Genomic DNA, 56419 nt, shown 5'->3' on the forward strand with positions numbered 1-56419 from the left:
TACCGGCCTGTCACGCCGGGGGTCGCGGGTTCGAGTCCCGTCCGCTGCGCCATATTCGATGACCTGGAATACTGAACGCCAGGTCACCAACAAAAAGCCCGCTCATTGAGCGGGCTTTTTGTTGTCTGCCGTTTGAGTGGGCACGCCTTGGCTGTCCCTGCTTGCGTCCCCACGCGGAGCGTGGGATCGATCATTCCCAAGGCATTTATCTACTGCTCGGCGTTCCGGCTGTGACGGTAATCGCTGACTGCCTCGTACACCGCCTTACGCAAGCGGTTGATGCCGCCGATAGGGCGGTGCGCCTCGATGCCGAACCACGGATTGAACGACAGGTTGTCGCAGGCCAGGTTCAGCTTGGGGGTGTCGAAGTCCTGGGGCGGTACCCTGATTCGCGCCACCGTCTCGAACGGCGCGTCACTTTCTCGCCACTCAACGCTGGTGTCCTCGATCGGCATGTATTTGCCTGGGTCCTGGCGTTGGATCTGCAGGACAAAACACGCTGGCATCCGGTCTGTGGATAACTGCTGATGCAACGCGCTGCGCAGAAAATTCGGCAGTGCCTGGTTTTGTGTCGGCAAGGTATAGCTTGGGCAACTGTCCGGGTCTGGCGCGACGCGAAACTTGGCGTTGGCCTCGCCGAACTTGTAGGGCGACACCGAAAAATACGTAGTCTGGGTCGGACTGGCGGGAGGCGGTGACAATGTCGCCAGGGCGATGAACAGGTGGCGGATCTGCCAGCTGCGCGGGTCCAGCCCTGGGAAGAAAGCCATCACTTTTTTTCCGTCGGCCTGGGCAGCCACATTCTGACGGTACTCGGCGACATCACTGACGAAGAAGTTCGGGTGATTGAACATCACGAAATCCTGTTCGCCCTGTGATTGTCGGTCCGCCAACAGCGGCTTGCCCGGCACGTTCAACAGCTTGATGGCCATCCCGCGTGCGTCACGCAGGCTATCGAACTGAGGGTACGCGTTGCCATTGGACAGGCGCATCGTCGCCTGCCAGACCTTGCCCGGCTCGGCAAACACGCCCTGGCGCAGGGGGGCAGGCAGGTCGGTCGGCACCTGGACTTCGGCCATCACGCAGCCGTGTGCCTTGGCATGGGCGTCCCGCAGATAACGCGTGCCTTCGCGATGCTGATCGACGATGCGGATGGCGGTCTGGATGATCTCTTGGGTCATGGCGGCTTCGCCGGGTGGCATCTGTTCCTTGTCCGACACCGGTCCGCTGTGTTGCCAGGCGAGCCACGCCGTGGCGAACGCCCAGCCGAACAAGCCGATGCCCAGCAGCCACAGGAGTGTCTTGCCCAGAAAGGCGCCGAGGCGCAGCCAGAGCGTGATCAGCATGGGTCAGTCCTTTTGCCTGAGAGATTCATCATTACAGTTGCGATTCCAGCGGCCCGCCCAGCACCTTGAGGTACTCCAGCAATGCCCAGCGTTCCTGCGGTTGCAGCAGGCGACCGATCACCCCGTTACCCCGTTCGCCGGCGCGGAATTCATGACCGCTGTTGTGGTTGCCGGTGATCCGGGTGTCGAAGAGAAAACCGTTGGTAAAGGCTTCGGTGCGATAACCCAGGTGCCGGGGATCGTACTCGAAGCTGCCTTTATAGAAGGTGGTCGCTCGTTCGTCCTGAGGGGACAGCAACTGATAGATCGTCGGCACCGAGCCGTTATGCAGGAACGGTGGTGTGGCCCAGACGCCGGCCAGTGGCCGGGCCTTGTAGGCGCGCAGTTCGCGTACACCGATGGGCAGGCCGAAGCCATCCATGGCCGGCCGCTCGACCGGGGTGACGCCGGCGTCGCGGTAGGCGCGGTTCTCGACGAACGCCGTGACGTAGGCCAGGCCCTTGGCGACCGAAACCTGGCTCAGGTCCAGCGGTTGCGTCGGCGTCGGGTGCAGTTGTACGTCCAGTTTCGCCAGTTCGGCCGGGTCCCATTGCAGGCTGGTCAAGTCGAAGCGGTGGTCGGCAATGTTATTGGCCGTGCCCGGGTCGGTGCCGATCACCTTCACTGGCAGCATGTGCAGTTGCTGGACCGGTCTGTCGGGGCCCTGGACCACCTTGGGCACATGGCAGCCGGCGCAGTTTTCCGCGAACAACGCCCGGCCCTTGGCGGCGAGGGGTTTATCGATCGAGCCCAGCAGTGCTTCCGGCCACGCCGGGGGTTTGAGCAGTTGCAGGGTTTCTTCGATCGTATGCAGATCGCGCACGCGTACGCTGGAAGGGTAGCGCGCATCGCCCTGCAATGGCTTGCCCTGGGCGTCGAAGAAATTCAACGTGGCGCCCACACCCAGCGCCTCACCGACGTTACGGGCCATCGGCTGTTGGGCCGAGCCGTTCCATTGCACCCAGTCGAAGGTCCAGATGTCCCACAACTGCGGGTAATCCACCGGGGCGTCGGCGACCCGGTAATTCGTCGCCGAAATGGCGTCGCCGAAACTGGCATTGGCGATGCGGCCAAACGCGTCGGTACGGCCAGGACCTTCCTCGGTGGGGTAGAGGCCGCGGTGGGTGTCATTCCAGGCGACCCGCAGGAACGTATCCAGAGAATCCTTGAATGCCTTGCGCAATGCGTCGTGGCGGGCATCATCGTAGTCCTGGCCCAGGACCTGGCGAGCGAAGCGTTCGAATTTCCAAGGGTTGTAGTAGGTCGAGGCGAGGCTGGCGACCAGTGCCTGTCCGAAACTGCCGCCGCGCAAGGTTGGCACGCTGGAGGGCAGGACATGTTGCGCCGAGCCGCCGTCGATCCGTATCGCCTGGCCCTTGAAACGTAATTCGCCGGTGTGGCAGGCGGCACAGGTGATGTCCAGGAATTGTTCGGTGCTGCCCGGGTTCTGGTGTCGCGCAAAACCCACCGGCAGGTTGCCGGGGTTGTCCTGGGAGGCTTTCTGCGCCGGATCGACCAGAAAGCCGAAGCGCGCCAGGTATTCGGGCGACGCGAAGCGCTGCTGCGAGAATGGCAACTCGAGGGCCGTGAACCACTCGTAACGCAGGCCTTTGACTTGCGTCCCCTGGGGCGTGAAGTAATACGTCTGGCGCTCGGCGGCGCTCCATTGATCCAGGTAGTGGACCTGTTCGACGGGGGTGTAGAACGGCAGGCGCGGATTGGCGACGTAATAAAGCACCACGGCCACGGCGACCAGTACCAGTACGAGGAGCAGCAGGAAAATGCGAGAGAGGAGGCGCACGGTCACATCCTTGTTTTTTGATACGCCCTTATGCCTCAGTGCTGCGCGGCCGGCAAGTGGCCATTATTTTCCGGCCGCAGGGTGCGGCGACAGGTCCCTGTACGTAACGGATGACAGATGCTTCATCTGCACAGGATCAAAAAGCGTTTGTGGCACCTGAACTTATCACCGGTTTTCCGCTCACATGCCGGTAGCCATTGGTCGTGGCGGCCTGATAAGCTCGCGGCTTTACTCGATTGCCCTTTAGGCGCATGAACAAGGAAATAGCATGAAACAGCATCGGTTGGCGGCGGCGGTTGCCCTGGTTGGCCTGGTACTCGCAGGTTGCGACTCGCAGACCAGCGTTGAGCTGAAAACCCCGGCGCAGAAAGCTTCCTACGGTATCGGCCTGAACATGGGCAAAAGCCTGGCTCAGGAAGGTATGGACGACCTGGACTCCAAAGCGGTCGCCCAGGGCATCGAAGATGCCGTCGGCAAGAAAGAACAGAAGCTGAAAGACGAAGAACTGGTCGAAGCCTTTGCCGCACTGCAAAAGCGTGCCGAAGAGCGCATGGCCAAGATGAGTGAAGAGTCGGCGGCCGCCGGCAAGAAATTCCTCGAGGAAAACGGCAAGAAGCCTGGCGTGACCACCACCGCTTCCGGCTTGCAGTACGAAGTGGTCAAGAAAGCTGACGGCCCACAGCCCAAGCCGACCGACGTAGTGACTGTCCACTACACCGGTAAGCTGACCAATGGCACCGTGTTCGACAGCTCCGTGGAACGCGGTAGCCCAATCGACCTGCCGGTCAGCGGTGTGATCCCGGGTTGGGTCGAAGGTCTGCAACTGATGCATGTCGGCGAGAAGTACAAACTGTACATCCCGAGCGACCTGGCCTACGGTGCCCAGAGCCCGAGCCCTGCGATCCCTGCCAACTCGGTCCTGGTCTTCGACCTGGAACTGCTGGCGATCAAGGATCCGGCAAAAGAAGACGCAGCCAAGTAATCGCGTCTGCTATAACGACAACGCCTCGCTTATGCGGGGCGTTGTCGCATCCGGGCGGCGGAAAATCCGAAAAAACCGAACGCACATCGCGGACGGCAGTCATAGGCAATACAGGCGCTGGGCTAGACCCAGTCGGCCTGTCAAGTCAATGAAATATTGGGTTTTTTTATGTGAGTAAAAAACGCCCGATCTGAGCTCAGGCCTTATGAAACGGGGGCTTCAGCGGTGAAATGCAGCTCTGTTCACAAGGTTATCCACAATTTGTGTGGATAACATTTCAGTAGGAAGAAAAAATGAAGGCACCGTGGAATTTTGCACGATTCCTGCCTTTGGCAGGACGGTTGCTGGCCCGTGGCCGCTTGCCGACGCTGTTGTTTGCCGTCGCCCGCAAGAGTGCCCGGGAAGGCGGACGGCTGGGGAGGCTCAAGGACGATCTGCGTTTGTTGCAGGCGTTATGCCTGGCTTACTGGCGCGGCGAATACCGGGCGGTCAGTGCCAAGTCGTTGCTATCGGTGGTGGCGGGGCTCATGTATTTCCTCAGCCCCCTGGATGCGATTCCGGACCTGCTGCCAATGTTTGGCATGATCGACGATATCGCCGTGCTGGCGTGGATCATGAAAACCCTTGATGACGAGCTCAGTGCCTTCCGCGCCTGGCGTGATGCGCAGTCCCCCGACAAGCTCGCACGGGTCGAAAGACTTCCCGATACCCCTCGACAACTGCAGCTCCAGGAGCAGAAAAAGCCCTGATTCTGTTCGTTTCCCTTCGGACGACCATCACCCCGCGACCTTAGCCGCCAATTAGGATTACACTTCCAAGGAAAAGGCTGACTCGCTAAGTGTCATCGTCCTACGGGGTAGAGATGGATATTCAGATAATCACACGCGACGGAGAGCCCGAGTACGCGGTTTTGCCGTGGGACCAGTACCAGTCGTTGTTGAAAGCCGCAGGCATCCATCAAGCACCGCCGCAAGAGGCCAAGGCCCAGCACGCGGCGGCACCGGACCAGATTCTTCCTGGCCTGGATCAATTACGCAGTTTGCGCGAAGGGAAGGGCATCGCCATCGAGGCGCTGGCCCGCACGGTAGGTATCAGCCCGTCTTATCTGGCCATGATCGAAAGCGGCGAGCGTCAGCCCGATGCTGCGATTCGACGTAGTCTGGCCTGGGAATTGACGGTGCCGGGTTGGAGGGAAGGATCGTGAGTGTACGTATCAGTCGGCAGCATTGGGATGGGTTGTTGGGTGAGTTGGACCAGGCGCGCCGCCAGCGCCATTTGTTGACGTATCGTGCCTTGCTGGAGCGTTTGCAGCTGCCCAGCCCGGCCATGCAGACCCTGACCGCCGCCCTTGAACATCTGGCGGCGCTGGACGCCCGGGCCGAACAGCCGTTGCGCAGCTCCCTGGTCATCAGCCAGGGCGCCAGCCGGTTACCCCGAACCGGTTTCTTCGAGTGTGTCGAACGCCTGGGGCGTTTTTCCGGCCCTTCCGATGGAGTGGCCGCCGCGTCCTGGCATGCTTCGGAAGTGGTCCGGGTGTTCGAGTATGAGTATCCGGAGTCGGCGGAGGCTTGATTGTTCTGACGGATCCTGGCGCGGACCGGTTAAAGAAAATCGGAAAAACCGGGCATTCTTGAGATTTTCCTGGGCCGCTCAAGAAAAATCGGGCAGCCAAGTCGAAAATGAATATGTTTGCCTGGGGCTCAGTTGGGTATGCGGCTTTAAATCGCGGGCGCTTCAGCAACTGACGCATGCGCTGAGCAATCGCCGACGACGATCTTTTTGGTGGGTTAAAGACCCATCGACTCCAAGGGGGCGATGGGTTTTTGCATTTAGCGAATCGCCCTACGTCTACTGCATCTTTCCCTGACTTATTTCCTTTGCGATCCCCGGCAAAGTCTCGCGCTTCCTGAGTGCTGCGAGACGTTTGCCCATGTTCGACCGGTTTTTCCTGCTGGCCCTTGATCGCGTCATGCCTTGATGGATCAGGTGCACCGTATCGAGCAGGAGCTCGACAGTTTCAAAGACACCCTTTCCCTCTATCGCGAGCAACTGGAGCGCTGGTACGGCCGTGCGGCAGACCGGGCCAGCCAGGCGGCCGACCTGCCTTCGCTGATGGGCATGGAGCGGCTGATTCGCTTCGGTGACAACACCACCGTCGTCAGCACCGGCGATGATGATTTCCTCTCCACCGTCGTCCAGTGCCCCCAAGGCGGGGTGATGACGATCGAGAGCAAACTCGAATCGGTGTACGACATTCCGCTGGGCGACATCGTGGTGGATGTGGTGGCGGTGGACAGCGGCGAGGTCACGCCGGTCATCCTGGATGCCCAGGGGCTGGGAGTCTTCAGGGGGGATGCGGGGAAGTTCTATCGGGTCCATGTCCAGGGCGAGGTATCGCCCGCGCAGATCGGTCAGTTGTTTTCCTCCTACGATGGCCTGACCACGCAACTGACAGACTGGCTGCGCGGCGAATGGCAGGGGTTCAAGCCGCAGTGGGCGCAGCAATCCCTGGCCACCTCGGCAACTGCGGTGGGCAACGGCTTGCTTGCCGGCAGTTGGGCGGCAATCGAAGGGGTATGGGACAGCCTCAACCTGCTCTCGGACATCCTCAAGGACCCCGGGCAGTTTGTTGACCGCCTGGGCAGCAGTGCCAGTCAGTTGATGAAGCTGGCGCAGGACGCGCCGCAAGTGATGGCGAAGCTGCAGTTGCTGACCAGTGACGAAGCGGCGCTGTGCCTGCTGGTTCGCACCGCCAGTCTCTGGCTGGAGATGCTGCCACCCAGTGAGATCGCCGGCGAAACGAGCGAAGCACTCTCGACGGTGGTGGTGCAGTTGCTGCTTGACCTGCTGATTGGCGTGGTGCTGACCTTCGCCGGGGCGGGGGCTGGCGTCGCTTACCTGGCAATGCGGCTGGCCAAGCACGGCGCAAGCCTGATAAATGCCGTACAGCGTTTCGTCAGCGCGATCTTTGCGGTCGTCAACGGTTTCATGGGCTACGTCGACCGTTACAAGACTGTGGCGGCGCGCGGCATTGCGGCCGGAGTAAAAAAAGGCCGGATGCAGCTGCGCTGGGATGCGCAACGCAACACCACACTGAAAAAGCCCGAACCCCACGACGACGCCCCGGCCCAATCGAAAAACCCCAACGGCGACAGCGCCGACAGCGCGGCCCTGACCCGCACCGACGGCTGTCCGGTATCGATGGTCACCGGCGAGGAACTGCTGACCCTGGACGACGGCACGCTCGATGGCCGCTTGTCGTTCGTCTTCACCCGCCTGTACCGCAGCAGCGCGGCGGATCAGGACGTGGGGCTGGGACGCGGCTGGAGCCATGCCCTGGCGCACCGCCTGCTGCTTGAGGGCGAGCAGGTCATCTGGATCGACCAGGAAAACCGTCGCACGACCTTTCCGCTGCCCAATGCCCAGCGCCCGGCAATCCACAACAGCCTGGCTCGGGCGGCCATCTACCTGGGCACCGAGCCGGATGAACTGATCGTCGCCCAACCCGGCGAACAGGCGCCTTTCCTACACTTTCGCGACGGTTATCTGACCGCCCTCAGCGACCGCTACGACAACCGCCTGACGATCCAGCGCAACATCCATGGCGACATCAGCCGCCTGGACAACGGCGCCGGACGCGCCCTGCAACTGCGCTACGAACAGCGTCACCTCATCGCCCTCGACTACCAGAGCTTTCACCCGGCCCTCACCCTGGACGAAGCCTGGCGCACCGAACAGACCCTGGCGACCTACCGCTACGACGCGCGCTCACGGCTGGTCGAAGCGACCAACGCCGCCGGGGAAAGCGAGCGCTACGACTACGACGATGCCCACGTCATCCTCCAGCGACAACTGGCCGGCGGGGCAAGTTTCTTCTGGGAATGGCAGGGCGTCGGCCAGGCCGCCCGCTGCGTGCGGCACTGGGCCTCGTTCGCGCAGATGGACACCCGTTACAGCTGGGGCGAGGACGGCAGCGTCACGGTCCGGCACCTCGACGGCAGCGAAGAGACCTATGTCCACGACGACCGCGCACGGCTGGTGCGCAAGGTCGAGCCCGACGGCGGCGAACACCTCAAGGCCTACGACGAACAAGGCCGGCTGATCGCCGAACAGGACCCGTTGGGCGCCGTCACCGAATACCACTACGACGAAGTCGGGCGTCTAGTGGCGCTGATTCCACCCGAAGACGCGCCCACGTCCTACGAATACCGCAACGGTTTCCTGCACGCCCGTTCCCGTGGCAAGGCCGTATGGACCTATCGGCGCAACGACCGTGGCGAGGTGATCGAGGCCATCGACCCGGATCAACAGCGCACCTGGTATGCCTACGATGCCCACGGGCAGTTGTTGTCGATCCACTACCCGGATGCCAGTGAACACCGGTTCACCTGGAACCGGCTCGGCCAACTGACAGAAGAAACCCTGCCTGACGGCAGCCAGCGGGCTTTTGCCTACGACACCCTGGGGCGCTTGCTGACCCGCCAGGATGAACACGGCGGGGTGACGCACTACCAATGGGACGCCGTGGGCCGGTTGCTGCAGACCACCTTGCCCTCTGGTGCTACTCGAGCCTGGACCTACAACGCCTACGGCAAGGTCACCTCCGAGCGCGACGAACAGGGCCGCGTCACCCGCTACGAGTACGCCGACGACCTGCACCTGGTCAGCCGCCGCATCAATCCCGACGGCAGTACGCTGCACTACCGCTACGACTCGGCGCGGCTGCTGCTGACCGAGATCGAGAACGAGTCCGGGGAAAAGTATCAGCTGGACTACACCTCCAGCGGTTTGATCCGACAGCAAATCGGCTTCGATGGCCAGCGCACCGCTTATGCCTACGACCTCAATGGGCATCTGCTGGAGAAAACCGAGTTCGGTGCCGACGACAGTCAATGGGTTACCAAGTACCAGCGTGACGCGGTCGGACGCCTACGGCTCAAGACCCTGCCCGACGGCCAGACGATCCAGTACCGCTACGACGGGCTGGGTCGGCTGGTTCATGTCGATGACGGCAGCGACCATCCGCTGGCCTTCGAGTACGACACCCAGGACCGGCTGATCACCGAGCATCAGGGCTGGGGCACCCTGCGCTATGGCTACGACGCCTGCGGGCGGCTCAATCACCTGCGCCTGCCGGACGATAGCCGCCTCGACTACCACCATGCCCCGGGCGGTGCACTGACCGCCATCGACCTGAACGGCGCACGCCTCACCGAACACCAGCTGCGTGGCGGCCGCGAACTTCAGCGCCAACAGGGCCTGCTGCTCAGCCAGTACGAACACGACGAACAGGGCCGGCTCAAGGCCCACACCGTGCTGCAGAGCCAGCAGACGCTGTTCTGGCGCGATTATGCCTACAGCCCCAAGGGCAACCTCGCCGCCATTTCCGACAGCCGTCGAGGGCGGCGCGAGTACCAGTACGATCCGCTGGACCGCCTGACCCGGATCGAGCATTCCCACACCGATCCCGCGGAACACTTCGCCCACGACCCGGCCGGCAACCTGCTGATGCAGGACCGCCCCGGCCCGACCCACCTCAAGGGCAATCGCCTGCTGATGGAGGGCGACCGTCACTACGACTACGACGCCTTCGGCAACTTGATCCGCGAACGCCGTGGCAAGGCCCAGGTCCTCGTCACCGAATACCGCTACGACAGCCAGCACCGCCTGATCGGCGTCACCACGGCGGACGGTCGCGAAACGTCCTACCGCTACGACGCCTTCGGCCGACGTATCAGCAAGACCGTGGCCGGCCTGACCACCGAGTTCTTCTGGCAGGGCGACCAGCTTGTCGCCGAAAGCAGCCGCCATCACCACCGCAGCTACCTCTACGAACCCGGCACCTTCCGTCCGCTGGCGCTGCTCGACGGCAAAGGCCTCAACGCCTGCCCGTTCTACTACCACCTCGACCACCTGGGCACGCCCCAGGAACTGACCAACTACGGCGGCCAGATCGTCTGGTCGGCGCGCTACCACGGCTACGGCAAAGTCCGAGCGATAGAGCACGGCGGCGGCGAACAGCTGGAACAACCGCTGCGCTTCCAGGGCCAATACTTCGACCCGGAAAGCGGCCTGCACTACAACCGGCACCGCTACTACAATCCGGAAACGGGCCGCTACCTGACCCCTGATCCGAGCAAACTGGCGGGTGGGCTCAATGGGTATCGGTACACCCTGAACCCGACGGGGTGGGTGGATCCGTTGGGGTTGGTGGATTGCCCGGGGAAGGGTGGGTGCAGGCCGGCGGCTGGGGAGCAGGATCCGGCTGCCAAGGTTGGGGTGGATGAGGGAGAGCAGCGACTGCCTAAGCCAACCGTAGAAGAGTTGGCGGAGCAAGAGGTCAGGCGTTTAGATCGGGAGCAGGGCATGCATATGGTCAGTAAACATAGCTTGGCGGTTTCCGATGAAGCCTGGAAGCAACGGGCAATTAACGGTACGGATCCCTCTACCGGCGTTACACCTAGAAATGAGAGAGGAAATCCAAGTTCAAGGTTCTCCAGCTGGGAAATGCAGCTTAGAGCATACAATCTTGCAATCAGTCGTAAGGAAAACGGTCTCTCACCTTTTACGGGGCGGGATCAGCGCAATAATCATATTGTAAGAATGGATCTGCCAGGAGCAGGGGAGGGTTATATTCCAAATAGGAGAGATCCATCAAATCCAACGCTTGTGGCAATGGATAGATTTGAAATGAAGTTCGATCCGGATACAGAGATTCCGTTTACGTTATATCCAATTAGGTAGGTTTAAGATGCATATCGATCCAGGCACTGGACTCCCATATATACCAACACCATCCTATTTTCTGGGGTGCTTTGATATTTATGATAGGGAGGAAACGCTAGGGGTAGAGCTTAATAAATTTGATCCCAATGACGAATCCGATAGGGAGAGGTTGATTGTTAACTATTCTTTGAAAGTAAGGCGGTCCTATCGGGAGCGGTTTTTACTGTATAAGTGCTTAGAAGAAGCGCTTTTGGATGATGGCTATGATTTTCAGACATTGTTGAAACACGACCCTGAAGAGCATTCATCACTCCCTGACGGTTGGGAGGAAATGGAAGATCCTCGCGGTTTTTTTGCGGAAATATATAGACTGGCTAGCGATGTGTGGAGTGAAGATATTCGCAAGGCTGAAGCCGAAGACAGCTCTACGTGGAATTACATATAGGAGCGCTCGTTTTCTGGCACTACAAAGCTCTGCACAGTGGCAAATGATGTATTCGGAATGGACACGGATTTCGATGAGGGTAAAGAATCGGCCTCAATTTATGCGGTTGCTATTGGTTTGTCTCGAACCTTACCAGCTAGAAACTAGCTTGAGTTCGTAACTCGATAGGAAGGGATGATTTTGAAAAAATCTAATAGATATGGCTCGTTTATTCCTGATGAAAAATCATCAGAAAGCGTAACCAAAGAAGTACAGCCTCCCCAAGAGAGGAAGTGGAACGCTAACTGCTCTACGAAGTTCAATAACTTTAGAGTGCAGCATCAAGCCATGAGTGAGGCGCTAAGCAGGGAGGCTCGAAAACTTCCCCGATTTACAGGTGAGGACAGAAGAGGTAATCCGGTTGTTCGTATGTATATGCCAAATGTTGGTCAAGGGTATATACCCAATGTAAATGATTGGCAAAGTCCGATATTTCAAAGTGAAATTAATGTATTCGAAGTCAGGTTCGATTATGAAACGCTACGTCCGGTCACCGCTTATCCCGTAGGAGGATTCGATGTTGATGCATCCGTTTCTTGATCGCCCATATGAACCTCAGCTGGATCATTTTCTGGGTGGATTCGAAATATATGATTGCGAAGAGAGTCTGGGCGAGGAGCTGTTGCGATATAAGCTCGAATGTGCTGAAGATCGAAAGGAGTTGATTTATAGGTACGTTATTCATCGTTTCAGAAATTTAAGCTATCGACATAAGTTTGTTTTTTTCTGCGTGCTGGCAATAGCGATTGATGATCCGGAATATGATTTCAGTGACATATTTGAACACGACGTGGTTTCACACTCATCGCTTCCGCCCGGATGGGATGGAAGGAAAGATTGCAGGGTGTTTTTTGAGGATATTTATAGGTATCTGGCAGAAGAATGGAATGATGATCTCTACAAGGCTAGCCAAGAAGATCCATTGACATGGTAACTTGGATATAGTTGTTTGCGAACTAGAAAAATCTTGTAGGCAAGATCTTTCTAGTTCGAAGGCACGCAATCCCGTCTACCTCACCTCAACAATATCCAAAGCCCGATTCGCCAACAGTTCACTCAACTCAATCACCTGCTGAATCCCCAGCGCAACATGCCGCCGCGAACCCTCAAGGTCAAACGCCAAATCACTGATCATGGCATTCGCTGACGCCAGGTTTTCACTGAGGTTGGCAAGCAAACACTCAGAGTCCACATCAGGCGCGATGATGAAGAGAGTGTGTGTGTCGGACGTTTCTTTCTCAGGCGTGGGTTTCAGATAGAAATCCAGAGCTCGCGTAGCAGCGTCATCGAGTTTTTTGTTACGGGCTGACTGGACGCGTGATGCGGGTTCGTCTGTGGCTGGAGGGTTCGGTGTAATTTTGGCCATCTACTTAGGTTCCTGTAAGTAATGCTGGCACCACCTCGCGACTAAACGAGAGGGCGGCAGCTGTACGCAGGTTAGTCGACCGGTGAACCTAAGAATCCCGGCGCGCCCGAGGGCGCCCTGCGTACAGCCACCATCAATACAGGAACAGCAAAGCCTGTCCAACAGGGACTTGATACGCCTTAGGTTGAGGCGGGCGACTAAACCCGATCACTGATGAGCAGTGACAGGACTCAAGCTACCGACGTGGCCCAAAGCGCACAAGCCGGCGGATTCTGGCGTAGTTGTAGGCAATGGCGCAAGGCGATGTCGGCAAGGGGTTAGAACCGCAAGCTGTCAGGAAAATCCCATCCGCTAGGGATGCAGCTCAAACCACTGCACCCACATACTCGGTAGGCTCAGCCTCAACTAAATACAAACTCCCCCCAGGCACTTCCTTCGCATGATGCTTAGCCTGCGAAGCCAGTTCCGCCAACTGGCTCGCATCCAGCTCCCCGCAAACCTCTGAGCGCAGATGCACCACGCCAATCGATAGCGACAACAACGCAAATTCCTGTCGAATCCCCTGCCGGTTCAACGCCGTAAAGCACCCAGCCTCCAGATGCTCAGGACGATAGAACCGGCGGCAATGGGTCTGGAAGTCGCTCAGCAGCTGGTTCAGGCGCTTGCGCCAGTCTTCCGGGCCGAGGACCAGCAGGAAGTCGTCGCCGCCGATGTGGCCCACGAAGTCGCGGCTGGGGTCGATGCGTTCGTTCAGGCATTGGGCCAGGCACAGCAGGACTTCGTCGCCGCGACCGTAGCCATAGATGTCGTTGAAGGGTTTGAAGCTGTCGATGTCGACGTAGCAGATCACCGCTTCCTGTCGCTGTTGCAGCAGACGGGTCAGGCACTGCTGGATCGGTACGTTGCCCGGCAGCAGGGTCAGCGGGTTGGCATAGCGGGCCTGTTGGATCTTCAGTTCGGTGATGAGCTTGAGCACGTCGATCACCCGGCCCAGCCCCAGGTAGTGACCGTTGAGGGTGATGATGAAGTCTTCTTCGATGCGCTGGCGGGCGCGGCTGGTGATGAGGCGGCTGACTTGTTGCAGCGATTGGCTCAGTTCCACGGCCAGGAAATCATCGCTCATCAGGCGGCTGATGGGTTTGCGGGCGAACAGGTCGGTGGCGAAGGGTTTGAGCAAGGCGTCCGAGAGTGAATGGCGGTGGACGATGCCGCAGGGGCGGTTCTGATTGTCCAGCACGGCCAGGGAATTGAGGTTGGCCTGGCGCCGAAAAGCGTCCAGGACCCGTGCCGTAGGGGTGTCATGGGGCATGGCTGGTTGCTCGTTGAGCAGGGCGCTGAGGTCGTTGATTTCATCGCTCAGCGGCACCGTGCCGCTGTCCTGCCTGGGCATCAGCGCCTTGGCATCCCGTGATGGCTGTTCCTGAGGGCGGGCAAGCAGGTATCCCTGGACCAGATCGACGCCCATTTCCATCAGCACCGCCAGTTCTTCCGGCAGTTCGATGCCCTCGGCAATCACTTGGGAGCGGGACGTCCGGGCGATCTTCAGGATCGAGCCGACAAACTCGCGCTTGAGGGCGTCCTGGTGAATGCCGTCGATGAAGTGGCGGTCGATCTTCACGTAATCGGGCCGCAATTCGGACCACAGCCGCAGGCTCGAATAACCAGCGCCAAGATCGTCCAGGGCAATGGAGAAGCCCATGGCCCGGTAATGATGCAGCGCGTTCTGCAGAAGCTGGAAATCATCGATCGGGGTTTGTTCGGTCAGCTCGATGACCACCTGGCTGGGCGGGATGCCGAAGTCCTGCAGCAGTTGCAAGGTGCGTCCGGTCTGGTGCGCCGACTCCAGCAGCGACTCGGGCGAGACATTGAGAAACAGCTTGCCCGGCAATTTTTGCTCGTTGAAGCGTTGGCAGGCGCTGCGTCGGCAGGCCAGTTCCAGTTCACTGAGGCGTCCGGCCTGGCGGGCCACGGAGAGCAAGGCGATGGGAGAGTGCAGCGGGCTGTTGGACGGCCCGCGGGTCAAGGCTTCGTAACCCAGGATGCGTCGTTCGGACAGGCATACGATCGGTTGGAACAGACTGTGCAAACCGCTTTGAGCCAGGATTGAACTCAAGGCACTCAGCTGTTCGGTCGTGGTCATGGCGATCTCTGGCGATAAAAAAAGGACCGGGCACCTTGGTGGGGTGCCCAGTCCTATATTTCACGACAGACTGATGTCAGTTTGATGACAGTCCGACGAGAGTCACCATTAAATGGCCATCATCCTTGCTTGGCGACCGCTGTATTGAGTTTCAGGTAATCCAGCAGGATTCGCCCGGTCTCGCTCAGGTACGCATCGTCTTCCGGCTTGGTCTTTTCCGGTTCGGTGATCAGGTCTTCGTCTTCTTTCTTCAGTTCCTTGAGCGGCTCTTCGCCCTTGGCCTTGCGACGCAGGTTTTCCATCGCCAGTTGCTTGGCCTCGATGTCGGCATGCTGGGCGCGACGGTCGGCTTCGTTGAGGCTGACGGTTTTCTCCAGCATCAATTTCTGCGCCAGGGCCAGCTTGTCACGGATGAACACGAACTCGGCATCCTGAGAGGTGCGGTTGTCGTGGTCGGACTTGAGCTGGGCCAGGAACGGTTTGAACGGGTCCACCGCCGGTTTGATCGCTGGCCGGATGGTGTCCCACGGCATGGCTTCGGGCAGGGCGCTTTCGCCGATTTCCTTGGTGTCGATGATCGACGGGTAATCGATGTCAGGCAGCACGCCCTGGTGCTGGGTGCTCTGGCCGGACACCCGGTAGAACTTGGCCAGGGTCAGCTTCAGTTCGCCATGGTTCAGCGGTTGGATGGTCTGCACGGTGCCTTTGCCGAACGTCTGGCCACCGATGATCAACGCCCGGTGATAGTCCTGCATGGCGCCGGCAAAAATCTCCGAGGCCGAGGCCGACAGGCGGTTGACCAGCAAGGCCATCGGCCCTTTGTAGAACGCGCCCGGGTTCTCGTCTTCGAGTACGTCCACCCGGCCATCGGCGTTGCGCACCAGCACGGTAGGGCCCTTGTCGATGAACAGGCTGGTCAGTTCGGTGGCTTCCTGCAAGGAGCCGCCGCCGTTGTTGCGCAAGTCGATGACGACGCCGTCGACCTTGTCCTTCTGCAGCTCGGTCAGCAGCTTCTTGACGTCGCGGGTGGTGCTCTTGTAGTCCGGATCCCCGGCGCGGAACGCCTTGAAGTCCAGGTAGAAGGCCGGGATCTCGATGACGCCGAGCTTGTAATCCTTGCCATCCTGTTTCAGGTTGAGGATCGATTTCTTCGCGGCCTGTTCTTCCAGTTTCACCGCTTCGCGGGTGATGGACACGATCTTGCTGGTCTGGTCGTTCGGCGCATTGCTGGCCGGAATGACTTCCAGGCGCACCACCGAGCCTTTCGGGCCTCGGATCAGCTTGACCACTTCGTCCAGACGCCAGCCGACCACGTCGACCATTTCCTTGTTGCCTTGGGCGACACCGATGATCTTGTCCGCCGGGCTGACCTGCTTGGTCTTGTCGGCAGGGCCCGCCGGTACCAGGCGCACGATCTTCACCTGGTCGTTGTCGCTCTGCAGGACCGCGCCGATGCCTTCCAGGGACAGGCTCATGTTGATGTCGAAGTTCTCCGCGTTATCCGGCGACAGATAATTGGTGTGCGGGTCGTAGGACATGGCGAAGGTGTTGATGTACGCCTGGAAAACGTCTTCGGCGCGAGTCTGGTCCAGGCGGGCCAACTGGTTCTTGTAGCGCTTGGTCAGGGTTTCCTGGATCTGCTTGGAATCCTTGCCGGCGATTTTCATGCGCAGCACCTCGTCCTTGACGCGTTTGCGCCACAGGTCATCGAGTTCGGCTGTGCTCTTGAGCCAAGGGGCGTCCTTGCGGTCGACCAGCAGGGTTTCCTTGGCATTGAAGTCGATCTTGTCGACGCCTTTGTTCAGCTCGGCAATGGCGTAATCCAGGCGCGCCTTCACGCGGTCCAGGTAACGCTTGTAGATGACGAACCCGGCGTTGAGGTCGCCGCTCTTGAGGAAGTCGTCGAACTGGGTCTTCCACTTGTCGAATTCAGCGATATCGCTGGCCATGAAATAGCTGCGCGACGGATCAAGCAGCTTCAGGTAGCTGTCATAGATGATGACCGAGCGCGCGTCATCGAGCGGTGGCTTGCTGTAGTGGTGGCGCTTTAGCAACTCAACGACGTTAAGGCTGGCAATCACCTCGTCGCGATCAGGTTGAAGCTTGTCCCAGCTGTTGGCTGCGAACGTATCGCTCGACAGGGGTAACAGACCGAGGCCAATGACAAGCGCGAGGGCGGTACTGGGGAACAGGTGCTTCATACTGATTCGACGCAGGGACAATTGATAACGCATATTAGGCCGTCTTTGAAGTCGCCGGTTCCATGTGGCCCGGGCGCATAATGCAAGAAAGCCCGGCGTTACAGCAGCGGGCCCAGTCGAGACTCACTATGGAGGCACCGTGAAAGCATTGCAAGGCGTTGAAGGCCAAGTGGTATGGGCTGATGAGCCAAGTCCGACATGCGACGTAGGGCAAGTTCGCATTCGTGTGGCGGCTGCCGGCCTGAATCGGGCCGATTTGTTGCAGAAAGCCGGACTTTATCCGCCGCCTCCCGGGGCCAGTCACGTGCTGGGCTTGGAGTGTTCCGGGATCATCAGCGAAGTTGGGCCGGGCTCGGCCTGGCAGGTGGGCGACCGCGTGTGTGCCTTGCTCGCCGGCGGTGGCATGGCCGAGGAGGTGGTGGTCGATGCCCGGCATGTGCTGCCGGTGCCCGAGGGCCTGTCCTTGGCTGAAGCCGCCGCGCTGCCTGAGGTCTACAGCACCGCGTGGCTGAATCTGTTCCAGTTGGCAGGCCTCAAGCCGGGGGAAAAAGTGCTGCTGCACGCCGGAGCCAGTGGCGTCGGTTCCGCTGCAATCCAACTGTGCAAGGCGTTTGGCAACCCATGCTGGGTCAGTGTCGGTTCTGCCGATCGGCTGGCTTATTGCGAGGCGCTGGGCGCCCAGGGCGGGGTTGTGCGGGCGGACGACATCGAGCGCTTGAACGACTTCGCGCCCTTCGACGTGATCCTCGATCCGGTGGGCGCCAGCTACGCCAGACTCAACGTGAAACTTTTGTCAGTTGACGGGCGTTGGGTGTTGATCGGGCTGATGGGCGGACGGGAAAGCCACCTGGACCTGGCGAAGATCCTCGCCAAGCGTATCCAGTTGCTGGGTTCGACCCTGCGCAGTCGCGACGATCAATTCAAGGCCGATCTGCTGCGGGAGCTGGGTGAACATGTCTGGCCGTTATTCACCGAGAAACGCCTGAGCCCACAGTTGGCCGCGACATTCCCGATCCAGGAAGCCGAGGCGGCGTTCGCCGAGCTGGCGACCAACCAGGTATCAGGAAAATTGGTGCTGGTGATTGATGAAAGCCTGAACTGAGTGGACCCGTGGAGCGACAGTGGGGCCTGTGGGAGCCGAGCTTGCTCGCGATTGCGTCGGATCAGTTTGCAGCGTAGTTGACTGACCCACCGCCATCGCGAGCAAGCTCGGCTCCCACAAGTATGGGTGCCCGAACATTGCTTTCATGAACCCGCGAAAACCTGTGGGAGCGAGCCTGCTCGCGATGGCGGCACCACAGACAACATCGTGCAAGCTGACCCACCGCTATCGTGAGCAAGCTCGGCTCCCACAAGGTTTCAATGTCCGGGCATTGGTCCGAACCGTCATTCCTGCCTGACAGTAGACGTTACCTGCTGTCCGCCGGTTAATACCTTCATGGTTGTAGATCCACGCCCCCTCTGCGGCGAAATTCGCGACGTCAGCGTATTGCCGTGAACAAGCCATTGTTCTGTATTCCCCCGTACAGGTCAGTTTGATTTCACTCACTAGATGGATATACACCCTGTCAGGTCTGCCAGTAGACGGCGTGAAGACAGCCGCTCTAGATTTGCCTCGAGAGCCATAGAGGTCTCTCTGATAGTTTCCCTGACAGAAGAGGTGTTGTGATGGCCAAACAAGAGATCCGCCTGTCCAAAGAAGATATTGACGGCGACAGCTCACCCGATATTCTCGTGGAGTTCTATAAAGACGAGGCGCTACAGTTCGCGACTTTTATCTCCGCTTCAAAAACGAACGGTGCCTACGATACCGTCAACGTCAAGACTGATACCGATGCTGATGGCGATATGGACGTGCAGGACGAAAATGCCCTGCTGGAACTGGCCAAGGCCTTTTCCGTGTTCGGGTAGTGTGGGGGGATGTCTGCTTACGCCGCACTACGGACATTAATGTTCGCACGCTCCCTTATCTGCTTGGAGTCGATCTGGGCACAAGTGCCATCGGACACTTCGGAACAAGGAGTCAATCCGCGCCAGCAGACAGTCATGGCACGCTTCCCTGTGGCGAGGGAGCTTGTTCTCACTGGAGTGCGAAGCGCTCAAAAAAAGCGGGCTGCTGCGCACTCAAGCGGGAGCAAGCACCCTCGTCACAAGGGCCTGTATTCCATTCATTGAACCGGTAATTGCTCGAACTGTCATTCCTGACAGTAGGCAACCCCTGACTTTCGCGCCTTTAATCGAACCCGGTACCGCCTTGAGTGGAGTCCAGCCATGTTGGTCTCAACAACAACGAAAAAAATACTTCCCATCGCCTTTGGCATTGCACTGTTGCTGGGATGCAACGCGACTTCACAACATGCACAACAGCTGAATACCAATAATGCTGACGAAGTAGGCAGGCAGACAGCGATCAATCTGACCGCCCGTTATTATAAAAAAGTGGCCGATTGCGGTCCCACCTCGCCGGCGTACCTGTGTTCGGGAGTTTTGTTCAGAGGAACACAGCCATCCGCCTCATATTATTTCTGGAACCCCAGCCATTTTTCAGTGGCAAGCGGCGGCGTATCTTTCTCGTACTTGAGGGAAGATTCGAAGTACATCTCCTTGACCTATGGCTATAACAACGGCTTCATTTTTCACGCTTACAATGATTCCAAACAGGCGCTCAAGCCAGAAATCCTGTGTTCGTTTCCCGTGGACGGTTGGACGTTCGAAAGAGACGACAAAGGTTGCGGCCAATACCAGACGTTTCCAGGCACAAGTCGGGAATGCCAGTCCCAGGGGATCACCACCGCCACCCAATGGCTGACGCACTTCCAGTCCGTTGCGTCGGCGCAACGGCCACACCATCAGTGCGGCTTCAATGTGCGTGCTTCACTCGGTACAGCTTCGGCGAGTGCATTCCACGCCAGCCTCGAGGCGCGAACGTTGGGTAATGGCGATCCGGCCATAGGCCCGGTCCAGAACGAAGTACGCGTGGCTACCTGGGCACAGAATGCAGGCCGTGACTTACCGATCGAAGCGCTTTTCTACACTGCTGGAGGATTGCTTGGTGCCCAGCAGTATCAGCGAGATTTTTACGCTGAAACCGACCGATGGCTGCCGATTATTCTCTTGACGTTACCCACGACAACGACGGGTGACGCGACATTCGTCTATCGCAGCGCTGACCAGGCATTTCTTCTTGGCGGGCCGCTGTCCATCGACCGCACGCCGTTGGCAGTGGATGGTTTCAGGATCTTCGCTTCCTGGCCCGCGACGGGAGCTGATGCTCCCGGTAACACAGTGACCCGCAGGGCAGCGGGTGGAACCCCGCCCTACCGGTACACGTCCAGCAATACCCAGGTGGCGACGGTCACGGCCAACGGCCAGGTGACAGGGTTCAGACGGGGTAATGCGGTGATCACCGTATCTGATTCGAGCACGCCGGCGCAGTCAGCAACGTATACGGCCCAAGTCAGCAATACTTGGTTGCTGGGGATCGTGGTGCCCGGCACCTTCACGAGTCTGGCGGCTTTTCATCAATGGCTGAGAACCGTCGGCGGATACCTGATCAACAGCAGTGGGCAGCTCCAGACGCTGGAGAGCCTGTATGCCCGGCCTTTCCCGCTGCCTCGCGGCAGGTATTGGCTCGGTGAGCATGGCGGCATTTGTCCGGCGGGTTACTACACCTACTACCACGCCGAAAATACCCATGGAATCGCCTGTGCATTACCTGGCGAAAGCAGCGTGAGCGGTGCGCTGTATGTCGTGCCTTATTGAGCAGATGCCAATGAAGGCCGCTGCTCTGGGCTCTCCCGGCGAACGTCGGCTTATTTCCAGCTGTGAATCGGCCACCCCGCCAATTCGGCATGGGCCTTCAACACCGGATCCGGGTTCACCACATGGGGATAGTCCACCCGTTGCAACAGCGGCAGATCATTGCGTGAATCAGAGTAGAAGCTCGCCCCCTCCAGGTTTTCTTCCTCGGCGTCCAGCCAGTCCAGCAACCGGGCGATCTTGCCTTCACGGTAGGTCAGGGTGCCCACGGTCTTGCCGCTGTAGGCCCCATGGGCCACTTCAAGCTCGATCGCCAGGATCTCATCGATGCCCAGGCGCTCGGCAATCGGCCCCACCAGATGCGTGCCCGAAGCCGAGATCACCAGGATCCGGTCGCCGGCCTTGCGGTGTTCGGCGATGGCCTTGGTGGCGTCGCTGAAGATGATCGGTTCGATGAAGTCCTCCACCCAGGGCATCACCAGGTGTTCGACTTCTTCCGGTGTGCGGCCGATCATCGGTTCCAGGCTGAAGTCCATGTACTCTTCCATGCGCAGCTTGCCGTGGCTGTAGGCGTCCATCAGCTCGTTGTTGCGACGCATGAACGACTCGGGATCGACCCAGCCCAGACGCCCCATCTGCTCGCTCCAGAGGGTGGCGCAGTCGCCGTGGATCAGGGTTTCGTCCAGATCAAAAATTGCCAGGGCCATCAGTGCGTTTCCCTTCTCAATATCAGCTTCAAAATCAACACAGCCATCAGGCTACCTCACACAGGGCCGACGGATCGATGGAAAGCGCCAGGCGGGCGCCATCGGGATGCAGGTCGGCCGCCGAACGGTTGAGCACGTCTACCACCAGTTCCACGCCGCGGGCTTCGACCCGATAGCGGATCACGTTGCCTAGCAGGCTGTGGCTGCGGATCAGCGCATCCGGTTCGCCGTTGCGACTCAGCTCGATGGCTTCCGGGCGGATGGCGATACGACTGTTCACCGGCCGTTGCAGCAGTCGGGTGGCGCTGTCGGCGTCCAGCAGGTTGTAGTTGCCGATGAAGCCGGCTGCGAAAACGTCGACCGGCGCAGTGTAAAGGGTTTCGGCATCGCCGCTCTGTACGATCTTTCCCTGGTTCATCAGGAAAATCCGGTCAGACATGGTCAGGGCTTCTTCCTGATCGTGCGTGACGAAAATCGTGGTCAGGCCCAACTCGCGTTGGATCTGTCGGATCTGTTCGCGCAGGTGTTTGCGAATCCGCGCATCCAGGGCTGACAGCGGCTCGTCCAGCAGCAACAGGCGCGGCCGGGTCACCAGGGAGCGGGCGAGGGCAACGCGCTGGCACTGGCCACCGGAGAGTTGATGGGGGTAGCGGGTGGCGAACTCGTGCAGTTCCACCAGGCGCAGGATCTCCTGCACGCGCTGGCGGCTATCTTCGGCCTGGATCTTTTGCATGCGCAGGCCGAAGGCGACGTTCTGTTCAACGGTCATGTTGGGGAACAGGGCGTAACTCTGGAACACCATGCCGATGCCGCGTTTTTGCGGGCTCAGGGGGACGATGTCCTGGCCGTCCAGCAGGATCTTGCCGGCATCCACCGCCGTCAGTCCGGCAATGCAGCGCAACAGCGTGGATTTGCCACAGCCGGAAGGGCCGAGGAGGGTGACGAATTCACCCTTGCCGATTTCGCAATTGATGTCGCTGAACACCGGCGTGCCCGCGTAGCCTTTTTGCAGGTGTTGGACGCTGACGTAGCTCATTGGCTTTTGTCCTTGTTCAGAATGTTCGCCGCCCAGGTCAGGACCAGTACGAAGAAGAAGTAGGAAATCACCAGGGCACTGGTGAAGTGGCCGCTGCTGTTGCGCATGTTGTTCAGGTAGACCTGCAGGGTTTCATAGCGGGTGCCCACCAGGATGTTGGCGAACACGAACTCACCGAACAGGAAGGAGAAGGACAGCAGCAGCGCCACCATCAGGCCCTTGCGCAAGTTGGGCAGCACCACCAGCAAGGCCGCCTGGAAGGTGCTGGCACCGAGCAGCTGCGCGGCGTCCATCAGGTCGCGCAGGTTGATGGCCTGCAGGTTGTTGGTGATCGCGCGGTACATGAACGGCAGGGCAACGGTGAAGTAGCAGCCGATCAGGATCCACGGCGTCCCCACCATTGCCAGCGGGCCGGAACCATAGAGTTGCAGCAGTCCTACCGACGACACCACCGGCGGCACCGCGAAGGGCAGCAGGATGAGGATGTTCATCAGTGCGTCGAGTTTCGGGAAGTGGTAATGCACCACGAACAACAGTGGCAGGATCAGCACCACCGAGAGCACCAGCGCGCCGACGCAGACGATCAGCGACTGGCCGAAGGCGCTGAGGAAGCGTGGGTCGCTCCACAGTTGCACGTACCATTTGAAGGTAAAGCCTGCGGGTAGCACGGTGGCCGACCAACTGCTGGCGATGGAATAGATCAGCGTGCCGGCCAGGGGCAACAGCAGTATGGCGAACAGCAGGTACACCACGGCCCGATGATAGAGGCCGACAGGGCTCGATTCAGCGCGAGACATGGTAGCTCCTCTTGAGCAGTAGCTGATGGACGACGGTCACCAGGGTCATCAACGCCACCAGCACCACGGCCAGGGCGCTGGCCATGTTCGGGTCGAGGGAGATGTCGCCGGAAACCATGGCGGCGATACGAATCGGCAGCACGTTGAAATTGCCGGTGGTCAGCGCGTACACCGTGGCGTAGGCACCCAGGGCGTTGGCCAGCAGGATCACGAAGGTACCCAGCAGCGCCGGGGTCAGCACCGGTAGACCGATGTGCCGCCAGAACTGCCAGCCGTTGGCGCCCAGCAGCGCGGCGGACTCGCGCCAGTCTTCGCGCAGCGCGTCGAAGGCCGGATAGAGCAGCAGCACGCCCAGAGGAATCTGGAAGTAGGTGTAGAGGATGATCAACCCGGTTTTCGAGTACAGGTTGAAGTCTTCGATGATCCCCGCCTGCTTGAGCATGAGGGTGATGCTGCCGTTGAACCCCAGCAGAATGATGAAGGCGAACGCCAGGGGTACGCCGGCGAAGTTGCTGGTCATGTTGGCGAAAGCATTGACGAAGTTGCGCAGCTTCGAATCGACCCGGCGCAGTGAGTAGCTGCCGAGCACTGCGATGATGATCCCGAACACACTGGACCAGAAGCTGATTTCCAGGCTGTGCTGGATCGCTTGCAGGTAGAACTTCGAACTGAAGATCTTGCTGAAGTTGGCCAGGCCCCAACCGAACTCTTCCGACTCCAGGCTGTTGACCAGCACCCAGAGCAGCGGGGCGATCTGGAACACGATGAAGAAAATCGCGAAGGGCACCAGGCACAACGCTGCCAGCCATTTGCCGCGCGTCATGGCATTCACTTGAGCAACTCCTGGCAATAGGGTTTGTCGTGAGCAACACCGAGCAACTGGCAGAGGGTGCCGCACAGTTCGGTCTGCCGGGGATTCGCGGCGGGGTCGAGGCTGAAGCTGTCCCCAAACACGAACAGCGGCACCTCCCGTTCTTCGGCCAACAGGCCGTTGTGAGAGCGATCGTTGCTCATGCCGTGATCGGACGTCACCAGCACCTGATAACCGCCATCGAGCCAGGCTTGCAGGTAGACCGCGAGGTTGATGTCGGCCGAGCGGGCGCTGTTGCGGTATTGCGGGGTGTCGAGGCCATGCTTGTGGCCGGCATCGTCGATATTCATCGGATGCACCAGCAAAAAGTTCGGCGTGTAGCGCTGACGCAAATGTTCGGCGTCGGCGAACAGATGGGAATCGGGATAGTGGTCATTCCAGTAGAAATGTCCGTACTGGATCGGCAGCTCGGGGTTGTCGGTATGACGATCCCGCCCAGCCACGAACGGTGAGGTGTTGTAGAGCTCGCTGACCCAATGGTACGCCGCGGCAGCCGTGCTCAAGCCGCCTTCGGTGGCGTAGTGGAAAACGCTACGCTGGTTCGACAGGCGCGAGACGTTGTTGTGCACGATACCGCTGTCGATGGGCGCGACGCCGGTGAGGATGCATTCATAGAGCGGGCGGGACAGGGCCGGCAGTTCACATTCCAGTTTGTAGAGAGCCGCGCGTCCTGCGCTGACGTAAGCCTGCAAATGTCCCATGGCATGCCGGGCGACTTCGTAATTGAGGCCGTCTAGCACTACCAGGATGACGTTGTGCTTCATGGGAAAAAGGCTCCGCAGAGGCAGACCGAAAAGAAGATGCAAGTGTCAACGCGCTCAATGTGGGAGCCGAGCTTGCTCGCGATGAACGATGACACGGTCTTGAAGTTGCACCGCGGCGCCTGCATCGCGAGCAAGCTCGGCTCCCACAGAAAAGCTTGCTCCCACAAGATATCTCCAGCGGATATCCGAGCGGGAGCTACCGCCTCACTGCATATTGATGATCACTTCTTCCTGCCATTTCTGTGGCAGTGCCTTGGAGGTCTTCTCCCAGGCGTCCGCGTCCTTGATCGGGGTCACGCCTTTGTACTGCTCGTTCGGCAGCAGCTTGGCCTTGACCTCTTCCGGCAGTGTCAGGTGCTCGGCGCGGATCGGCCGGGCGTTGCCTTTGGCCAGGTTGATCTGGCCGGCGTCGCTGAAGATGTACTCGCGAGTGAGCTTGGCGGCATTCGGGTGCTTGGCGTATTTGTTGATGATGGTGGTGTAGCCGGAAATCACCGAGCCGTCGGACGGAATCAGCACGACGTAATCATCCGGGTTGGCCATCTTGGCCTTGTAGCTCAGGCCATTGAAGTCCCAGACCACACCGACTTCGACTTCACCTTTTTCCATGGTGGCGATGGTCGGGTTGGCCATGGACAGGCGTCCTTGCTTGGCGATCTCGGCGAACATCAACAGGGCCGGTTGCAGGTTCTTCTCGTTGCCACCGTTGGCCAGTGCCGCCGCCAGTACGCCATTGGCAGCCTGGGCCGCGGTGCTCACGTCACCGATGGATACCTTGTATTTGCCGGTTTTGAGATCAGCCCATTTGGTGGGCGCTTCGGAACCGTGCAGCAGCTTCTTGTTGACGATGAACGCGATGGTGCCGGTGTAGGCCAGGGCCCAGTTGCCGTCCTTGTCCTTGGCCCAGTCCGGAACCTGCTCCCAGGTGCTTGGCTTGTACGGTTGAACCACACCCTGCTTGACGGCAATCGGGCCGAACGCCGCGCCGACGTCGCCGATGTCGGCGCTGGCGTTGTCTTTCTCGGCTGCGAACTTGGCGATTTCCTGGGCCGAGCTCATGTCGGTGTCGACGTGTTTCAGCCCGTAGGTCTTGGCCAGGTCTTCCCAGGTGCCTTTCCAGTTCGCCCAGTCATCGGGCATCCCGACGCTGTTCACGGCACCTTCCGCTTTCGCAGCGGCTTCCAACGTTTTCAGATCGGTATCAGCGGCCATGGCGGCGGTGCACATGGCAATGGTCGAGCCTAACAGTGATGCCAGGAAAAGCTGTTTCATCCGAAGCTCCTATGGGCGTTTTCAACGCTGCGATTGCGGTTGTGTTGGCGGTTATGTTGGTCTAGGTCAGCAATACCTGAGCCAATGTAGGCGAGCCCTGTGACATTTTGATGTCGGTGGTGGATGCACCTACACCGATTCGGTTCGCGCGCAGTGGCTGATAGCTAAGCGTAGACCATGGTTAAACAGCTGATATGAAAGGGCTTGGCCGCAAATTTGCAGGTCTGCGGATCGACCGTTCGGCGGTTCTGTCATCTGCCAGTCATGTGCAGTGCCTAGGCTTGCAGGAACGAAAAGCGGCTCGATGCATGCGCCGATCCCGCCCCGAAACAGTGCTGGTCTAGTCCAGATAGGTAACGTTGATGCGCATTGAGACAACCAAAGCGGTGACAACCATCGGGCAGGTCCTGCAGGAGCAGCTTGACCATGGGTTGCTGGCCCCCGGCAGCAAGTTGCCGGCCGAGCGCAAGCTCAGTGAGTTGTTCGGGACCACGCGCATTACCGTGCGTGAAGCCCTGTTGCAGCTCGAAGCCCAAGGGCAGATCTATCGCGAGGAACGTCGGGGCTGGTTCGTCTCACCGCCACGCCTGGCCTATAACCTGATGCAGCGTAGCCATTTCCACGCCATGGTGAGGGCCCAGGGGCGGGTGCCTTCGACCCAGGTGATCTCGGCCCGTCTGCAACCGGCCTCGGCGGCGGTGTGTGCCTGGCTGCAATTGCCGGCGTTGTCGAGTGTGATCCAGATCTGCCGTGTGCGGCGTATCGACGAGCGGCTGGTGTTGTATGTCGAGCATTACCTGAACCCGCAGTATTTTCCCGACATCCTCGGATTCGATCTCAACCAGTCCATGACCGAGTTGTACGCCCGTCACTACGATCTGCACTACGGCCGGGTGAAATTCGAAATCGTACCCACGTCTCTACAGCCTGAAGCTGCGGCGGCGCTGAAGGTCTCGGTCGGCAGCCCCGGGTTGCGGATTGCGCGGGTCAATTATGACCAGCATCAACGGCTGATCGACTGTGACCTGGAGTTCTGGCGACACGATGCGATTCATGTCGGCGTGGACGTGCTGGAGGCGGCGTCAGAGTGACTCGTTGAGCTTGGTCATGATCCTGAACAGAACCGTGGCGAGGATCAGCAGCATGCCGATCCACATGGCGAAGACCCCGACATTCTTGTCGCGAAAATTGAAGCCGATGGTCAGCAGGATCATGCCGGCGAGGATGGGCACCAGCATGGCGTTGAAGATGGACGCGGGAATCATGGTGACGGCCTTGTCGGGGTGATAAGGTCAGTCTAGCTGGGGTTCTGCGGAGTCGGGATGACCTGTATCAAACGCTGTTGTGGCGAGGGGATTTATCCCCGCTGGGCTGCGCAGCAGCCCCAACGACAGCGACTCATTTTGGCCTGACACACCGCGCGGTTGGTTTAGGGCTGCTGCGCAGCCCAGCGGGGATAAATCCCCTCGCTACAGGGGATGGTGTCAGGGCAACTCACGACTGGCATAGAACGCGCTCAGCACTTTCACCAGGTGCGCCAGGTCATGGCTGCCGCACAGTTCACGGATCGAATGCATGGCGAAGGTCGGCAGGCCGATGTCCACGGTGCGTACGCCCAACTGGCTGGCGGTGATCGGGCCGATGGTCGAGCCGCAACCCATGTCGCTGCGCACCACGAAGCTCTGCACCGGCACTTCTTCGGCCATGCACAGATGGCGGAAGAAGCCGGCGGTTTCGCTGTTGGTGGCGTAACGCTGGTTGCTGTTGACCTTGATGACCGGCCCGGCGTTGAGTTTGGGACCGTGGTTGGCGTCATGCTTGTCGGCGTAGTTGGGGTGCACGCCGTGGGCGTTGTCCGCAGAAACCAACAGAGATTTCTGAATGGTCCGTACGAACTCTTCCCCTTCAGGCAGCAGGCGACGCAGGGTCTGTTCCAGCATCGGGCCGTCGGCGCCACAGGCCGAGCAGGAGCCCACTTCCTCGTGATCGTTGCACACCAGCACGCAGGTTTCTTCCGAGTCGGCGTTGAGCAAGGCTTGCAGGCCGGCGTAGCACGACAGCAGGTTGTCCAGGCGCGCGCCGGCAATGAAGTCGCCATGCAAGCCGATGATCGCCGCGCTCTGGGTGTCGTAGAAGCTCAGCTCGTAATCGAGCACCACGTCGGCGTTCAGGCCGTGTTCGCGGGCCAATTGGTCAGTGAGCACGGCACGGAAGTCGACGCGCTCGTCGCCGGCGAACTGGGCGAGGATTGGCGGCAGTTCGTTCTGCGGGTTGATGGCCCAACCCTGGTTGGCTTCGCGATTGAGGTGGATGGCCAGGTTTGGAATCGTGGCAATGGGCGCCTTGAAGTCGATCAGTTGGCTTTCGACCTTGCCGTCCCGGCGAAAGGTGACGCGTCCGGCCAGGGACAGGTCGCGGTCGAACCACGGCGCCAGCAGCGCGCCGCCGTACACTTCCACCCCCAGTTGCCAGAACCCGTGACGTTGCAGCTCAGGCTGGGGCTTGACCCGCAGGCAAGGGCTGTCGGTGTGGGCACCGACCAGGCGGATGCCGTCGTGCAGCGGCGCGTTGCGGCCCAGCTTGAAGGCAATGATCGAAGAGTCGTTGCGCGTGACGTAATAGCGACCGTTGGCCTCGGTGGCCCAGGTCTCGCGTTCGTCGAGGCGCTGATAACCCGCCGCCTCCAGGCGTTGGGCAAGGCTGGCGGTGGCATGGAACGGGGTAGGGGAGGCCTTGAGGAAATCGATCAGGCCCTGGTTCAACTCTGCGCGCATAAATAGCTCCAGACAGCAATGGGCGGAGTTTACCGTATTGGCTGTTGATAGGGAGAGGCTTGAAGTCTACGTTGGTTGTGCCGCCGTCATCGCGAGCAGGCTCGCTCCCACAGGGGATCTTCGTCGAACACAAACTCTGTGTTCAACGCCAATACCTGTGGGAGCGAGCCTGCTCGCGATGAGAGCACCGCAATCCTTCAGAACGGCGCCGGGCACTCGAAGCGCAGGCGCTCGCCGCTTTGCGGATGGGTGAAGCTGAGCATGCTGGCGTGCAGGCACAAGCGGGGCCAGGCCGCCAGGGCCTGTGGATGGGCATAGAGCCCGTCACCCAGCAGCGGATGGCCGATGGACAACATGTGCACACGCAACTGGTGCGAGCGTCCGGTGATGGGCGTCAGTTCGACCCGGCACCAATCGCCACAACGTTCCAGCACGCGCCAGAAAGTCAGGGCGTGCTTGCCGTGCTCATGGTCGACCACGTGACGAGGCTTGGTTGGCGGGTCGTAGCGCAGGGGCAGATCGATGCTACCGCTGTCCAGCTCCGGCTGACCCCAGCACAACGCGGTGTAGGCCTTTTCGGTTTCCCGGTCATGAAACTGCCGGGACAGTTCGCGATGGGTGTCCGGATCCCGGGCCAGCAGGATGATGCCGGACGTTTCCCAGTCCAATCGGTGCACGATTCGTGCTTCCGGGTAACCGTTTTCCTGCAGGCGGGTGATCAGGCAGTCCTTGTTGTCGTCGGCCCGGCCGGGCACCGACAGCAGCAGGGTCGGCTTGTCGACCACCAGGACGGCGGCGTCCTGATGAATGATGCGGATGTTGGAAAGGGGCATTGAAAACAGTCTCGGTACAAACGCCAACGGCGGCTCGGATCCATTCCCTGTGTGGGAGCGAGCCTGCTCGCGATTGCGGTGGTCCAGCTTGCATTGAAGCTGAAAGGTCCACCGTCATCGCGAGCAGGCTCGCTCCCACATAGGTTCAGGCCCGAGCCGCCGTGGCTCCAGCTGGATCGATCAGCGATCCGGCAGGGTGATATTGAGTTCCAGAATCGAGCAGCTACCCTGGCTTTCCAGTGCGACATGCACGTCATCGTTGCCGATGTTGACGTACTTGCGGATCACTTCGACCAGTTCCTTCTGCAAGGAGGGCAGGTAGTCCGGGGTGCTGCGTTGGCCGCGTTCGTGCGCCACGATGATCTGTAGACGCTCTTTCGCGACCGAGGCGGTACTGGGCTTTTTGTTGGCACGAAAGAAGTCAAAAAGGTTCATTACCTACCTCCAAACAGGCGCTCGAAGAATCCCTTCTTCTCGACGTTGAGGAACCGGTGTTCCAGGTCTTTGCCCAGCAGACGGTCAACGGTATCGCTGTAGGCCTGGCCGGCGTCGCTCTGGTCGTCGAGGATCACCGGAACGCCCTGGTTGGAGGCCTTGAGCACCGCCTGGGATTCCGGGATCACGCCGAGCAGGCGTACCGCGAGGATTTCCTTGACGTCTTCGACACCGAGCATTTCGCCCTTTTCCACGCGCTCCGGGTGGTAGCGGGTGATCAGCAGGTGTTCCTTGATCGGCTCCTCGCCCTTCTCGGCGCGACGGGATTTGCTCGCCAGCAGGCCCAGCATGCGGTCGGAGTCACGTACCGAGGACACTTCCGGGTTGGTCACGACAATCGCTTCGTCAGCGAAGTACATCGCCAGGTGGGCACCTTTTTCGATACCGGCCGGGGAGTCGCAGACCACGAACTCGAACTGTTCCTTGAGCTCCATCAGGACTTTTTCCACGCCTTCCTGGGTCAGCGCGTCTTTGTCGCGGGTCTGGCTGGCGGCCAGGACGTAGAGGTTCTCAAGGCGCTTGTCCTTGATCAGGGCCTGTTGCAGGTTCGCTTCGCCATTGACGACGTTGACGAAGTCATAGACCACGCGCCGCTCGCAACCCATGATCAGGTCGAGGTTACGCAGGCCGACGTCGAAGTCGACGATGACAGTCTTGTGGCCGCGCAACGCGAGACCGGTACCGATAGCGGCGCTGGTGGTGGTCTTACCCACACCACCCTTGCCGGATGTAACCACGAGAATCTTGGCCAAGGTGTTTCACCCCTAAGGAAAAAGGACGTTGTCAGTCCCTGAAAAACATCTCTTGAAAACTGCTGCAATTGGACAGGCTTGGCTGGAATAGGGTGCTGGGCCGGGTTTACCTCCGGTAAACGCTGCCTGATCCTTTTTCCTACGTCGTTTTAGCCGTTTTCGCTACGTTTTAGAGATGCTTGGAAAATGCGGCAGTATCCGTTAAAGCCGAATGATGTTCAACACGTCGCCCGACAGGCTGACCTGGACGCCAGCCCCCCACAGCGGGTCGCGGCGTAAATCCTCGGAAACCTTGTACTGCCCGGCGATGGAGAGCAGTTCAGCGCTCAATTGCTGACAGAAGATCCTGGCTTTCGTATCGCCCTTGACGCCGGCTAGTGCGCGGCCGCGCATCGGACCGTATACATGGATGTTGCCATCGGCCAGAAGTTCCGCCCCCGGGCTGACCGAGGACACTACTACCAGATCGCCACCCTGGGCATAAATCTGCTGTCCGCCGCGCACGGGCGAGGTAATCACGCGGGTCGGCTTGACCTCGGGCTGCGGTGGTTTTTCCGGTTTCTTTATCGCTTCGGCCGGCGCCGGCTCCAGCAAGCGCTCCCGGGCGCCGGATGGTGGTAGCACCGGAATGTCCACGGCGATGGCGGCGGCGATGTCCTCGATGCGGCTGGCACGGATAGCCAGGGTGCGCAGGCCGTGCTGGCGGCAAACGCGCATCAGCCCCGGCAGATCCACCGAGCCTTCGGTGGCTGGCAGCTTGTCCAGGGCCAGCACCAGCGGGGCATTGCTGAAGAAATTCGGCGCTTGGGCGACTTTGGCCGCGAGCTGCCGGTCAAGGCCCTCCAAGTCGTTACGGGCCAGCTCCAGCACCGTAATGGCGAGCATGCTGCCCTTCAGCTGGAACACGGGATCTTGGTCTAGCGGTTCGGTTTGGCTCATGGTCGGCGTACAACGGCTTGTCACTAAAAGTGCCGAGACTTATAACGAGATCGTCCGCGAGCCGCAAGCCGGGTCGAACGATGTAGAATGCGCGGCCCATGTCTTTATGGAAGCTGTAATGGATCGCCCGCGTTTTCGAAGTGCCTTTTTTCACCCGCGTTTCTGGCTGCTATGGTGCGGCCTGGGGCTGTTGTGGCTGATCGTTCAGTTGCCTTACCCGTTGCTGTTGCGGGTCGGTCGTGTCCTGGGGACGCTGATGTACCGGGTGGCCGGCGACCGACGGCGCATCGCCAGGCGCAACCTGGAGCTGTGTTTTCCACAAAAATCCGCGGCTGAACGCAAGCGTCTGCTCAAGGAAAACTTTGCTTCCACCGGTATCGCCTTCTTCGAAATGGCCATGAGCTGGTGGTGGTCGCGTTCGCGGCTGGCCAAGCTGGCTCATGTGGAAGGGCTGGAACATCTCAAGCAGGCCCAGCGCGAGGGCAAGGGCGTGATCCTGATGGCCCTGCATTTCACTACGCTGGAAATCGGCGCGGCCTTGCTCGGTCAGCAGCACACCATTGACGGCATGTACCGTGAGCACAAGAATCCGCTGTTCGACTACATCCAGCGCCGGGGCCGTGAACGGCACAACCTCGACTCCCTGGCGGTGGAGCGTGAAGATGTACGTGGCATGCTCAAGTTGCTGCGTGCCGGCCGGGCGATCTGGTATGCACCGGATCAGGATTACGGCGCCAAGCAAAGCGTGTTCGTGCCATTGTTCGGCATCCAGGCGGCGACGGTGACCGCTACCAGCAAGTTCGCCCGTCTCGGCAAGGCGTTGGTGGTGCCGTTCGTCCAGGAGCGCCTGGCCGATGGCAGCGGCTATCGCCTGGTGATCCAGGCGCCGTTGGAGGATTTTCCGGGTGAGACCGAGGAAGCCGATTGCATCCGCATCAATCGGTGGGTGGAGCAGTCGGTGAGCGACTGCCCCGAGCAATACCTCTGGGCCCACCGGCGCTTCAAGAGTCGCCCACCGGGCGAGCCGAAGCTGTACGACAAGCGCGGTTGAGCCAGTAGTTTCCATCCATGAGCACGGAGTGTTGCGATGATCCCAGCTGAACCGGTGACAGGTTTGATTCTTTCCGGCGGCGGGGCTCGGGCGGCGTATCAGGTGGGGGTGTTGGCGGCGATTGCCGAATTGTTGCCGGACGAGGCGCAGAACCCGTTTCAGGTGATCGTAGGAACCTCGGCCGGGGCGATCAATGCGGTCAGTCTGGCGAGCGGGGCGATGCACTTCAAGACGGCCATCGAGCGCTTGACCGCGTTCTGGCAGGCGGTGCGAAGCCATCAGGTCATGCGCAGCGACTGGTGGGGGGTCATTGCCCAGGCGAGACGTTTCCTTGGCCATAGCCTGCTGGGCCTGGGCGCCAGGTTGCCGGTGGCGCTGATCGACAGCTCCCCGCTGCGTGAGTTGCTTGAGGCACAGTTTCAGGCTTCGGGTATCGAGCAGGCTATCGCAGAGCACCAATTGCGTGCAGTGGCGGTGACTGCGTTCGGTTATGAGTCCGGCCAGGCCGTGACGTTCTACCAGGGGCGCGGGACCATTGACGCCTGGTTGCGGCACCGTCGGATCGGCGTGCCGACCGTGCTGTCGGTCGAGCATCTGATGGCCAGTTCGGCGATTCCCCTGCTGTTCGCGCCGGTCAAGATCGGCCCGCAGTATTTCGGCGACGGTGCGGTGCGCCAATCGGCGCCCATCAGCCCGGCGTTACACCTGGGTGCGAACCGGGTGCTGGTCATCGGCGTCAGCGGCAACCCCCGTGGACCCGCTGCGGTGGAGCCGGTGGCGCGCAGCTATACCGGTCTGCAACCGACCCTGGCGCAGATCGGCGGGCACTTGCTCAACAGTACCTTCATCGACAGTCTGGAAAGCGATATCGAGTTGCTTCAGCGTCTGAACGGGTTCAGTCATTTGCTGCCCGATGACGTGCCGGCCCACTCCCTGGGCGCGGCGCCGGTGGAGGTGCTGGTGATTTCGCCGAGCCAACCGATTGATGAAATTGCCGCCCGCCATCGCCAGGAACTGCCCCGTGCGCTGCGGTTATTCCTGCGCGGGCCAGGTGCGACCAAGACCAGCGGCGCCAGTGTGTTGAGCTATCTGCTGTTCGAGTCGGGGTATTGCAACGAACTGATCGAGCTGGGTCGCCAGGATGCGCTGGCCCAGCGCGATGAGCTGAGCCGGTTCCTGGGGTTGGCCCGAGGGTGATGCAAGCCGACCCGGCGCCATCGCGGGAAGGCTCGTTCCCACAAGGGATCTATGGCGAACGCGAAATCTCAACCACCCATAACCCCGTGGGAGCCGAGCTTGCTCGCGATGACGGCGGTACTCCAGCACTTACTCAGCCTGATCCATCGCTATCGCGAGCAAGCTCAGCTCCCACAAGAGTCTTTGTGTATCCAGGATCAAGGTGGGTAATCAGAAGTGATACTTCAGCAAGAAGCTCGTATTGCTCTGGTTGGTCTTGAACCCTTCGCTGTCTTCGATCCCGTATTTGTTCTTCCAGTAGTCATATTCCACACCCACGTACAGCTGCTTGGCACCCAGGTTCATGGCTTTGCCCAGGTCATATTTGATTTGCGGGTTGATGTGCAGGTTGGCGTGGGAGGTGCCTTTGGCGTTGCGGTCGTTGTCCACCACCCAGTCGATGAAACCGTCGATCAGGATGTCGGACGAGCCCACGGGAATCGTGTACGCCCAAACCGGGGTGATCTGCCAGACATTGTCGCCGGCGCGTGGGCCTTCGGTCTGGCGGTTGTAGAAGTTCAGCTGGAAGTAATCGAAGCCGGGAATCGCCAGGTCGAAGCCCGGGCCGATCAAGTAGGACTCGTTGTCGCCTTCACCGAACTCATAGGTCATGGCCAGCAGCACGTCCTTGATTGGGCCCACTTCCAGTTTCTGGTCGAAAATCTTGCCGAACGACAAACGCGGGCTGAACTCGCCATAGTAGGTGTTCGGTCCCGACTGGCCGTCCTCCTTGCCGTTGTAGAAGATCCGGTCGAGGAAAAAGAAGTTGTCGCCATATTTCCAGGCATCGGCGTGTTCGAAGGTCACCGTCTGCTGGATGCGCGGGTTGACCTGGAAGTCCTTGCCGTACAGGTAAGTCAGGCTGTTGTTCTGCCATTGGAACAGATCGTCGGCCATGGCTTGGCCGCCGGCCAGCAAGGATCCTGCGAGTATCAGGCTGGTGCACGTGCGTTTCATTCGGTTTGCTCCCAAGGTAGGTGGTACCGCTTTTTTTTTGTCAGCGCTCTGGTGTGGCGCCTTTTTCTCCAAATAAAACATCCGTTCGGTCAGGTTTTTGCTTGTGGCAAATACGAGTGGTCGAGCCTGGAGAGATTCCCGGAAGGCTCGTTCAACTGTCTGGGGCTCTGTGTGTCGAGATGCAGGGAGTGGCTGACAGGCGAGCGGTCGCCTGTCAGCGGGTAGTGTGCGTAACGGGTTCAATCAGACCGGTCAGGGTCACTCAGTTGGTCTGCGCGCCTTGGGTGATCCATGCGCCGATCAGGTCCCGTTCCTGCTGGGTCATCTGGGTGATGTTGCCCAGGGGCATGATCTGGGTGGCCACGGCCTGGGCCTGGATACGCGCGGCCTGTTGCTGGATCTGCTGTGGCGTATCGAACATCACCCCGGCCGGCGCCGCACTGAACAGCGGACTGGTGGGCTTGGCCGAATGGCAGACCGAGCAGCGTTCCTGAATCACGCTGTGCACCTTCTCGAACGAAGGACCCTGGGCATTGGCGGCCTGGGCAGGTGCTGCGGCAGGCTGTGCCGGCGCGGCTTGCGGCTTGGCGCCACCGCCCACTGCGGTTTCCGGCAGCGGTTGGTACTCGATGGCGGCGGGAGCCTTGGCCACGTCCGGGGCGGTGGACACGGGCTTGGGCCCGGTGACATACGCCAGGCAGATCATTGCCAGGGCGCCGACCGGCAGCGTCCAGGCAAACCGGTTGCTGTCGTGGCGGGTGTTGAAGTAATGACGCACCAACACCGCCGCCACTGCGATCCCGGCGAGGATCAGCCAGTTGTATTGGCTGCCGTAGGTGCTCGGGAAGTGGTTGCTGATCATGATGAACAGCACGGGCAGGGTGAAGTAGTTGTTGTGGCGCGAGCGCAGCAAGCCCTTGGCCGGCAACGCCGGATCGGGTGTGCGGTTCTCGGCGATGGCGGCGACCAGCGCACGCTGTGCCGGCATGATGATGCGGAACACGTTGCCGACCATGATTGTGCCGATGACCGCCCCGACATGCAGGTAGGCACCGCGACCGCTGAATACCTTGCTGAACCCGTAGGCTGCGGCAATCAGCAGGACGAACAGGATCGCGCCGAGCAGGGCAGGGCGCTTGCCCAGGGCCGAGTCGCAGAGAAAGGAATAGACGAACCAGCCGACGAACAACGAACCGATGCCCAGGGCGACGCCTTCGGGCCCGCTCAAACTGCTACCGGGAGCCAGCAGGTAGATAGTCGGGTTCCAGTAGAACACCACGCACAGCAGCGCGATACCCGACATCCAGGTGAAATAGGCTTCCCACTTGAACCAGTGCAGGTTGTCCGGCATGGATGGCGGGGCGAGTTTGTATTTTTCCAGGTGGTAGATACCGCCACCGTGGATGGCCCACAGGTCACCGGCCAGGCCGCTCCTGGGGTTGACGCGATTGAGGTTGTTTTCCAGCCAGACGAAATAGAACGACGCGCCGATCCAGGCCACGCCAGTGATCATATGAACCCAGCGGATGCTCAGGTTCAGCCATTCCAGCAAATGTGCTTCCACAGTCGTTACCTCTCGCCCGTCACGCTTGTTCTCGCGTGATCGGACGCTTCTCTTATTGGTGGGGGTCGAGGATCAAACACTCATCCTCTTCGAAGAAATGCTCATCGCAGTTATTGCCTGTGCCACTGCGATCAACCACCAGGAAGTCATCCCGCTTTTCGATCGTCAGCACCGGGTGGTGCCAGACGCCGCGATGGTAATTGATGCCCTGCCTGCCGTTGGTGACGAAGGCGCGGACCAAGCCTGATACAGGTGCATCGCCAAGTGGCGCGACCACGATCAGAAAGGGGTTGCCGAGCAGCGGAATGAACGCCTGGCTGCCCAGCGGATGGCGCTCCAGCATGCGCACGGTCAACGGCATGTCCAGCGCGTCGGCGCGGAAGATGCTGATGATCGCCTTGTCGTCCGGCGTGGCGGTTTCAACCGTCGCCAGGCGATGGAAGCGCATGGTCGAACCGTTATTGATCATGAAGTGATCGCTGCCGTCGGTTTCGATCACGTCACCGAAGGGGGCGAAGGCTTCTTTGGTCAAGGGTTCGATCTTGAGTGTGCGCATGCTGGTCTTCTTAATCTCTTGATTTGATCGTTCCCACGCTCTGCGTGGGAACGCCTCACCGGACGCTCTGCGTCCGCTTTGCGACGCAGAGCGTCACCGTATGCATTACCACGCAGAGCGTGGGAACGATCATCGTGTCACTTCGCGACCTTGCCCAATACCCGCAGGCGGCTCACACCACCATCCGGGAACACATTCAGGCGGATGTGGGTAATCGGGCCCAGGGCCTTGATCTGCTCGGCGAAGGTGTGTTCGGCGTGCATTTCCAGTTTCTGGCTTGGCAGCAGCTCGCGCCAGAACAACGACTGGGTTTCGATCTGGCTGTCGGTACCGCCCTTGACGAAGGCGCCCTGGATCGAGCAGCTGTCGGGGTAGTTGCCCTTGAAGTGCAGGGTGTCGACGATGACTTTCTCGACCTCGCCGGCATGGCCCAGGGCGACGATGACCCAGTCGTTGCCTGGCGTGCGGCGCCGGGCGGTTTCCCAGCCGTCGCCCATGTTGACGCCACGACCCGGGTTGAGAATGTTGCTCATGCGCCCGAAGTGCTCGTCGGAGCAAGCCAGGGCGCGACCGCCGTTGAGGGCGGCGGCCAGGTCGATCTGTTCGTTGTCGCCGACGGCCGACCAGTCGCGATACGGGATGCCGTAGACCCGCAACCGGGCCACACCGCCATCGGGGTAGATGTTGAAGCGCAGATGGCTGAAGGCCTGGTCGTTGCTGATTTCGTGGTAGTGGTGGCTGTTGCCTTGCAGTTCGACGGCGGACAGCACTTCGGTCCACCGGGTGTTGTCGTCCGGCTCGCCTTCGGCCAGGAAGCAGGCTTCCAGGGACGCCGACGGTGGGTAGTTGCCGGTGAAGAATGAAGTGTCGATGTCCACGCCCTTGATCGAACCCGGTACACCCAGGCGGATCACGGCGCTGTCGTAGCCTTCGAAGCGCTTGCGACGCGACTCCCAGCCGTCCATCCACTTGCCGTTGTCATCGAACACGCCTTCCTTCCACACGGCCGGCGTTGGCTGGAACAGGCGGTTGGCGTCGGCGAACCAGTCATCGGTGACGGAGATGATCTTTGTGCCGAGACGGGCGTCGGCCAGGTTGACGAACTTCTCGAAAGGTACGGCGTAAGCTTTCATTCTTCTTGTCTGCCTTTAAATAAGTTGGCTGGGGATGCTTGCTGGCCTGGACTCAGGCTGCTCGCTAAAGGGTCAGTAGTCGGAACAACGCGATCTTGTTGATCTCCGCCAGCGCGCACTTGAACTCGGTGTCCACCGGGTTATGGATGCGGGTTTCGAACGCCGCGAGGATCTGGTGCCGGTTGCTGCCTTTTACCGCCATGATGAAGGGAAACTCGAACTTGGCCTTGTAGGCGTCGTTCAGCTCGGTGAAGCGCTGAAACTCTTCGGCCGTGCATTGGTGAATACCGGCGCCGGCCTGTTCGTTCGTGCTGGCTTCGGTCAGTTGGCCCTGGACGGCGGCTTTGCCGGCCAGGTCCGGGTGAGCGTTGATCAGGGCCAGTTGGCTGGCGTGATCGGCACTCAACAGGATGTCGCTCATGCGCTGGTGCAGTGTTTCGATCTCGTCGATCGACGGGTCCTGGCCCAGATCGAAGGCTTTCTCGGCGACCCATGGCGAGTGTTCGTAGATGTCGGCGAAGGCGTCGACGAACGCCTCGCGGCTCAAGGTCGACGGCTTGAGGGTCTGGAACGCGGTCATTTCAAGGCTCCAGGATGCGGATGGGTCTGCTGCCAGTGGCGGGCGATGTCGACGCGACGGCTGAACCAGACCTGCTCATGACCCTTGGCGTACTCGAGGAAACGCTTGAGGGAGGCGAGGCGGGCCGGACGGCCGATCAGGCGGCAGTGCAGGCCGATGGAAAGCATCTTCGGGGCCTCGGCGCCTTCGGCATAGAGCACATCGAAGGCATCCTTGAGGTATTGGAAGAAGTCGTCGCCGTTGTTGAACCCCTGCACCTGGGTGAAGCGCATGTCGTTGGTATCGAGGGTGTACGGGATCACCAGGTGCGGCTTGCCGTTGGGGGTGTTCGGTTCCCAGTAAGGCAGGTCGTCGTCGTAGGTGTCGCTGTCATAGAGGAAACCACCTTCTTCCATCACCAGTCGGCGGGTGTTGGGGCCGGTGCGGCCGGTGTACCAGCCCAGCGGGCGTTCGCCGGTGATTTCGGTGAGGATGCGGATCGCTTCGAGCATGTGCTCGCGTTCCTGGGCTTCATCCATGTATTGGTAGTCGATCCAGCGATAGCCGTGGCTGCAGATTTCATGACCGGCGGCGACCATGGCGCGGATCACGTCCGGATGACGCTGGGCGGCCATGGCGACGGCGAAGATGGTCAGCGGAATATCGAATTCCTTGAACAGCTTGAGGATCCGCCAGACACCGGCACGGCTGCCATACTCGTACAACGACTCCATGCTCATGTTGCGCTCGCCCTGCAGCGGTTGCGCCGCGACCATTTCCGACAGGAACGCTTCGGACTCCTTGTCGCCATGCAGGATGTTGCGCTCACCGCCTTCTTCGTAATTGAGCACGAAGGACAAGGCGATGCGGGCATTGCCCGGCCAGTGGGGATGGGGAGGGTTACTGCCGTAACCGATCAGGTCGCGTGGGTAGTCAGCGCTCACTGCAGTGTTCCTTCTTGTTCGTACCATGTAGGTGGCGCCCGGGCGATGAAGCAACAGCTGGCGTCACGACGATGGGTTGATTGTATACAACTTTATGCGCGATTTGTAAGCCTGAATTTTTGCATTTTTCACCGCACCCCTGGCTGGTCCTACACTGCAAGAAATCTGCCGGGTTGGTCAATTAATCATTAGAAGAGCCGTGTATCCTCTGGTTTGGCCCGAACCCGAGCTTAAGGACGAGTGGGCAAAGGGTGCGGCAAATATGTGTTTTTTATTGTGTACAATTTCAGATTAAAATGTCTTAATTTGCACATCGCCGCGGCGTTTCATGCTCTGAAACGGTGCGGCTTGTCTTTCAACTGATTCAGGAGGCGTCGGGCCGGACTGCCCAGCAGCGAGGCGCGCACAATCAATGGGACGTTTGACTACTCACGTTTTGGATGCTGCACATGGCTGCCCAGGCAGCTCGATCAAGGTCGAGCTGTACCGTGTGGAAGGCCCGCAACTGCACCTCGTCGCCAGCGCGTCGACCAACGGCGATGGCCGGTGCGATGCACCGCTGTTGCAAGGGGAGAACTACCGTTCGGGGGTCTATCAGCTGCAATTCCATGCTGGCGATTACTACCGCGCCCGGGGTGTGCAATTGCCCGATCCGGCCTTCCTTGACGTGGTGGTGCTGCGCTTCGGCATTTCGGCCGAGCAGGAGCACTATCACGTGCCCCTGCTGATTTCGCCGTACGCCTATTCAACCTATCGCGGCAGCTGACCCCAAGCAGCCGCCTGCTCCTGGAAGCGCCTGCGCATGGCGCTTCTCTGGTTTTTCGCCCGCTCACACTGCGGGCTTTTTTTTGCCTGCCTGTTACAGCCGGGCATTGTCGTCCCGGATGATGAAGACGGTGTCGGCGTGGCCAGGCAGGATCTGGGAGCCGCCCTTGAGCCAGATGATCTTGTTGGCGGCATGGGCGTCCTTGACGGCTTGCGCGGCGGCGTCGCCGACCTGGGTTTCCAGGTTCATGCCGGTCGTGTTGGGGTTGGTGTGGGTGGGCAGGGACAGCTTCGGGATCCGGGTGCGGTGCAGGCTCATGAAAAACAGATAGTCATGCCCTGTGCGCCGAAAGACCAATGCCGGAAAACTGTTGAAGTTGTTGGGTTCCATGACCGTATAGCCATGACGGCTCAGGAGGTCGGCCATGAAGCGTTTGAAGTCCACTGTCGAATACGTCGAGAGGAAGTAATCCCATTGTCGTCGGAACCGCATGGGGTCGAAGTCCAGCCGGTTCAAGGTGCCCGTCGTGGACGGGAAGGGCAGCTCGATCGCGCGCGAGGTGCTTGTAATGCCTGAAGAGGTTGGCAGAACCGAGAGCATCAATAATGGATCGCTCCATTGCGGGTGCGGTGAAGGGGTGGCTTGTTTCCAGCTGTGGAAAATCTGCCTGAGTGCGGTCAGCCCCGCTGCGTCGGCGTAAGTCGAGCTGTTGGCCAGCTCGAATTGCTTTCTGGCGATGTTTTCCAGGGTCACGGTCGTGACCTCCGGGAAAACGTCCCTGACGTAAGCCGTCAGGGGTTTTTCGAAGGGCAGCCTGGCGTCAATCTCCCAGTGATTATCCGGTGGGATGCGTATGACAGCCCTGGGCTGTTCGTCAGGCGTATGCCTGAGGATGGCCTCCAGCACATCGAAATCATAGGCGGGATGAGTGGGCGGCTGAATGTAGAGGATCGGGTAATCTCGAGCTTCCATGCGGCTCATCACCTTGTAGTGAACATCGTTCACGGTGATGAAATGGGGCAGTGTCAGCGTGGGTTTGAACGCCCAATCCCGCTTGAAGACCGCCGGGCCTTGCACAGCGGCTTCACTTTGCGGAGGAGGCGACGTCGTGCGCTGGCGTTTGGGCGCGGGCCCTTCGGACAGTTCATCGTCCGACAGGCTGTGGAGGGTGATGGTCTGGGGGGAGTCACTGCTGCCCGGCTCGATGGGCTGGGGAACCCGTCGCCACAGGAGACTGCCTTCTACTTGTTCCAGGCGTGGTCCGGAGGCGATGAGCTCGGTGCTTGATCGAGCCCGGTAGTTCTGTTCGGCATCGCGACCCAGCAACACCGTTGCACCGTCTTCCAGCTCGACGTAGGTGCGTGTCCTGAACGTCCGGATGCCAGAGGTCGCGTCTGGCGCTGATAACAGGGGGACCAGTTCGGGTGAAAGGTGATAATTGTCCAGCGACACCGGGGCGGCCTGACCTTGGGCGGACGCCTGTTGTGTGATTTCGGATACCTGGAAGGTCGTGGGCTGGGATTCTGACGCTTCGGTGTGTCTTCCCGACGGCGAGACGGATACCTGGTCCGTTCCTTCCGTCCTCATGGGACCTCTGGGTGAACTTTCCGGCGTTGTATCGCGACTGGTGCGGGATGTATCGGAGGACGAAGTTGAAACATTGGGGCGGGTGTTTTTTCTTGGACTCATTGGAAGTTCGGCTCTTGGATATCAATAATGAATATGACTTGAAACAGATGGCTGATCGTCGCCTTGAAGATGTTCATGGAAAAGGCCCGCGCAGGTGCACTACATATATATTGCGTTTGAACTAAATATCTGGAAAAGCCTGCATGAGGCTATGCCGGGTTGGATAGGGCCTTGTCCGACGAGAGTATCCAGTTCATATAAGGCAACTCCCTGGCAAATGGCGGACCCAAGATGATTGCCTGGGCGAGCATCAACGACTTGCTCGGCGTTAAACCCTCTACTAACTTGGTGCATTGTTCCCGCAATACACGCAGTGACTCGTCGTCCAAGGGGGGGTGTTGGCTGAGGCCTTCCCGGGCCACCTCCTGATAGATCTTGAGATGGTGGTCACACACGTTTGTTTTTCTAAGATCCTGCGCCGTAATAACCCGAGACTTATTTGTATCCAGGGTCCACTTGCGTGTCTTGAGGTGATAGCTCAGGGCGCCGGGAGTGCCGTCCTTGACGGCAACATTGAAGACCCTCAGTTGTTCGGACGACAACTTGGAAAGTTCCAGGGACAACGCTGCATCGGGGTCGAGCGTGGGCGCAAAATACCGACCATCCAGGGCTTCTACATAAACGCTCTCGAACAAACTGTCGACCGCATACACAACACCTTGTGTGGTGATAACGCGTATCTGGTCCACAAGGTCGTCAACTTCATAAGCGGGCAGATGAATGACCGTTCCACCGATTTGCAGCAGGTTGGATGCCAGTTTTATCTCGACCTGGCCGAGCTGTGTAGCGTCGAACTCCCACAAGGAGGCCTGGGGTAAGCGGGGGTTGGCGCTGGCCAGTGCGCCTGGCGTGGAGAGACGTAGCGTCATGTTCGTGCCCAAGTGGACAAGGTAGCTGGAGCCTTGGCCAATCAGGACTTCGACACCCGTTTGTACGGCGGCTGAAGTGAGCAGGGCGCAGGTCGCCCGGTTACCCATGTAATAGGGCTTTTTATCCAAGGGCTGAAGATAGGCGTATTTCTTTTTTGTCGGCGTGAGTGGCAGTGGTACTTCCGCTTTCCATTTCACCGGGTTCTTGTCGATGAACGTCCTGTCCAGTAATAGCCCATAGTCGGGGGTGGGTAGGGCCAGACGGTAGGATGAGCCGTCATTCAAGATCAGGATCACCGTATGATTCGGACCGAGGGCGGAAAATGCACGGCGTCCCGTGGCGGTTTTTCGCGCGGTATAGCGCTCATCTGAACTGGCCAGGTTATTCATGATGACCCGGCGATTGCCAAAGTACAGCGTCAGGCCACACGCTCCATACTTCACCGTGTCCGATTCGTCTTCCTGAATGACATGGGCGTTGTAGTGGGCCTCGATCCGAGTCAATTCGGAGGGGGCGTAGTCCAGGTGGAGCGTGGTGGAGTATTCACTTTTTTGTTTGATGTTGAGGGTGGTGAGTTCGATCAGGCGAGAAACGTAATAGCTCGTATCTTTGTCATGGGCGATCGATTGCTCGCTTTTATCATTCAGGATGGCTGGGTTTCGCGGCGTCCCTTGTTGCACCATGACGGCTTCGATGGCGAGCCAGTTGTCATGTTCGATGCTGTCGGGCAGGTCGGGCACCCAATGGAAACCGTCTTTCGTGATGAACGTCAGTTTGCTGTTCTGTAAGGACCGGGGATACGCAGTGTCGCCGTAGACGTTGTTGACGGTGACTTTGCGCACGTCCCAATCGTTTGAATCGAAGCCCGAGACCAGCACCAGGTTGCCTGCTTCAATTGCCCAGCTTTCAATCAGGTCCGCTCGCCAGTCCAGTGCGATGACGCTATTACCCACGCCGTCTTCGGTGATCGACACATGACCCGGTTTATGGGCGATGGCGTAGACATCTTCGCCAGGGCCACCGGCGGCCTCGCGGTTATTCCCCCCGAGGATGGAGATCTGGTCATCTCCCGCGCCGGCCTCGATTGAATCGTTGCCGCGGGATTTGATGATGTTCGGGCCAGCCGTGCCCTTGATGACGCTGGTCCCGCCCTCAAGCAGTTCGACATGCTCAATGCTTTCAAGGACAGTAGGGCGGTAGGCGCCGCTCGCTGTGCCATGAGGGGCTTGGGTGATGACGCTGACGTGCCCAGCGGCCAGATCGACCTGATACCCCAGCCTTGGCGCCTGACTGTCGCTGGGACCGCCGGCTAAAATCAGCGTGTCATTGCCTGCGCCCCCCATCAGGCGGCTCGGTCGGGGTTCCAGGTTCCCAGCGACCATCTCGGGTGCCCCTTCGAAAATGAACACATCATCCTTCGTTCCACCGGTCAGTGCTTTGACGCCTCCCCCGTAATGGAAGACGTTCGGCTTGTTTTCAACGCCTAGAACGGTGTCGTTGCCGCCGCCGATGGACCAGTGGATGCCTTTGTGGTCTGCCGCCGTTCCAATGACTGCGCCGGGTGTTTCAGCCGTTACGCCGCTACGTGCATCGATCCAGTCATCGCGGTCCTTGATCCGGGGACGCACGGCGGTTGCCTGATACCGCTCCCCGGTCCACCAACTCCGGGTGTTGTAGGTCACCCGTTCGAGTTCTACGGTGAACTTGCCGTTAACGATCGCTTCAGTGCTGTCTTTCAACGGCCCGCTGAGCAGGTACAAGGCATTGGCCTGGAGTCGCTTCGTCTGTTCAGCGGTTGCCTTGGCGAGGGTGTATCGGTCCTGGATATCGTCATCGGGACTGATCGTCCAGAAGGCGAACCAGCCCGTGCGGAGGCGCTCATGGACGGTGAGTTGTAGGTAATCGTCGATTTCATCGACTTGGCGGATAGCGCCCCAGATCTGTGAGCCGACCACCAGGATAAGCCCTGCGGCCAGGCCCGCAGGACCCGCTGATGTAAACCCTGCCAGCGCCGCGACGCCGAGGGTCAAGGCCATGGCGGCACTGGTCACGCTCAAGGCTGCGTTGACGTAGTGGTCGGTGGCCTCGCGGCCGGTGGAGCCGGCGGCGGCCTTGAACGAGTCGACCGCGGCGATGATATCGAAAGGAAGCGTGAGCACACTTGCAATCAGGCCGCTTCCACGCGCCAGCCGGATGGCGAAGGTCGTCTTGGCGAAATCCCCCAGGGAGCGTCGGCTGGCCTTGATCATCTGGGTGGCTTGGCGGGTCACCAGCGCTTCGACGCCGATGGACGCCACCTCGGCGGCCACGCTGGCCCCGTTGAAAAGGGTCTGGTAGGCATCCTTGTCCCGGATGGCGTCTTGCAGGCCCCGCAGGCCGCTGTAGATGCCGAAGGCCTGCAGCCCCAGGCCTGTGGGAATGAGGACCTGGCTCTTGGCTTGGTTGATCCAACTGGATGATCGTTGCACCAGCGTCTGGGTGTCGAGGTGCTGGGCCGCCCTCAAAAGCCTTTCAAGCGTGCTCCAATAGCGGCTCGGCTCAGCCTGGGTTCCAGGATTTTCCCGTAACAATGATTGCGCGGAGCGTGACCGCTGGCTGGCTATTTCGAACAGCAACGTTGGCAGCCGATAGTCGTTTGCGTCGCCGGTGAGTTTTAGACGGGTTTCGATATCACTGGCATTGAACTGCAATGAGTTCAGGAAAAAGCGATTGGGAATGCGGAAAAAAGTATTTTCGCCGTTCAGGGGCTGTCCGTCGGTTGTTGCGCCGAGTGCATTCAGGGCTGAACGGGTGACGGCCACAGAGCCGATGTGGAACGGGCCGTAAAGTTTATCCACAACTTCAAGTTGCGCCTGTCGCTGCTTGAGTTCTGAACTGAGCTGCGATTGATCGGCAACTTCGAAATCGAGCGTTTCGGTTGTGCGCGCATTGGCGTGCAAACCTATATCCGTAATGACGATGCCGTGCTCGGCATAAACGGAGGAGGGCTGAATAACCTTGGCCATTGTGAACGTCCTTGTTCAACGATGATTGAATGGCCCTCTATGTAAGATGTTTTCCTGAACGGTGTATATCGATGGGTTGTTGCCTCGTTTTGCCACTCAGTGGGCTGACAATAAAGACGCCGCGCCCGCGCCTCCAAACAAGCCTGCACTGATGCGATTGAACCAGCTCTGGCCTTTACCGGTACGCAGGTACCGCGCCGCGCCATGGGCGCCGAGGCCGTAGGCCAGCTTGCAGAGCAGGTCGAGGACGGTCCAGGTAGCGATCATGATCAGCAGTTGGGGCAGGAAGGGTTGCCCGGCGCTCAGGAACTGCGGCAGGAACGCGGCGAAGAACAGGATGTCTTTCGGGTTACTGGCGCCCAACACGAATGCTCGGCCAAACAGCGCGCGAAAGCGTGGGACGGCGGCGGCCTGGGGCACTTCGGCGCCTTGGGAGGGCTGTCGCGATTGCTGCCAGCTCTGCCAGGCCAGGTAGAACAGGTACAGCGCACCGACAATCTTCAGGGCACTGAACAGTTTCTCCGAAGCCAGCAGCAATGCCCCAAGCCCCAGTGCCGAGGCGCTCAACAAGCAGATCGAGGCGATCACCCCACCCAGGAATGCCGGATACGAGCGACGCAGGCCGTAGTTCAGGCTGTTGCCGATCATCAATAACGACAGGGGGCCGGGGATGAGAATCACCACCAGCGCGGCGCCACTGAACAACAGCCAGGTTTCCAGATTCATTGCTTTGCTCCTGATGTACAAAAGCCTCACCGAGTGGGTGAGGCGGGTGGATACGGTGTCGCTTACAAGAAGATGAACTTGGCGATGAAGATCGCGCAGAGCACCCACAGGCTGACAGAAATTTCCTTGCGTTTACCGGTGCCGGCCTTGAGCACCACGTAGGTGATGAAACCCAGTGCGATCCCGTCGGCGACCGAAAAGGTCAGGGGCATCATGATGGCCGTGACGATGGCCGGAATGCTGTCGGTCGGCTCGTCCCATTCGATATGGGCCATGCCGCCCATCATCAGCATGGCGACGTAGATCAAGGCACCGGCGGTGGCGTAGGCGGGGATCATCCCGGCCAGCGGCGCGAAGAACATGGCGGCAATAAATAGCACGCCGACGGTCACCGCGGTAAGCCCCGTGCGGCCTCCCGCCGCGACACCGGCAGCACTTTCCACGTAGCTGGTCACCGGCGGCACGCCGACCATGGCGCCGAATACACTGGAGGCGCTGTCGGCTTTCAGGGCACGGGAGAGGTTCTCGATCCGGCCATCGGGCTTCACCAGGCCAGCACGCTGGGCCACGCCCATCAAGGTGCCGGCGGTGTCGAACATATGCACGAACAGGAAGGCCAGCACCACGCTGATCATGCTGACGTTGAACACTCCGGCCACGTCCATCGCCATCCAGGTCGGCGCCAGGCTCGGTGGCGTAGACATCACACCGTTGTACTGCACCAGGCCCAGGCCCCAGCCGGCCAGAGTCACGGCGATGATGCTGATCAGGATCGCGCCGAACACCCGGTGATAACTGAGCACGGCAATCATCAGGAAGCACACGGCGGCGAGCAGCGGGCCGGGTTCACGCAACGAGCCGAGCTTGATCAGGGTGGCGGGGCTGTCGACGATGATTCCGGCGGTCTTCAGACCGATCAGTCCGAGGAACAACCCGACCCCCGCGCCCATGGCGAACCGCAGGCTCACGGGAATGCTGTTGAGCAGCCACTCACGAACCCGTGACAGGGTCAGGATCATGAACAGTACGCCGGAAATGAACACTGCACCCAACGCGGTTTCCCAGTTGTAGCCCATGGTGCCGACCACGGTGTAGGTGAAGAAGGCATTCAGGCCCATGCCCGGTGCCAGGCCCACCGGCCAGTTGGCGTACAGGCCCATCAACAGGCAACCGAGGGCGGCGGCGATGCAGGTGGCGACGAACGCCGCGCCATGGTCGATGCCGGCATCGGCCATGATGTTGGGGTTGACGAAAATGATGTAGGCCATGGTGATGAAGGTCGTCAGGCCGGCGATCAGCTCGGTCTTCACCGTGGTGCCATGCAAGCTGAGTTTGAAGATGCGCTCCAGCCAGCCACGGCTTGATGGCGGCGAGAGGTCCAGCGTCCGGGCTTCGGGTTTGCGGCTTTCCACAGCGAGTACTCCTCAACAGTTTTATTGTTATTTCCAGCGTCGCAGGCCATCCGGGGGGGCTCGCGCGCCTTGAGGCAGGTAAGGCTGGCGAGGTAGTTGACCTGCTGGTCAGAAACTCGCACGAAGCGAATTATGCTTTTGTATACAAATAAAGCAAATAATGTTTTCTGGTTTGTAGACGAAATGTCCGGCGATAGGGATATATCGCCAGAGAGGGTGCTATCGCGGGCAAGCCTTGCTCCCACAGATAGGGATCATCTTGTGGGAGCAAAGCTTGCTCGCGATGGCGATAGCTCGGGCCATGCATGACTTGATTGATATCAGTCGGCGGATACCTGACCCTTACCCAGCGCCATATTCACCGCCAACCACCCATTCACCGCCGCTTCCCCGGCCTCGGCAAACACCCGCTCCAGCAATTTCACCTGCTCGCGCCGCAACGCCTGTTCGAACCGCGCACCTTCCTCGGTCAACTCCAGCAGCCGCTTACGCTTGTCGGTCTCGGACGCGACGCTGTTGACCAGATGCATTTCCATCAATTGCCGCAACGGCATGTTCAGGGCCTGCTTGGTGACGCCCAGCAGGGCCAGCAGCTCTTTCATGCTGAGGGACGGATACCGGGCGATGAAAAAAACGATGCGCTGGTGCACGCGGCTCAACCCACGACGCTCGAGCATTTCATCGGCCTTGGCGGTGAACGCCTGGTAGCCGAAGAAAAACGCTTCCATGGCCATTTGCTGGGAAGTCGGATTTTTAAGGTCAAGCATATTGACGTATCCAGAGAGGTCGGAGTAATTTCGGTCAATCAGTTTGACTCATTTCCCCAATGCCTCGCTACAGGTGGTCCCCATGGCTTTTTCCGAACGTGTCTCGCGCCTCAAAAGCTCTTTGATTCGAGAAATCCTCGCGGCGGCCCAACGCCCTGAGGTGATGTCGTTCGCCGGCGGTCTGCCCGCCGAAGCCATGCTGCCGAAAGTGGAGTGGGACGCCATACCCCTGGCCATGGGCCAATACGGCATGAGTGAAGGGGAACCGGCCCTGCGCGAAGCCTTGGCGGCGCAGGCACGGGCGCTGGGCCTGGCTTGTGAGGCGAGTCAGGTGCTGGTGGTCAGCGGCTCGCAGCAGACCCTCGACCTGGCGGCGAAGCTGCACATCGACGTCGGCACCGAGATCATGCTGGAAGCACCGACCTACCTCGCGGCGCTGCAGATTTTTCAGCTGTTCGGCGCTGACTGCATCACCGTCCCGCTGCAGGCCGATGGCCCGGACCTGAAACAGTTGCGGGCGCGGCTGGAACAGCATCGACCGGCATTCATCTACCTGATCCCCACGTTCCAGAACCCTTCGGCGGTGCGTTACAGCGAGGCCAAGCGCGACGCGGTGGCGGCCTTGCTGGATGAGTTCGGTGTGACCCTGATCGAAGACGAACCCTACCGCGAACTGAGCTTCGACGGCGGCAGCGCCACGCCGATTGTCAGCCGCTTGAAGAAGGCCAGTTGGATCTACACCGGCACCGTGTCGAAAACCCTGCTGCCAGGGCTGCGGGTGGGTTACCTGATTGCCAGCCCTGACCTGTTCCCGCACCTGTTGCGGCTCAAGCAATCGGCGGATCTGCACACCAATCGCGTCGGTCAATGGCAGGCGTTGCAGTGGATCGGTAGCGAGAAGTACCGCAGTCACCTCGGTGAATTGAGGGATTTCTACCGGGATCGTCGCGACCGGTTCCAGGCTGCGTTGCACACGCACTTTTCCGACATCGCGGACTGGAACATGCCCGAGGGAGGGCTGTTTTTCTGGCTGACCCTCAAGCAACCGCTGGACACCCGCACGTTGCTCGCTGCCGCGCTGGCGGCGGATGTGGCGTTCATGCCGGGAGAGCCGTTCTTCCCCGAGCCGGACCAGCATCCGGGACACTTGCGCTTGAACTTCAGCCACATCGATCCGGCCCGGCTGGATGAAGGGTTGAGGCGGCTGGCAGGGGTGGTACGGGCGGCGTTGGCTGCCGAGGCGGCGTGAGGCGGTGGGTCTTGTGGTGAGCGGGCTGGCGCTATCGCGAGCAGGCTCGCTCCCACAGAAGTTTTGTGAACACTGAAGATCCCATGTGGGAGCGAGCCTGCTCGCGATGGGGCCTTCACATCTCCCCAAGAACCATCAGACCGCCGAAAACCGCTTGTCCAGGTAATCGATGATTACCTTGGACTCGTACATCCAGGTGGTCTCGCCATTCTCTTCGATACGCAGGCACGGCACCTTGATCCTGCCGCCTTGCTCCAGCAGTGTCTGGCGATCCTGCTCGTTGTTCTTCGCATCGCGCAGGGCCACTGGTACGTTGAGGCGGCGCAGGGTGCGGCGGGTTTTCACGCAGAACGGGCACGCGTGGAATTGATACAAAGTCAGGCTGCGGGCGGTCTGGTCGACCTGCGCCTGGGCATCGGCCGGGCGTTTTTTCTTGCCAGGACGGGTGATGAAGTCGATGAAGATGATCAGTTGGCCCAAACCAACTCGAAGCGCTTTGACGATCACGGTATAAGCCTCGCGGCAGGGAAGAAGAGGGCGCGCAGCTTACCTGATTTTTCACGGGCGAAAAAAAACCGGCGATCGATGCCGGTTTTTCTCGAACGACAGCTTACTTGATGAGGCTGAGGAACTCGCTGCGGGTCGCGGCGTTTTCGCGGAACTCACCGAGCATCACCGAGGTGATCATCGAAGAGTTCTGCTTTTCCACACCGCGCATCATCATGCACATGTGCTTGGCTTCGATCACCACCGCCACGCCCAGGGCGCCGGTGACCTGCTGGACCGCGTCGGCGATCTGGCGGCTGAGGTTTTCCTGGATCTGCAGGCGACGCGCATACATGTCGACGATCCGCGCGACCTTCGACAGCCCCAGCACCTTGCCGCTCGGGATGTAGGCCACGTGGGCCTTGCCGATGAACGGCAGCAGATGATGCTCGCACAACGAGTACAACTCGATGTCCTTGACCAGCACCATTTCGCTGTTATCGGAGCTGAACAAGGCACCATTGGTGACTTCTTCGAGAGTCTGTTCATAACCACGGCAGAGGTACTGCATGGCCTTGGCAGCACGCTTGGGCGTGTCGAGCAGGCCCTCGCGGGAAACGTCCTCGCCCAGTTGGCCGAGAATCGCGGTGTAATTCTGTTCCAGTGTCACAGAGGCTGATTCCATAGGGGTTTCAGGAGGGTACTTGTTCTGTCTGTACCAGTTTTGTACCAATCAAGCTGTGTTCGAGTTTCCCGAGTTCGCTCCAGTCGGTGCTGGAGTTGATCCGTCGGGCACAGGTCGAAGCAACATTCGAGCGCCATAACCCAGCTGAATAGCGATGCAGGCTCATACCCGCCATGGGGCACATGGTAGCGTATGTGTGCCGGTAGTTGTATTGCCGGCCGGTGCTATTCATCCAATCTCATCGGCGTGTGGCTTTACCTGGCTGCGGGCTCACCGGTCTGTTCGGATCGGGTTTTTCTGACCGAGCGCCTCGTGTCATCAATTCGCTTTGGAATCATCCCAGGCGTAACCACCGGATTGACCAGTGCGACAGCGTAGTGACTTCCTTTTGCGTGATACACGATTGACGATAGTGGTATGTGTGCATACGATAAGTCGACTTACTAAAAGGAGGCCGACATGCCCAAGCCCATGCACGCCACTGCTTCATATACTCACGAAACCCGTGCATCTGCAGCTGCAATCTGGGCGCTTTTCGAAGCTGTTCCCCGATGGAAAGATTGGAACGCAGGTGTCCATTCATGCACGCTCCACGGTTCTTTCATTGAGGGTACATGGATGACAATGGTGCTGCCTGACCAAGAGGTCATCCAGTCTCAGTTAGTAGAAGTCAATAAACCAAACGGATTCACTGATGAGACTGTACTTGGTAGCACCACTATTCGCGTCAGGCATGAAATCACTCCGCTCCTGAATGGCAATCACTCAATCGTTTATTCGATTGATGTCGTGGGAGAGGACGCAGGGGAGATCTGCACGCAAGTGTCTTGTGATTTCTCTGAGGTCCTGCGGGCGCTGGCAGCCCGCGCAGAAAGTGAGGCGGGCGTATGAGCCAGGCTTGGCTGGGTGTTGTATCTCGGTCGCACGTGTGGCGAGGCATGGAGGGCGGCTTTGCACAGGTCTGTCATGGCAAAAAGGAGCCGCTGCGCAAGATGAGCAAGGGTGATATTTTTGTTTATTACTCCCCGAATATAGAGGTGCAGGGGGCGCCGCTGAAAGCCTTCACTGCCATAGGGAAAATTGAGGACGATGAGGTTTTCGAATTCGACATGGGCGCAGGGTTTGTGCCGTTTCGTCGTCGGGTGCGATATGCCAAGGCAAAAGAAGTCGCTCTGGACCTCGTGCGTGGACAACTGGACTTCTGTGTTCCGCCAAACTGGGGCGTTGTGCTAAGGCGCGGGCTGATTCCATTGACCGATAAAGATATCTGCACAATTGCTTGCGCGATGGGTGTTGACCTGCTGGAACTGAGGCGTAATTGATGAAGTCGAAACCGCTGCCAACCCTCCATAGCGGACCGTCAGATAGTCCAGGTTTTTTGCTCTGGCGCATCTCCAACACCTGGCAGCGTGAGCAGCGCGCCGCATTACAGCCGCTGGGTCTTACCCATACCCAGTTTGTCATGCTTGCAGTCGCAACGTGGTTTGCCTCACAAGAGCCGCTCACCCAGGCACGCCTGTCACAATTGACTGGCAGCGACCCGATGACCACCTCTCAAGTGGTCAGAACGCTTCTTAAAAATGGGCTGTTTGTGAGAGACGTACATCCTACTGACACGCGAGCCAAGATTATTTCAGTTTCCGAAGCCGGTCGTGATATCGCACACAAGGCGATTGTCATAGTGGAGGAAGTTGATCGTAAATTTTTTGGAACTCTAGGCGAGCAGCAATCCAGCCTGGTCCTCCTTTTCCGACAACTGCTCGATAAGGCATCATCGACGCAATAGAGAGAGAAAAGGGGGCGTTGGCGGACACGGCGCTGCAAGCTCGGCAATCGAGGGCTACTCGTCGCGGCCTTCCATCATGGTGCGCTTGAGCATCACGTACACCGCCCCGGCGCCACCGTGTTTCGCCTGGCAGGAGGTGAAGCCCAGCACTTGCGGGTGCTGGCGCAGCCAGGTGTTGACGTGGCTCTTGATCATCGGCCGCTTGCCGTCCAGGCGCACGGCCTTGCCGTGGGTGACGCGCACGCAGCGGATTTCGAATTTCGTGGCTTCGGCGAGGAAGGCCCAGAGGGTTTCCCGGGCTTTTTCGACGCTCATGCCGTGCAGGTCGAGGCTGCCTTCGAAGGGGATCTGGCCGACCTTCAGCTTGCGCATCTGGCTTTCCTGGACGCCGTCGCGCGCCCACATCAACTCGTCTTCGGGACCTACATCGATCACGAACTGATCGGACAATCCGTCCACGGTCGTGGCATCGGCGCGCACGGTGGCAGCTTGGCGCAGCTTGGCGATCTGTGCGCGATCGGCTTTCGGTTTGCCGGTGTCGGCGCGATCGTGTTTGATCGGTTTAACGCCCTGAGTCGCACTTTTGAACAGGGAAAAATCGTCGTCTTGCATGTCAGCCTCCGCGAAGGCCGACCAGTTTACCCAAGTCCGGCGGGATCGGGCGCGACAAAACGTCGGGTGGCGGGTCAGTCGTGCTTTTTCATCAGGTGCGGAGCCATGGCCAGCTCCAGGGATTGGCGGGCGCGACGGCGGCAGCGGCGCCAGAACCAGACGCCCAGCCACAGGACCAGAAGGCCCACGGCCAGAATGATCGCCGAACCAAGCGGGGTGGCATTCAAGTCGCCCAGCGCGGGCGGGCGGCCCAACAGGCTGGCGGCACCGGCCATGGCCAGCAGGACGCCGAGCGTTGCCAGGAACGCCGCGATGGCCGCGCCAAAACGAAACCGCCAGTTGCTCGGGCCCTTGGGCCGCAAGCGACGTGCGTCAAAACCATCGGATAACTTCATTCCGATCTTCCTCAGTGGGTATCGGCCCTTCGACCGGAAGATGTTCGGGTTGTTCCTGAGGCTAGGGCAATTGCGGCTAATGAGAGTCTTTTGCGGATGAGCGGCGGACGCGGCCGCTCATCGAGGGCAATCAGATCAAGTCGTGGGTCAGGGCCAGGGTGGCGAAGTTGTCCGCCATGATCGCCATTTCGGTCTGGTGCACGTGCTCGGCGCTCAGGACGCCGCCCTTGTGCGGCAGGTCGCGGGTGGCGCAGGCGTCTTCCACCAGGGTGCAGCGAAAGCCCAGGTTCTTGGCGGCGCGCACGGTGGTGCTGACACTGGAATGGCTCATGAAACCGCAGACGATCAGGTCCAGGGGGCCAAATTCTTCCAGGCGCTTTTTCAATTCGGTGCCATGGAAGGCGCTGGGCAGCAATTTGCCGATGACGGTTTCGTCACCCTGGGGTTCGAGACCTGGAATGAATTCCCCACGTTCGCCCTGTGGATCGAACAGCCCGCCATGGGTGCCCAGGTGCCGCACGTGCACGATCGGCCGGCCGGCGGCACGGGCCGCGCCGAGCAATTGCCTGATGTTCGCAACCGCTGCATCCATGCCACTCAGGGCCAGGGGGCCGGCGAGGTACTCTTTCTGGGCATCGATGATGATCAGGGTCGCTTGACTCAGGTTGGCCGCCGCGTAACCACGGCCGCTGAGTTGAAACATCGTTTTTGGAACGGACATTCTGGGGCTCCTTCGGGTGGGGCTTTTGCGACATTCTCCTCTGGCTGAGCGGTTCTGTGAATCGCTTCCATCGCAAGCGCCGTCGTTGCTGGCCTACAGCCTTGTCAAGATGCCTGTCTTGTTCAATGGGTGGCGTAAAAAACGGAAGGTTCCTACGAGTGCTCCGGCGTTTTTCAGTCGTCCTTGAGGTGCGTTTGGGTGGGGGCGCGTTTGGCTGTTAGACTCGCCAGTCGTTTTTTCTGGAGTTTGCCGCCGTGATCACTTCCCGTCTTCGTACCCTGCGCGACCATATCCGTTGGGCCGTCAGCCGTTTCCATGGGGAGGATCTGTTTTTCGGCCACGGCACTGACAATGCGTGGGATGAAGCCCGCCAACTGGTGTTGGGCGCGTTGCACCTGCCTTGGGAAATGGCCGATAGCTACCTGGATTGCAGCCTGGAAGACGATGAGCTGGTCCATGTGCAGCGCCTGCTGCAACGGCGAATCGCGGAGCGTATCCCGGCGGCCTACCTGCTGGGCGAGGCCTGGTTCTGCGGGATGTCGTTCATTGTCGACGAGCGCGTGCTCATCCCGCGCTCGCCCATCGGTGAGTTGATCGAAAAGCGTTTCGAACCCTGGTTGGCCCAGGCACCGGCACGGATCCTAGACCTGTGCACCGGTTCCGGCTGCATCGGTATCGCCTGTGCCTATGAATTTCCGGAAGCCGAAGTGGTGCTGGCCGACCTGTCGTTCGACGCACTGGAAGTGGCCAACCAGAACATCGAGCGCCACGGCGTCGATGAGCGGGTATTCACTGTCCAGGGCGATGGTTTCGAGGGTCTGCCGGGACAGCGTTTCGATCTGATCGTGTCGAACCCGCCCTACGTCGATGCGGAAGATTTCGCCGACATGCCTCAGGAATACCAGCATGAGCCGGAGTTGGGCCTGGCCTGTGGCGATGATGGTTTGAACCTGGTACGCCGGATGCTGGCCGAGGCGGCCGACCATCTGACCGAGAAGGGGCTGTTGATTGTCGAGGTGGGCAACAGCCAGGTTCATGTCGAGGCGTTGTACCCCGAAGTCGATTTCGCCTGGCTGGATTTCGAACGCGGCGGGCATGGCGTGTTCATGCTCAGCGCCGAGCAGTGCCGCCAGCATCAGGGCTTGTTCGCTTCGCGGGTTTGACTG

General features: G+C 59.9%; 53 protein-coding genes. 20 read left to right on the plus strand and 33 right to left on the minus strand.

Annotated elements, in window-relative coordinates:
* Positions 1-209 precede the first annotated feature (209 nt).
* Together ACODTO_RS15880 and ACODTO_RS15885 are read right to left on the minus strand one after the other, a co-directional pair.
* The gene (locus ACODTO_RS15880; protein ID WP_489106702.1) at positions 210-1346 is read right to left on the minus strand and encodes a catalase family protein; all 1137 of its coding nucleotides are present in this window, start codon (positions 1344-1346) and stop codon (positions 210-212) included.
* A gap of 31 nt (positions 1347-1377) precedes the next feature.
* Positions 1378-3186: a di-heme-cytochrome C peroxidase gene (locus ACODTO_RS15885; protein WP_139648015.1), complete on the minus strand. Its 1809-nt coding sequence runs from the start codon at positions 3184-3186 to the stop codon at positions 1378-1380.
* A 268-nt stretch (positions 3187-3454) separates the two neighbouring features.
* Between ACODTO_RS15885 and bamJ the strand changes: the two genes are divergently transcribed.
* From bamJ to ACODTO_RS15925, 8 genes are all read left to right on the plus strand, one after another.
* Positions 3455-4168, plus strand: a complete 714-nt coding sequence (gene bamJ, locus ACODTO_RS15890) for a BamJ family beta-barrel-assembly machinery protein (RefSeq protein ID WP_139648018.1) — start codon at positions 3455-3457, stop codon at positions 4166-4168.
* Between the two features lie 293 nt (positions 4169-4461).
* Entirely contained in the window at positions 4462-4917 is a 456-nt protein-coding gene (locus tag ACODTO_RS15895) for a YkvA family protein (protein WP_139648020.1), read from the plus strand.
* A gap of 113 nt (positions 4918-5030) precedes the next feature.
* The gene (locus ACODTO_RS15900) at positions 5031-5372 is read left to right on the plus strand and encodes a helix-turn-helix domain-containing protein (RefSeq protein ID WP_139648021.1); all 342 of its coding nucleotides are present in this window, start codon (positions 5031-5033) and stop codon (positions 5370-5372) included.
* Positions 5369-5740, plus strand: coding sequence for a hypothetical protein (locus ACODTO_RS15905; RefSeq protein WP_003179080.1), 372 nt, complete (start codon positions 5369-5371; stop codon positions 5738-5740). The genes ACODTO_RS15900 and ACODTO_RS15905 overlap by 4 nt, the downstream gene beginning before the upstream one ends.
* Before the next feature lie 405 nt (positions 5741-6145).
* The gene (locus tag ACODTO_RS15910) at positions 6146-10912 is read left to right on the plus strand and encodes an RHS repeat-associated core domain-containing protein (protein ID WP_489106703.1); all 4767 of its coding nucleotides are present in this window, start codon (positions 6146-6148) and stop codon (positions 10910-10912) included.
* A 7-nt stretch (positions 10913-10919) separates the two neighbouring features.
* Positions 10920-11339 (plus strand): hypothetical protein, encoded by a 420-nt coding sequence (locus ACODTO_RS15915; RefSeq protein WP_080686257.1) that lies wholly within the window; start codon positions 10920-10922, stop codon positions 11337-11339.
* Positions 11340-11513: 174 nt separating this feature from the next.
* Complete coding sequence (locus ACODTO_RS15920; RefSeq protein WP_489106704.1) at positions 11514-11918, plus strand: hypothetical protein; 405 nt, start codon at positions 11514-11516, stop codon at positions 11916-11918.
* Complete coding sequence (locus tag ACODTO_RS15925) at positions 11896-12312, plus strand: hypothetical protein (protein WP_208554874.1); 417 nt, start codon at positions 11896-11898, stop codon at positions 12310-12312. Before ACODTO_RS15920 ends, ACODTO_RS15925 begins: the two co-directional genes overlap by 23 nt.
* Before the next feature lie 75 nt (positions 12313-12387).
* Here ACODTO_RS15925 and ACODTO_RS15930 read toward each other — a convergent pair whose 3' ends face one another.
* The 3 genes from ACODTO_RS15930 to ACODTO_RS15940 all read right to left on the minus strand — a co-directional run bounded on the left by ACODTO_RS15930 (position 12388) and on the right by ACODTO_RS15940 (position 17085).
* Positions 12388-12744: a DUF6124 family protein gene (locus tag ACODTO_RS15930; RefSeq protein ID WP_265075248.1), complete on the minus strand. Its 357-nt coding sequence runs from the start codon at positions 12742-12744 to the stop codon at positions 12388-12390.
* Positions 12745-13108: 364 nt separating this feature from the next.
* Positions 13109-14884 (minus strand): bifunctional diguanylate cyclase/phosphodiesterase, encoded by a 1776-nt coding sequence (locus ACODTO_RS15935; protein WP_175363154.1) that lies wholly within the window; start codon positions 14882-14884, stop codon positions 13109-13111.
* Between the two features lie 119 nt (positions 14885-15003).
* Positions 15004-17085 (minus strand): carboxy terminal-processing peptidase, encoded by a 2082-nt coding sequence (locus ACODTO_RS15940; RefSeq protein ID WP_464711983.1) that lies wholly within the window; start codon positions 17083-17085, stop codon positions 15004-15006.
* 139 nt (positions 17086-17224) lie between these two features.
* Here ACODTO_RS15940 and ACODTO_RS15945 point away from each other — a divergent pair, with 139 nt between their 5' ends.
* The 3 genes from ACODTO_RS15945 to ACODTO_RS15955 all read left to right on the plus strand — a co-directional run bounded on the left by ACODTO_RS15945 (position 17225) and on the right by ACODTO_RS15955 (position 20847).
* On the plus strand, positions 17225-18187 hold the full coding sequence (locus ACODTO_RS15945; protein ID WP_024779619.1) for a zinc-binding dehydrogenase: 963 nt from the start codon (positions 17225-17227) through the stop codon (positions 18185-18187).
* Positions 18188-18753: 566 nt separating this feature from the next.
* Complete coding sequence (locus ACODTO_RS15950) at positions 18754-18996, plus strand: hypothetical protein (RefSeq protein WP_489106705.1); 243 nt, start codon at positions 18754-18756, stop codon at positions 18994-18996.
* Positions 18997-19356: 360 nt separating this feature from the next.
* Positions 19357-20847, plus strand: coding sequence for an immunoglobulin-like domain-containing protein (locus ACODTO_RS15955; protein ID WP_489106706.1), 1491 nt, complete (start codon positions 19357-19359; stop codon positions 20845-20847).
* A 50-nt stretch (positions 20848-20897) separates the two neighbouring features.
* On the opposite strand, the gene ACODTO_RS15960 is transcribed toward ACODTO_RS15955, so the two are convergent.
* The 6 genes from ACODTO_RS15960 to ACODTO_RS15985 all read right to left on the minus strand — a co-directional run bounded on the left by ACODTO_RS15960 (position 20898) and on the right by ACODTO_RS15985 (position 26291).
* Positions 20898-21551, minus strand: a complete 654-nt coding sequence (locus tag ACODTO_RS15960; RefSeq protein WP_489106707.1) for an HAD family hydrolase — start codon at positions 21549-21551, stop codon at positions 20898-20900.
* A 46-nt stretch (positions 21552-21597) separates the two neighbouring features.
* Complete coding sequence (locus tag ACODTO_RS15965) at positions 21598-22587, minus strand: ABC transporter ATP-binding protein (RefSeq protein WP_489106708.1); 990 nt, start codon at positions 22585-22587, stop codon at positions 21598-21600.
* Positions 22584-23384 carry an ABC transporter permease gene (locus tag ACODTO_RS15970; protein WP_041021858.1) on the minus strand — a complete coding sequence of 267 codons (801 nt, stop codon included), beginning with the start codon at positions 23382-23384 and terminating at the stop codon, positions 22584-22586. The genes ACODTO_RS15965 and ACODTO_RS15970 overlap by 4 nt, the downstream gene beginning before the upstream one ends.
* On the minus strand, positions 23371-24207 hold the full coding sequence (locus tag ACODTO_RS15975) for an ABC transporter permease (RefSeq protein ID WP_162164414.1): 837 nt from the start codon (positions 24205-24207) through the stop codon (positions 23371-23373). Before ACODTO_RS15975 ends, ACODTO_RS15970 begins: the two co-directional genes overlap by 14 nt.
* A 5-nt stretch (positions 24208-24212) precedes the next feature.
* Positions 24213-25019: an alkaline phosphatase family protein gene (locus ACODTO_RS15980; RefSeq protein WP_489106709.1), complete on the minus strand. Its 807-nt coding sequence runs from the start codon at positions 25017-25019 to the stop codon at positions 24213-24215.
* A 204-nt stretch (positions 25020-25223) separates the two neighbouring features.
* On the minus strand, positions 25224-26291 hold the full coding sequence (locus ACODTO_RS15985; protein ID WP_139648940.1) for an ABC transporter substrate-binding protein: 1068 nt from the start codon (positions 26289-26291) through the stop codon (positions 25224-25226).
* Positions 26292-26653: 362 nt separating this feature from the next.
* Here ACODTO_RS15985 and ACODTO_RS15990 point away from each other — a divergent pair, with 362 nt between their 5' ends.
* Positions 26654-27382: a UTRA domain-containing protein gene (locus ACODTO_RS15990; protein WP_489106710.1), complete on the plus strand. Its 729-nt coding sequence runs from the start codon at positions 26654-26656 to the stop codon at positions 27380-27382.
* Here ACODTO_RS15990 and ACODTO_RS15995 read toward each other — a convergent pair.
* The 6 genes from ACODTO_RS15995 to minC all read right to left on the minus strand — a co-directional run bounded on the left by ACODTO_RS15995 (position 27374) and on the right by minC (position 32084).
* A complete protein-coding gene (locus ACODTO_RS15995) occupies positions 27374-27556 on the minus strand; it encodes a hypothetical protein (RefSeq protein WP_139648944.1) in 183 nt (60 codons plus the stop codon). The genes ACODTO_RS15990 and ACODTO_RS15995 overlap by 9 nt on opposite strands.
* A gap of 219 nt (positions 27557-27775) precedes the next feature.
* Positions 27776-29065, minus strand: a complete 1290-nt coding sequence (locus ACODTO_RS16000; RefSeq protein WP_024779630.1) for a M18 family aminopeptidase — start codon at positions 29063-29065, stop codon at positions 27776-27778.
* 197 nt (positions 29066-29262) lie between these two features.
* Positions 29263-29898, minus strand: a complete 636-nt coding sequence (locus ACODTO_RS16005; protein WP_003204542.1) for an RluA family pseudouridine synthase — start codon at positions 29896-29898, stop codon at positions 29263-29265.
* A 180-nt stretch (positions 29899-30078) separates the two neighbouring features.
* Complete coding sequence (gene minE, locus ACODTO_RS16010) at positions 30079-30333, minus strand: cell division topological specificity factor MinE (RefSeq protein WP_007960071.1); 255 nt, start codon at positions 30331-30333, stop codon at positions 30079-30081.
* On the minus strand, positions 30333-31145 hold the full coding sequence (gene minD / locus ACODTO_RS16015; protein WP_024779631.1) for a septum site-determining protein MinD: 813 nt from the start codon (positions 31143-31145) through the stop codon (positions 30333-30335). Before minD ends, minE begins: the two co-directional genes overlap by 1 nt.
* A gap of 201 nt (positions 31146-31346) precedes the next feature.
* A complete protein-coding gene (minC, locus tag ACODTO_RS16020) occupies positions 31347-32084 on the minus strand; it encodes a septum site-determining protein MinC (RefSeq protein ID WP_175363156.1) in 738 nt (245 codons plus the stop codon).
* Between the two features lie 118 nt (positions 32085-32202).
* Between minC and ACODTO_RS16025 the strand changes: the two genes are divergently transcribed.
* Both ACODTO_RS16025 and ACODTO_RS16030 read left to right on the plus strand, forming a co-directional pair.
* Positions 32203-33135: a lipid A biosynthesis lauroyl acyltransferase gene (locus ACODTO_RS16025; RefSeq protein WP_489106711.1), complete on the plus strand. Its 933-nt coding sequence runs from the start codon at positions 32203-32205 to the stop codon at positions 33133-33135.
* A 36-nt stretch (positions 33136-33171) separates the two neighbouring features.
* On the plus strand, positions 33172-34332 hold the full coding sequence (locus tag ACODTO_RS16030) for a patatin-like phospholipase family protein (protein WP_139648948.1): 1161 nt from the start codon (positions 33172-33174) through the stop codon (positions 34330-34332).
* Positions 34333-34542: 210 nt separating this feature from the next.
* Here the strand turns inward: ACODTO_RS16030 and ACODTO_RS16035 are convergent, their stop codons facing one another.
* From ACODTO_RS16035 to puuE, 6 genes are all read right to left on the minus strand, one after another.
* Positions 34543-35328: an outer membrane protein OmpK gene (locus ACODTO_RS16035; protein WP_489106712.1), complete on the minus strand. Its 786-nt coding sequence runs from the start codon at positions 35326-35328 to the stop codon at positions 34543-34545.
* 262 nt (positions 35329-35590) lie between these two features.
* Complete coding sequence (locus tag ACODTO_RS16040) at positions 35591-36892, minus strand: urate hydroxylase PuuD (protein WP_139648951.1); 1302 nt, start codon at positions 36890-36892, stop codon at positions 35591-35593.
* A 52-nt stretch (positions 36893-36944) separates the two neighbouring features.
* Entirely contained in the window at positions 36945-37448 is a 504-nt protein-coding gene (locus tag ACODTO_RS16045) for an ureidoglycolate lyase (RefSeq protein ID WP_024779637.1), read from the minus strand.
* Positions 37449-37585: 137 nt separating this feature from the next.
* Positions 37586-38581, minus strand: coding sequence for an allantoicase (gene alc / locus ACODTO_RS16050; protein WP_139648953.1), 996 nt, complete (start codon positions 38579-38581; stop codon positions 37586-37588).
* 64 nt (positions 38582-38645) lie between these two features.
* Positions 38646-39161 (minus strand): 2-oxo-4-hydroxy-4-carboxy-5-ureidoimidazoline decarboxylase, encoded by a 516-nt coding sequence (uraD, locus tag ACODTO_RS16055; RefSeq protein ID WP_024779639.1) that lies wholly within the window; start codon positions 39159-39161, stop codon positions 38646-38648.
* The gene (gene puuE / locus ACODTO_RS16060) at positions 39158-40084 is read right to left on the minus strand and encodes an allantoinase PuuE (protein WP_041021559.1); all 927 of its coding nucleotides are present in this window, start codon (positions 40082-40084) and stop codon (positions 39158-39160) included. Before puuE ends, uraD begins: the two co-directional genes overlap by 4 nt.
* 412 nt (positions 40085-40496) lie before the next feature.
* Here puuE and uraH point away from each other — a divergent pair, with 412 nt between their 5' ends.
* Positions 40497-40850 (plus strand): hydroxyisourate hydrolase, encoded by a 354-nt coding sequence (gene uraH, locus ACODTO_RS16065; RefSeq protein ID WP_139648959.1) that lies wholly within the window; start codon positions 40497-40499, stop codon positions 40848-40850.
* Positions 40851-40943: 93 nt separating this feature from the next.
* Here uraH and ACODTO_RS16070 read toward each other — a convergent pair whose 3' ends face one another.
* From ACODTO_RS16070 to ACODTO_RS16090, 5 genes are all read right to left on the minus strand, one after another.
* The gene (locus ACODTO_RS16070; protein ID WP_489106713.1) at positions 40944-42437 is read right to left on the minus strand and encodes a hypothetical protein; all 1494 of its coding nucleotides are present in this window, start codon (positions 42435-42437) and stop codon (positions 40944-40946) included.
* A gap of 251 nt (positions 42438-42688) precedes the next feature.
* A complete protein-coding gene (locus ACODTO_RS16075; protein WP_489106714.1) occupies positions 42689-46414 on the minus strand; it encodes a calcium-binding protein in 3726 nt (1241 codons plus the stop codon).
* A 96-nt stretch (positions 46415-46510) separates the two neighbouring features.
* Complete coding sequence (locus tag ACODTO_RS16080; RefSeq protein ID WP_139648963.1) at positions 46511-47140, minus strand: LysE family translocator; 630 nt, start codon at positions 47138-47140, stop codon at positions 46511-46513.
* Between the two features lie 62 nt (positions 47141-47202).
* Positions 47203-48552, minus strand: a complete 1350-nt coding sequence (locus ACODTO_RS16085; protein ID WP_139648965.1) for an NCS2 family permease — start codon at positions 48550-48552, stop codon at positions 47203-47205.
* A gap of 320 nt (positions 48553-48872) precedes the next feature.
* The gene (locus tag ACODTO_RS16090; RefSeq protein WP_139648967.1) at positions 48873-49319 is read right to left on the minus strand and encodes a MarR family winged helix-turn-helix transcriptional regulator; all 447 of its coding nucleotides are present in this window, start codon (positions 49317-49319) and stop codon (positions 48873-48875) included.
* Positions 49320-49401: 82 nt separating this feature from the next.
* On the opposite strand from ACODTO_RS16090, the gene ACODTO_RS16095 reads away from it, so the two are divergent.
* Positions 49402-50568: an aminotransferase-like domain-containing protein gene (locus ACODTO_RS16095; RefSeq protein WP_489106715.1), complete on the plus strand. Its 1167-nt coding sequence runs from the start codon at positions 49402-49404 to the stop codon at positions 50566-50568.
* 135 nt (positions 50569-50703) lie between these two features.
* Here ACODTO_RS16095 and ACODTO_RS16100 read toward each other — a convergent pair whose 3' ends face one another.
* Positions 50704-51075: a glutathione S-transferase N-terminal domain-containing protein gene (locus ACODTO_RS16100; RefSeq protein WP_139648971.1), complete on the minus strand. Its 372-nt coding sequence runs from the start codon at positions 51073-51075 to the stop codon at positions 50704-50706.
* Positions 51076-51178: 103 nt separating this feature from the next.
* Positions 51179-51724 carry a GTP cyclohydrolase I FolE gene (gene folE, locus ACODTO_RS16105; RefSeq protein ID WP_010456659.1) on the minus strand — a complete coding sequence of 182 codons (546 nt, stop codon included), beginning with the start codon at positions 51722-51724 and terminating at the stop codon, positions 51179-51181.
* Positions 51725-52198: 474 nt separating this feature from the next.
* Here folE and ACODTO_RS16110 point away from each other — a divergent pair, with 474 nt between their 5' ends.
* The 3 genes from ACODTO_RS16110 to ACODTO_RS16120 are packed head-to-tail and all read left to right on the plus strand — an operon-like array spanning position 52199 to position 53525.
* A complete protein-coding gene (locus ACODTO_RS16110) occupies positions 52199-52630 on the plus strand; it encodes an SRPBCC family protein (RefSeq protein WP_139648972.1) in 432 nt (143 codons plus the stop codon).
* Positions 52627-53061: an EVE domain-containing protein gene (locus ACODTO_RS16115; protein ID WP_489106716.1), complete on the plus strand. Its 435-nt coding sequence runs from the start codon at positions 52627-52629 to the stop codon at positions 53059-53061. Before ACODTO_RS16110 ends, ACODTO_RS16115 begins: the two co-directional genes overlap by 4 nt.
* The gene (locus tag ACODTO_RS16120) at positions 53061-53525 is read left to right on the plus strand and encodes a MarR family winged helix-turn-helix transcriptional regulator (protein ID WP_139648976.1); all 465 of its coding nucleotides are present in this window, start codon (positions 53061-53063) and stop codon (positions 53523-53525) included. Before ACODTO_RS16115 ends, ACODTO_RS16120 begins: the two co-directional genes overlap by 1 nt.
* Before the next feature lie 54 nt (positions 53526-53579).
* On the opposite strand, the gene ACODTO_RS16125 is transcribed toward ACODTO_RS16120, so the two are convergent.
* From ACODTO_RS16125 to ACODTO_RS16135, 3 genes are all read right to left on the minus strand, one after another.
* Positions 53580-54137, minus strand: a complete 558-nt coding sequence (locus tag ACODTO_RS16125; protein WP_024780655.1) for a Smr/MutS family protein — start codon at positions 54135-54137, stop codon at positions 53580-53582.
* A 74-nt stretch (positions 54138-54211) separates the two neighbouring features.
* Positions 54212-54532 carry a hypothetical protein gene (locus ACODTO_RS16130; protein WP_489106717.1) on the minus strand — a complete coding sequence of 107 codons (321 nt, stop codon included), beginning with the start codon at positions 54530-54532 and terminating at the stop codon, positions 54212-54214.
* 130 nt (positions 54533-54662) lie between these two features.
* The gene (locus ACODTO_RS16135; RefSeq protein ID WP_041021549.1) at positions 54663-55253 is read right to left on the minus strand and encodes a cysteine hydrolase family protein; all 591 of its coding nucleotides are present in this window, start codon (positions 55251-55253) and stop codon (positions 54663-54665) included.
* A 254-nt stretch (positions 55254-55507) separates the two neighbouring features.
* Here ACODTO_RS16135 and prmB point away from each other — a divergent pair, with 254 nt between their 5' ends.
* The gene (gene prmB / locus ACODTO_RS16140) at positions 55508-56416 is read left to right on the plus strand and encodes a 50S ribosomal protein L3 N(5)-glutamine methyltransferase (protein WP_139648982.1); all 909 of its coding nucleotides are present in this window, start codon (positions 55508-55510) and stop codon (positions 56414-56416) included.
* Positions 56417-56419: the final 3 nt, after the last annotated feature.

The organism is Pseudomonas sp. FG13, from assembly GCF_057809755.1.

What these genes read in the sequence shown, in the direction of transcription:
- ACODTO_RS15950 (WP_489106705.1), top strand. Translation starts at nt 18,754, where the DNA reads ATGGCCAAACAAGAGATCCGCCTGTCCAAAGAAGATATTGACGGCGAC.
- ACODTO_RS15910 (WP_489106703.1), top strand. Translation starts at nt 6,146, where the DNA reads ATGGATCAGGTGCACCGTATCGAGCAGGAGCTCGACAGTTTCAAAGAC.
- ACODTO_RS16000 (WP_024779630.1), bottom strand. Translation starts at nt 29,065, where the DNA reads ATGCGCGCAGAGTTGAACCAGGGCCTGATCGATTTCCTCAAGGCCTCC.
- ACODTO_RS15995 (WP_139648944.1), bottom strand. Translation starts at nt 27,556, where the DNA reads ATGATTCCCGCGTCCATCTTCAACGCCATGCTGGTGCCCATCCTCGCC.
- ACODTO_RS15975 (WP_162164414.1), bottom strand. Translation starts at nt 24,207, where the DNA reads ATGACGCGCGGCAAATGGCTGGCAGCGTTGTGCCTGGTGCCCTTCGCG.
- minE (WP_007960071.1), bottom strand. Translation starts at nt 30,333, where the DNA reads ATGAACCTTTTTGACTTCTTTCGTGCCAACAAAAAGCCCAGTACCGCC.
- ACODTO_RS16130 (WP_489106717.1), bottom strand. Translation starts at nt 54,532, where the DNA reads ATGAAGTTATCCGATGGTTTTGACGCACGTCGCTTGCGGCCCAAGGGC.
- ACODTO_RS15925 (WP_208554874.1), top strand. Translation starts at nt 11,896, where the DNA reads ATGTTGATGCATCCGTTTCTTGATCGCCCATATGAACCTCAGCTGGAT.
- ACODTO_RS16005 (WP_003204542.1), bottom strand. Translation starts at nt 29,898, where the DNA reads ATGCCCCTTTCCAACATCCGCATCATTCATCAGGACGCCGCCGTCCTG.
- ACODTO_RS15880 (WP_489106702.1), bottom strand. Translation starts at nt 1,346, where the DNA reads ATGCTGATCACGCTCTGGCTGCGCCTCGGCGCCTTTCTGGGCAAGACA.
- bamJ (WP_139648018.1), top strand. Translation starts at nt 3,455, where the DNA reads ATGAAACAGCATCGGTTGGCGGCGGCGGTTGCCCTGGTTGGCCTGGTA.
- ACODTO_RS16095 (WP_489106715.1), top strand. Translation starts at nt 49,402, where the DNA reads ATGGCTTTTTCCGAACGTGTCTCGCGCCTCAAAAGCTCTTTGATTCGA.
- ACODTO_RS16125 (WP_024780655.1), bottom strand. Translation starts at nt 54,137, where the DNA reads ATGCAAGACGACGATTTTTCCCTGTTCAAAAGTGCGACTCAGGGCGTT.
- ACODTO_RS16135 (WP_041021549.1), bottom strand. Translation starts at nt 55,253, where the DNA reads ATGTCCGTTCCAAAAACGATGTTTCAACTCAGCGGCCGTGGTTACGCG.
- alc (WP_139648953.1), bottom strand. Translation starts at nt 38,581, where the DNA reads ATGAAAGCTTACGCCGTACCTTTCGAGAAGTTCGTCAACCTGGCCGAC.
- ACODTO_RS16030 (WP_139648948.1), top strand. Translation starts at nt 33,172, where the DNA reads ATGATCCCAGCTGAACCGGTGACAGGTTTGATTCTTTCCGGCGGCGGG.
- ACODTO_RS16035 (WP_489106712.1), bottom strand. Translation starts at nt 35,328, where the DNA reads ATGAAACGCACGTGCACCAGCCTGATACTCGCAGGATCCTTGCTGGCC.
- ACODTO_RS15930 (WP_265075248.1), bottom strand. Translation starts at nt 12,744, where the DNA reads ATGGCCAAAATTACACCGAACCCTCCAGCCACAGACGAACCCGCATCA.
- ACODTO_RS16075 (WP_489106714.1), bottom strand. Translation starts at nt 46,414, where the DNA reads ATGGCCAAGGTTATTCAGCCCTCCTCCGTTTATGCCGAGCACGGCATC.
- ACODTO_RS15965 (WP_489106708.1), bottom strand. Translation starts at nt 22,587, where the DNA reads ATGAGCTACGTCAGCGTCCAACACCTGCAAAAAGGCTACGCGGGCACG.
- ACODTO_RS16070 (WP_489106713.1), bottom strand. Translation starts at nt 42,437, where the DNA reads ATGAGGACGGAAGGAACGGACCAGGTATCCGTCTCGCCGTCGGGAAGA.
- ACODTO_RS15900 (WP_139648021.1), top strand. Translation starts at nt 5,031, where the DNA reads ATGGATATTCAGATAATCACACGCGACGGAGAGCCCGAGTACGCGGTT.
- ACODTO_RS16110 (WP_139648972.1), top strand. Translation starts at nt 52,199, where the DNA reads ATGCCCAAGCCCATGCACGCCACTGCTTCATATACTCACGAAACCCGT.
- ACODTO_RS15915 (WP_080686257.1), top strand. Translation starts at nt 10,920, where the DNA reads ATGCATATCGATCCAGGCACTGGACTCCCATATATACCAACACCATCC.
- ACODTO_RS15990 (WP_489106710.1), top strand. Translation starts at nt 26,654, where the DNA reads ATGCGCATTGAGACAACCAAAGCGGTGACAACCATCGGGCAGGTCCTG.
- ACODTO_RS15940 (WP_464711983.1), bottom strand. Translation starts at nt 17,085, where the DNA reads ATGAAGCACCTGTTCCCCAGTACCGCCCTCGCGCTTGTCATTGGCCTC.
- ACODTO_RS15985 (WP_139648940.1), bottom strand. Translation starts at nt 26,291, where the DNA reads ATGAAACAGCTTTTCCTGGCATCACTGTTAGGCTCGACCATTGCCATG.
- ACODTO_RS16090 (WP_139648967.1), bottom strand. Translation starts at nt 49,319, where the DNA reads ATGCTTGACCTTAAAAATCCGACTTCCCAGCAAATGGCCATGGAAGCG.
- ACODTO_RS15895 (WP_139648020.1), top strand. Translation starts at nt 4,462, where the DNA reads ATGAAGGCACCGTGGAATTTTGCACGATTCCTGCCTTTGGCAGGACGG.
- ACODTO_RS15920 (WP_489106704.1), top strand. Translation starts at nt 11,514, where the DNA reads ATGATTTTGAAAAAATCTAATAGATATGGCTCGTTTATTCCTGATGAA.
- ACODTO_RS16080 (WP_139648963.1), bottom strand. Translation starts at nt 47,140, where the DNA reads ATGAATCTGGAAACCTGGCTGTTGTTCAGTGGCGCCGCGCTGGTGGTG.
- ACODTO_RS15935 (WP_175363154.1), bottom strand. Translation starts at nt 14,884, where the DNA reads ATGACCACGACCGAACAGCTGAGTGCCTTGAGTTCAATCCTGGCTCAA.
- uraH (WP_139648959.1), top strand. Translation starts at nt 40,497, where the DNA reads ATGGGACGTTTGACTACTCACGTTTTGGATGCTGCACATGGCTGCCCA.
- ACODTO_RS16045 (WP_024779637.1), bottom strand. Translation starts at nt 37,448, where the DNA reads ATGCGCACACTCAAGATCGAACCCTTGACCAAAGAAGCCTTCGCCCCC.
- ACODTO_RS15960 (WP_489106707.1), bottom strand. Translation starts at nt 21,551, where the DNA reads ATGGCCCTGGCAATTTTTGATCTGGACGAAACCCTGATCCACGGCGAC.
- ACODTO_RS16115 (WP_489106716.1), top strand. Translation starts at nt 52,627, where the DNA reads ATGAGCCAGGCTTGGCTGGGTGTTGTATCTCGGTCGCACGTGTGGCGA.
- ACODTO_RS15980 (WP_489106709.1), bottom strand. Translation starts at nt 25,019, where the DNA reads ATGAAGCACAACGTCATCCTGGTAGTGCTAGACGGCCTCAATTACGAA.
- minC (WP_175363156.1), bottom strand. Translation starts at nt 32,084, where the DNA reads ATGAGCCAAACCGAACCGCTAGACCAAGATCCCGTGTTCCAGCTGAAG.
- ACODTO_RS15955 (WP_489106706.1), top strand. Translation starts at nt 19,357, where the DNA reads ATGTTGGTCTCAACAACAACGAAAAAAATACTTCCCATCGCCTTTGGC.
- uraD (WP_024779639.1), bottom strand. Translation starts at nt 39,161, where the DNA reads ATGACCGCGTTCCAGACCCTCAAGCCGTCGACCTTGAGCCGCGAGGCG.
- ACODTO_RS16025 (WP_489106711.1), top strand. Translation starts at nt 32,203, where the DNA reads ATGGATCGCCCGCGTTTTCGAAGTGCCTTTTTTCACCCGCGTTTCTGG.
- ACODTO_RS15970 (WP_041021858.1), bottom strand. Translation starts at nt 23,384, where the DNA reads ATGTCTCGCGCTGAATCGAGCCCTGTCGGCCTCTATCATCGGGCCGTG.
- ACODTO_RS16120 (WP_139648976.1), top strand. Translation starts at nt 53,061, where the DNA reads ATGAAGTCGAAACCGCTGCCAACCCTCCATAGCGGACCGTCAGATAGT.